This window comes from Corynebacterium sp. c25Ua_47 (genome assembly GCF_039907205.1).
Classification (GTDB): domain Bacteria; phylum Actinomycetota; class Actinomycetes; order Mycobacteriales; family Mycobacteriaceae; genus Corynebacterium; species Corynebacterium hiratae.
In genome coordinates this window covers 115344-173014 of record NZ_JASBOH010000002.1, presented here as the reverse complement: position 1 = coordinate 173014, position 57671 = coordinate 115344, and the positions used below count along the sequence as shown (strand labels likewise).

Here is a 57671-nt window from a genome sequence, read left to right as displayed (position 1 = left end):
GAGGCTGCGCTGAACTTCGTTGGGGCAGCGACCTTTGAGGCCTTGTCGGGGCATCCGGTGTCGACCACGGTCTTTGATGCGGTGGATGAAGTCCAGCACGTCTCCCTAGGCCAGCAAGCGGATGCCATCGTTATTGCCCCGGCAACCGCGGACCTGATCGCGCGTTTGGCTGGTGGTCGCGCCGACGATCTTCTCAGCGCATCCGTCCTTGTTGCGACGTGTCCGGTGATTATCGCCCCAGCGATGCACACGGAGATGTGGCTTAACCCGGCAACCCAAGACAACGTGGCTACGCTGCGCCGTCGCGGAGTTACTGTCATGGAGCCCGCCCACGGCCGCTTGACCGGTACCGATACGGGCGCAGGCCGGTTGCCGGATCCGGAGCAGATTGCGGAATTTGCTCGCACCATCATTGCCGGCCACCGCGTGGACCATGATTGGCAGGGCCGGAAGGTCGTGATCTCCGCTGGCGGCACGCAAGAGAACCTTGACCCAGTGCGCTACCTTGGCAACCGCTCGTCCGGACGACAAGGCTTTGCGTTGGCTGAGATTGCCGCACAGCGGGGTGCCGATGTCACCATCGTTGCCGGTAATACGGAGGCGCTTCCGGTTCCCTCCGGTGCCACGGTCGTGCGGGTGACCTCAACCCGCGATATGCAGGAGGCAATGAATACAGAGTCCGCCGACGCGGACATCGTCATCATGGCCGCGGCCGTTGCGGACTATCGCCCAGCCTCCGTGGCTGATTCAAAGATGAAGAAGGGTACCGCGGACGCTGATTTGGCGCATCTGGAACTGGTGGAAAATCCGGATATCCTCAAGGGCCTCGTCGAGCGTCGCGACAGTGGCTCCCTCAACCCCGATGCCATCATCGTCGGCTTCGCCGCAGAAACCGGTGATGAGACGACGACTGTCCTGGAGTACGCCCAGCGGAAGTTCGCAAAGAAGGGCTGCGATGTACTCATGGCCAATGAGGTCGGGGAGGGAAAGGTCTTTGGCCAGCCCACGAGCGCTGGGTGGATCCTGCGGCGTGATGCCGAGCCAGTGGTGGTTGAGCCTGGCTCGAAACAGGTCGTGGCCGCGCAGATACTTGAAGCTGTGAATGAAATCCTGAAAAAGTAGTGGTCGTTCTTGCAGCTGTAGACCGCTTGGTCTACGATGGGGCGGTGTTATCAGCCGAGGCGTGGGCAAGGCGCTGTCCCACCCACGACGCGCAGAACTAGCTTAAGGAAAACTTGTGACTGACAAAGCTGCACAGGCGGTACGCCTCTTTACCAGCGAATCCGTAACTGAAGGCCACCCGGATAAAATTTGTGACGCGATCTCGGACGCCATTCTTGACGCCCTCCTCGAAGAAGACCCCAACGCCCACGTCGCCGTAGAAACCCTCGTGACGACGGGGCAGGTGCACGTCGTCGGCGAGGTGCGCACCACTGGTTATGTAGAGATCCCCCAGATCGTTCGCAAGACCCTCGTGGAGATTGGCTTTACCTCCTCCGATGTTGGTTTCGACGGCCATACCTGTGGCGTCAACGTCGCCATCGGTGAGCAGTCCCAGGAGATCGGGGCTGGCGTGGATGCCTCCACCGAGGTTCGTTCCGGCACCTTCGAAGACGATGACCAGTACGGTGCGGGTGACCAGGGCCTCATGTTTGGCTATGCCACCAATGAGACCCCGGAGTTTATGCCTTTGCCGATTTCCACGGCGCACCATCTATCGCGCCGTCTCACCCAGGTGCGCAAGGAGGGCATCGTGCCTTCCCTACGCCCCGATGGCAAGACCCAGGTCACCTACGCCTACGACGAGAATGATGTACCCACGCGGCTGGAGACGATCGTCATCTCTACCCAGCACGATCCGGACGTCACCCAGGAGTGGTTGGCCGAGCAGCTGCGCACGCACGTCGTCGAATGGGTCGTCAACGACGCCGACTTGGGCAAGTACTACACCGAGGACACCGAGCTGCTCATCAATCCTTCTGGCTCCTTCATCCTCGGCGGACCCATGGGTGATGCCGGGTTGACCGGCCGCAAGATCATCGTGGATACCTATGGTGGCATGGCCCGCCACGGCGGCGGTGCCTTCTCCGGTAAGGATCCGAGCAAGGTGGACCGCTCCGCTGCCTACGCCATGCGCTGGGTGGCCAAGAACATTGTGGCCGCCGAGCTTGCCGACCGCGCCGAGGTACAGGTGGCGTATGCCATCGGCCGCGCCAAGCCAGTTGGCCTCTACGTCGAGACCTTCGGTACTGCGCACGGCGGGCTGAGCGACGCCGACATCCAGGCCGCAGTGGACAAGGTCTTCGATCTGCGCCCGGCCGCCATCATTCGCGAGTTCGACCTCCAGCGCCCGATCTATCGCCAAACCGCGGCCTACGGTCACTTCGGTCGCACCGATGTTGACCTTCCGTGGGAGGACACCTCGCGGGCCGTCGACCTGCGCCGTGCCGCCGGCCTGTAGAATCGGGCGCTATGCCCAAGAAGACACCCGCCGCCCAGCAACCGGTCGCGCGGGTGTTGCCCTTGCTAGGGGTAGCGCACCTCGACCGCGGCTTCGATTACCTCATTGAGGAGGCGGATTCCGACGCCGCGCAACCGGGCGTCCGGGTGCGTATTCGCTTCAACGGCAGGTTGGTTGACGCCATCTTGCTCTCGCGCAGCAGCGACTCTGATTTTTCCGGTTCGCTCCGCTATATCGAACGCGTCATTTCCCCCTATGCGGTGTACACACCGACCATGGCGGCGCTCATCGAATCCCTTGCAGCCCGCTACGGCGGCGTGCGCTCCGATATCATCCGCACCGCCATCCCGGCGCGCCATGCCAAGGCCGAAGAAGCGGATATCACCACTCCCTGGGAAGAGCTCGGCACGGCAGAGCACCCGGATCTCTCTGCGTGGTCGAGCTACCAGCATGGCGAGTCTTTCGTGGATTCGGTGCTGACGGGGAACATTGCGCGGGCAGCGTGGCAGATCGCACCGGGGTCAGATTGGGCTGGCGCGCTTGCGGCCTTGGGCGCTAGCGTGGCGCTGCAAGGCGGCGGGGTGCTCATGGTTGTGCCGGATCAGCGTGACCTTGACCTGTTGGAAGCGGCGTTTCGTCGCCACCTCTCCGCCAAGCAGATCACGGTGCTCGCGCACAGTACTGGCCCGCAGGCTCGCTACCGCCGCTATCTGTCCGCACTGACGGGGCAGGCACGCATCGTTATCGGCACGCGCTCCGCGGCCTTCGCCCCAGTAAAGAACCTGAAGCTGGCCGTTGTCCTCAATGACGGTGACGATAGCCTGGTGGATAACCTCAAGCCTTACGTCCACACGCGAGAGGTATTGAGCACGCGCTCCGCGCAGGAAGAATGCAGCCTTATCCTTGCTGGCCACGCGCGCACGGCCGAAGCGCAGCTGCTCGTTGAGTCGGGATGGGCACACGATCTTCTCCCAACTCCGGACGCCCTGGAAGCGGCGCGCCCCGATATTGTTGCGGTGGGTGCGTTCGGTATCAATCTGGCGCGGCACATGCAGGGCGGGACGACGTCGGTCAGCGGCCCAGCTTTTCAAGCCACTCGGGCGGCGCTCGACCGCGGTGAACCCGTCCTTGTCCAAGTCCCGCGCAAGGGCTACGCCCCAATTCTGGCTTGTGGGCAGTGTTCATCCCCGGCACGGTGTCGACACTGCAACGGGCCACTAGGTTTGCCCTCTGTCCGTGGCGCGGCGGATGGGGCGCAGGATTCCGCCGCGCTTCCCACGTGTCGCTGGTGCGGGCGTGTCGACGCCCATTACCGCTGTTCCGAGTGTGGTTCCCCACGGCTGCGGGCCATTGTGCTGGGCTCCGAGCGCACCGCCGAGGAGATGGGGCGCGCCTTTCCCAACACGCGCGTTATCCAATCAGGTGGCTCCACAGTCGTCGACGAGGTCCCTGCCGGCCCCGCGCTGGTGATTGCCACGCCTGGCGCGGAGCCACGCGTTGCCGAGGGAGGGCACTATGGTGCTGCGCTCCTGGTGGAAACCGGGGCGTTGCTGGGCCGTCAGGATCTCCGAGCTACGGAGGATACCTTGACCACATGGGCTGCCGCAGCCACCCTCGTGGCCCCGGCTGCGCAGGGCGGAGCGGTGATCGTGGCAGCAGATGAGCAGCTCCCGCTCGTGGGCTTCTTTAGCCGGTGGGACATGGTGGGAGCCGCGGCGGCCGAGTTGCAGGCACGCCGCGAGGTACGCTTCCCGCCCGCGGTGCACATGGCGGCCGTCGACGGTGCCGATGCCTCGCTCGACGCTTTCCTGGAGCTGGCAGAACTACCGGAGCACGCGGAGCTTCTTGGCCCGGTCCCGCTGCCGCCCGGGGTGAGCTTGCCGGGCGAGTATGACCACGAACGCGGCGGCGAGCCCCAGCGCCTGCTGATCCGCACGCCATTGGGGCCGCGCTCGGAGCTTGGGCAGGCGCTGCGAACGGCCAATTCGCTGCGCAGCGCGCGCAAGGACGTGTTGCCTCTGCGCATCGCCGTGGACCCGATCAACATCGGATAGACAGAGCAGCCGACCCCACCCCTGGAGGGCACGCACTGCTTACTGTGAACTATTCTCGGTGCAGGAGCACTACGGATGGCAATCCCTGCTTACCGTGAAAGACTGCAAACCACGAGGAGTTCATACTATGACCGTGCGCGAGGTTCGCCTCTATGGCGATCCCGTCCTGAGCACCCGGGCCGAGGAGATCACCGAATTCGGGCCATCGCTCGAGCGTCTAGCTCAGGACATGTTGGAGACCATGGAAGACGCCGGGGGAGTAGGCCTAGCGGCTAACCAGATCGGCGTGACCAAGCGCATCTTCGTTTTTGACTGCTCTCACTATCAGCACGGCCTGCGCGGTGCCATCATCAACCCCGAGTGGGAAGCAGTGGGAGAAGAGACTCAGCTGGGACCAGAGGGCTGCCTGTCCATCCCCGGTATTTCCCAGCCCACCGAAAGGTTCAATACCGTACGCCTTACAGGCTTCGATCCCCTAGGCCGCCCAGTGTCTATGCTCGCGTCCGGACTGATGGCACGCTGCATCCAACACGAAACGGATCACCTCGACGGAATTTTGTTCCTCAAGCGCCTGAGCGATGAGTTGCGAAAGGAATCCATGAAGATCATCCGCCAGTCGGAGTGGTTCAACGCATAGGCGTCAGACTTTAATCAACAATCAACCTCACGAGAGAAAGGCATGCACCCACTGTGCGCATCGTTTTCGCCGGAACCCCCGAGCCCGCCGTCGTGGCTTTGGAGAAACTCATTGCCTCACACCACGACATAGCCGCCGTCATCACCCGTCCTGATGCCCGCCGCGGCCGCGGGCGCACCCTGCACCCCAGTCCCGTGAAGGCGCTGGCCCAGGAACACGGAATCGAGGTTCTTACGCCAACCACACTCAAGCCAGGCACCGAGGACGGCGACGCCCTGCGCGCGCGGTTGGCGGAGATTGCTCCGGAGGCTATTCCGGTGGTGGCCTACGGAAACTTGATCACCGAGGATCTGCTGGGCCTTCCAACGCACGGCTGGGTCAACCTGCACTTCTCCCTGCTTCCAGCGTGGCGCGGCGCAGCACCGGTCCAGGCAGCCATTGCGGCCGGCGACGAGCGCACTGGCGCCACGACCTTCCGCATCGATCAGGGCCTGGATACCGGGGACATCCTGGCCACCATCGAGGAAGCAATCCTGCCCACCGATACCGCTGATGACCTGCTCACGCGACTGGCATACGCGGGTGGTGACCTCCTAGTCCAGACTATGAATGGCCTGGAGGACGGCAGCATTACGCCGCAGCCGCAGGAAGGTGAGGCCACCTATGCGCACAAGATTGCGACCGACGACGCCCGCATTGACTGGACCCGGCCTGCTGACGTCATTGATCGCCACATCCGCGCCCATACCCCGGGGCCGGGAGCCTGGACCTTAATGGGGGAATCCCGCCTGAAGGTAGGGCCTGTAAGCAGCGTGGTACCCGCCGAACTCGAGGCGCTGCCAGAGCCTGCCGCAGTGCGCGCACTCCAGCCAGGAGAAGTGCACGTGGCCAAGAATGCCGTCATGGTCGGCACCGGTAGCTCCCCAGTACGTTTGGGCAAGATTCAACCGCCCGGCAAGAAGATGATGAACGCCGCCGATTGGGGCCGAGGTCTTGCTAGCCAAGGCTCTTGCGGCACGGATTCCACAGACACAGACGAGGTGAAGTTCTCATGACCGGAGGGTTTAGGTCCCGCAGCAAGTCTGGTGACCCGGCGCAGCGCGCGGGGGCAGGCGCAGAGAAGGGAAAGCAGCAACGGGGCAGCCAACAGCGTGGAAGCTCCCGCGGTGGAAACGACCACAAGGGACGCGGAGGTTATAAGAACACCGGTGCGCAGCGTGACCGCCGAGGCGGACAGCGCCAGACTGCTCACCACGATCGCCAGAACCCGTCGCTGATTTCCGCGGCACGGCGCAGCGGGGTCGACGTGCCGCGCGCGGTCGCCTTCGAGGTACTACAGCGGGTAGCGGCGGATGACGCTTTTGCCAACCTCACGCTGCCGAAGGCCGTGAGCTCGAACAAGCTCAGCGGCCGCGACGCCGCCTTTGCCACGGAACTGACCTATGGCACGCTGCGCACCGAGGGCGTTCTCGATGCGGTCATCGCTGAATGCTCGTCGCGCGGGCTCGACGCCATTGCGCCCGAGGTGCTCATGGCCCTGCGACTGGGAACCTACCAGGTGCTCTACACCCGGGTGGAGGCGCACGCGGCGGTCGATACCACCGTTCGCCTCGTGGAGGCGGCCGGCCACGAGAAAGCCAAGGGCTTTGCCAACGGCATCATGCGGACTATCACCCGCACACCGGCGCAAGAGTGGCTGGACAAGCTAGCTCCGAGCGGAGAGGTCGCGGCGTTGGCTTTCCGCCACGCTCATCCCGAGTGGATCGCCTGCTCCTTCGGCCGCGCGTTGGGGCTCCTCGACACCGCTGACGATAACGCGCTCAGCGCCGAGCAGACAGCGGAGCTGGAGCGCGCACTCGAGGCGGACTCTGAGCGTCCCCTCGTGCACCTGGTAGCGCGACCGGGCGAGATATCCGCCGAAGAACTCGCGCTTATTACCGGCTGCGAGGAAGGACGCTATTCCCCTTATGCGGTTTACCTTGAGCAGGGAGACCCGGGCTCCCTCGAGCCTGTCCGCCAGAAACTCGCGGCGGTGCAAGACGAAGGCTCCCAGCTCATCGCACGCGCGGTGACGGAAGCTGAACTTATTGGCGAGGACAGCGGACGCTGGTTGGACCTGTGCGCCGGCCCCGGTGGCAAGGCCGCCCTGATGGGTGCCATCGCTCGCGTTGAGGGGGCGGAGGTCGATGCCGTAGAAGTCTCCCCGCACCGCGCTACCTTGGTGGAAAAGACGGTGGGTGACTTGCCTGTCCGCGTGCACCGTGCGGACGGTCGTGCGCCGGGTCTCGACGCAGGCTTCGACCGCGTGCTTGTCGACGCCCCCTGTTCCGGCCTCGGTGCACTCCGTCGCCGCCCCGAAGCCCGCTGGCGCAAAGCCGAGTCCGATATCGCGGAGCTCAACACACTGCAGACCGAGCTCCTCGAGTCCGCGTTGGCCCTCGTACGCCCGGGTGGTGTCGTGGTGTACTCCACCTGTTCGCCCGACCTGCGCGAGACCCGGGGCATCGTGGACGCTGCCGTGCAGCGCCATGGCGCTGGGGCAGAGATCCGCGTCGAGGAGCTGGATACGCGCGACGTGCTTCCGGACATGGGGGATCTCGGCAGCGAGCTCTCTGCCCAGATGTGGCCGCACCGTCATGGCACCGACGCGATGTTTTTCGCCGTCCTCCGCCGAGTGGCGGACTAGCGGCGCGTGAGGGACTAGGCTGAGTGTCATGTCTGCACACTCGTCTGGTCCCATTATCTCCCCATCCATTCTGGCCGCCGATTTCACCCGCTTGGGCGAAGAGGTCAAAGCAGTGGCCAACGCGGATTGGATCCACGTTGACATCATGGACGGTCACTTCGTGCCGAACCTGTCCTTCGGCCCGGATATTACCGCGACGGTGGACGGGATTACTTCGCAGACCCTCGACGTTCACCTCATGATCGAGGAGCCGGAGAAATGGGTGGAAACCTACGCCAAGGCGGGCGCTGATTGCATCATCTTCCACGTCGAGGCCGTGGCCGACAAGGACGCGGCCATCGCCTTGGCCCGCAGGATTCGGGACCTAGGGGTGCGCGCGGGCTTCTCGATCAAGCCGGGCACCCCGATTGAGCCCTGGCTGGATGCCCTTGAGCACTTCGACGAGGTTCTCGTCATGTCTGTCGAACCCGGCTTTGGTGGTCAGAGCTTCATGCCGGATCAGCTGGATAAGGTACGCACCTTGCGCGCAGCCATCGATGAGCGTGGCCTCGATGTCCTCATTGAAATCGATGGCGGTATTTCTGCCGAGACGATCCGCTCCGCCGCCGAGGCGGGCTGTGATGCCTTTGTCGCGGGTTCGGCCATTTACAAGCAAGCAGATAAGGCGGCCGCCGTCGAGGAGCTACGCCGACTGGCCACGCTGTGATCCCACGCCACGATTCTGCTGTCCTATCGCAAGCATTGCGCGTCTCCATGGAGGCCGGCGAGCGGGTGCGCGGTACGACGAGTCCGAACCCGCCGGTCGGCGCGGTGATTCTCGATGCTGCCGGCCAGGTCGCCGGCGTCGGCGCCACCCAGCCCCCGGGCGGGCCGCATGCTGAAGTCATGGCGCTGCGCGATGCGGGGGACAAGGCCCGCGGTGGCATCGCGGTGGTGACCCTAGAGCCCTGCAATCACACGGGTCGTACGGGCCCGTGCGCGCAGGCGCTTATCGATGCTTCCGTGGCCGCCGTGTACTACCTCCACCCGGACCCCACCCCACAAGCCGGGGGCGGATCAGCAACACTGCGCCGCGCCGGAGTCACGGTGGGACAGCTCGCGCCGCCGGAGGGCGTGGACGATGCGCTCGAACCGTGGTTGAGCGCGGTGAGTCTCGGCCGCCCGCACGTCACACTCAAATTTGCACAAAGCCTGGATGGTTTCACCGCCGCGGCGGATGGCAGTAGCCAGTGGATTACCGGAGAGCGGGCCCGCGAGCACGTGCATCGTGATAGGGCGCAGCGCGATGCCATCCTTATTGGAACCGGCACGGCGTTAGCGGATAATCCCTCGTTGACGGCGCGCTACCCGGATGGTTCGCTGCGTGAGCGGCAGCCGCGGCGCGTTGTCATCGGTTCCCGCGATGTTAGCCGGGGCGGGGCTAGTAACCTGGTCGAGCTCGGCTTCGAGCACTATTCCACGCCGCAGGAGGCACTAGATCAGCTGTACGCCAGCGGCGCGCGAGACATCCTTGTCGAAGGCGGCGCAGGGCTAGCCACCAGCTTCATGGAGTTGGGCTACGTCGAGCGTATTCAGGCCTACCTGGGCAACGTCATTCTTGGCGAGGGCAGAGGAGTTCTCACTCGAGCTCTGTCCCAGAATCTGGCCCAGACTGAGAGGTGGCAGCGCGTGGCGGTTACTGAGCTAGGCGAGGACCTGCTCGTGGAATATAGAAAGCTCAAAGGTTAAAAGATAGGGAAGGGGAGTACTAGCTATGTTTACTGGACTCGTTGAAGAAATTGGCCACGTCGATAGCGTGGAGCCGCAGGGTGATGCCGTGCGCCTCGGCGTCGCCGCAACCACCGTGCTGGGGGACGCCCAACTGGGAGATTCCATCGCGGTCAACGGCGTGTGCCTGACCGTTGCTGAGTTGGGAGAAGGAACCTTCACCGCAGATGTCATGAGGGAGTCTTTGAACCGCAGTTCCCTCGGCGAACTCGAAGTGGGCGCGCAGGTCAACCTCGAGCGTGCGGTGCTCCCGACGACGCGCTTGGGTGGCCACATTGTGCAGGGGCACGTCGATGGCACCGGGACCTTGCTGAGCCGCACGCCGTCGGAGCACTGGGAGGTGCTGCGCTTTAGCCTGCCGGCCGAGCTGGAGCGCTACGTGGTGGAGAAGGGTTCCATCGCGGTGCAGGGAACCTCCCTGACGGTATCGGCCTTGTCAGACGGGCAGGGAGAGCCCGACGCGGAGAGCTATTTCGAAGTCTCACTCATTCCCACCACGCTGCGCGATACCGTGTTTGGTTCGATGGCGCCAGGCGCTCGCGTCAACCTCGAGGTAGACGTGGTTGCAAAGTATGTGGAGAAAATGGTTCACCCCAACGCCTCCGCCAGTGGCGCGGAGGGATAGAGTAAGTCCTTATGAGCGCTGCAGATTCAGCTTTTAGTTTAGATAGCGTCGACCAAGCCATCGCGGACATCGCGGCCGGCAAGGCGGTCGTCGTCGTGGACAATGAGGACCGCGAGAACGAAGGTGACCTCATTTTCGCCGCTGAGCTCGCCACCCCGGAGCTCGTGGCCTTTATGGTGCGCTACAGCTCCGGCTACATTTGCGCACCGCTGCTCCCAGAAGACTGCGAGCGTTTGAACTTACCCCCGATGTTCGCGGTGAACCAGGACGTACGGCAGACCGCCTACACCGTCACGGTGGACTTGGCTAATGGTTCCACTGGTATCTCTGCCACCTCACGTTGCGAAACTATCCGCAGGTTGGCCGATCCCTCCTCTAAGTCGTCGGAATTTACCCGCCCCGGACACGTGGTCCCGCTCGCCGCGCGCCCGAATGGCGTGCTCGAACGTGACGGGCACACGGAAGCCGCCATCGATCTGGCTCGCTTGGCAGGCCTTCGCCCAGCTGGCGTGCTCTGTGAGATCGTCTCTGAAGAGGATCCCACGGACATGGCGCGCTCCCCGGAGCTGCGCCGCTTTGCCGACGCCCACGGGCTGACGATGATCTCCATTGAGCAGCTCATCGAGTGGCGTCGCCACAACGAACAGCAGGTTCACCGCCAAGTCGAAACTCGCCTGCCCACCGAGTACGGCGAGTTTCGCGCGGTAGGTTATTCGAATGACGTCGACAAGCGCGAGCATATCGCCCTTTTCGTTGGTGATGTGGAAAGCTATTCCGGTGCCGAGGATGTACCCGTTCGCGTTCACTCTGAGTGCCTTACAGGTGACGTCTTTTCCTCCCAGCGCTGTGACTGTGGTCCGCAGCTGCAGGAATCCCTCCGTGCGGTGCAAGAAGCGGGACGCGGCATCGTCATCTACCTGCGTGGACAGGAAGGACGCGGAATTGGCCTGGTCAACAAGCTCAAGGCCTACCGCCTGCAGGACGAAGGCCTCGATACCGTTGATGCCAACGTGGAGCAGGGCCTGCCGGAGGATGCACGCGAATACTCCGTGGCCGGACAAATCCTACGCGACGTCGGCGTGAAATCCGTGAACCTCTTGACCAATAACCCGCACAAGGGCGAGGGGCTGCAAGGCTTCGGCATTGATGCCACCGCGCGCACAGCGCTGGCTACCCCCGCCACAGCGGAGAACATCAGCTATCTGCGCACCAAGCGTGACCGGATGGGGCATGATCTGCCCCAGGTAGCCGAATGGGATCAGAAACACTCCTAGAGTTGGGGATAAAGCGCTTCAGCGCCCCTAACCATCACGCATTGAGTATCAAGCTTTGAGCACAAGGAGCACACTATGAGCAAGGAAGGCCTGCCCACCCCGAACAATGTCTCCGGGGAAGGTATCCGCGTCGCTGTCGTTACCGCAACGTGGAACGCAGAGATCTGTGATCAGCTGCATCGTCGAGCGCTCGAGACTGCCGAAGCCGCCGGCGCCGCGGTCACGCCCCTGCGCGTGGTCGGGGCCCTCGAACTGCCCGTCGTGGTCCAAGCCGCCGCGCGCACCCATGATGCCGTGGTTGCGTTGGGCTGCGTTGTTCGTGGTGGCACCCCGCACTTTGATTACGTCTGCGATTCCGTGACGCAGGGCCTGACGCGCATCGCGCTCGATGAATCGACCCCAGTGGCTAATGGAGTTCTGACGGTCAACGACTATGAGCAAGCCGTCGATCGCGCCGGCTTTGCGGACTCTGAAGAGGATAAAGGTGCCGAGGCCATGCACGCAGCTTTAGAAACCGTGCACACGTTGCGTACACTGAATGAGTCAAACCAAAAGTAGGCTGCCAAGTGCAACCACGCCGCCTGGCGTATCCGGCAGGGGGAGTGGCCTGCCTCAGCGGAGTGATGAGGAGATGGAAAACTCGATGACGGACTCACAGGTGCCTTCCGGGCACGAAGAGCGGGCACAGTCGGCCCATGCCAACCAGTCCTCCGCCTCTTCGCAGCCGGCTGCGTCGATGGCGGCCGGGGGACCAGGACGCGGCATGAGCGATGAGCAAATGCTGGCCTATACCAGCGCGGATCCTTTCGCCCAGACGTCGTCCAAGCCCTGGGAGTATGAAGTTACCTCTCCCTACCTGCGCAAGGTGGCCATCATCTGGATCATTCTCGTTATGGCCGCGCACCTTTTCATGGGCTTTACGGTGGGTCTGTCCTTTACCGGCGCGACGGTGACGACGATTGATAAGTTCGCTTTTCCCGGCGTCGGCGTGGTGATTTCCATTTTGTCTTGGCTGGCGCTGACTCGCCCGCGGCTGCGCGCGAACTCCGACGGGGTGGAGGTCCGCAATATCGTGGGAACCCGTTTCTACCCGTGGCAGGTCATCTACGGACTGTCCTTCCCCGAAGGCTCCCGCATGGCGCGCATCGAGCTTCCGGACTTTGAATACGTGCCGGTCTGGGCCCTGCAGTCGGGCGATAAGGACGACGTGATCACCAATGTCCGCTCTTTCCGCGACCTAGAAGCCCGTTACATGCCGCAGGATGACTAGTGGCTGATCCCTCTCAGTACCGTCCCGCGCCCGGAAGCATCCCTACAGATCCGGGCGTTTATAAGTTCCGTGATGAGAACCGCCGGGTCGTCTATGTGGGCAAGGCAAAGAACCTGCGGGCACGGTTATCCAACTACTTCCAGGACATCACTCAACTACACCCGCGCACTCGCCAGATGGTGCTGACGGCGGCCTCGGTGGAATGGACCGTGGTGGCCAGCGAGGTGGAAGCGCTGCAGCTGGAGTACACGTGGATTAAGCGCTTCGATCCGCGCTTTAACGTGATGTACCGCGATGATAAGACTTATCCCATGCTCGCGGTATCCGTTGGGGAGACCATTCCGCGTGCGTTTTTCTACCGGGGCCCACGCCGCAAAGGCGTGCGCTATTTCGGTCCCTATTCCCATGCCTGGGCGGTGCGTGAATCCCTGGATCTTCTCACTCGCATCTTTCCCATGCGTACCTGCGCCAAGGGTGTGTTCAACCGCCACGAGCGCTTGGGGCGGCCCTGCTTGCTGGGGTATATCGGCAAGTGCGATGCCCCCTGCATCGGCCGCGTTAGCCCGGAAGAACATCGCGACACCGTTAACCAACTCATCAGCTTCATGAACGGTAACACCGCACCCGTTCGCAAGCGGGTCACGCAGCGCATGGAGGAGGCTGCGGAGAACCTGGAGTTTGAATTGGCGGCCCGCCTGCGCGATGACTTGGGTGCCATCGACAAGTTGATGGAGCAGCAGGCAGTGGTGTTGCCTGATGGCACGGATGCGGACCTCATTGCGTTTAGCTCGGATGAACTGGAAGCTGCAGTCCAGATCTTCCATGTGCGTTCGGGACGCATCCGCGGGCAGCGCGGCTGGGTTGTGGAGCGTTCCGGAGATCAGGCAACGACTGACGCGGTGCGCGAAGGCGAGCCAGATCCTGGTCTGCCGGCTTTGATTCAAAACTTCCTTATTCAGTTCTATTCTGACGCGGCAGAACGCCAGCGCCTAGAGGCTGAAGAAGACGCGAAGTTGGAGCGTAGGGGAGTGGACCAGGAATCCCATGCCGAGGAGCATCGTGGAAACGCTATTCCGCGGGAGATCTTGGTCCAGGAACTGCCCGATGAAGCCGATGAGGTCAAGATCGTTTTGGAGGAGCTGCGTGGCGCCCAGATCGATCTGCGCGTTCCGCAGCGAGGGGATAAGCGCGCGCTGATGGAGACCGTCGAGCGCAATGCCAAGGAGCAACTGAAACAGCACAAACTCAAGCGTGTTGGCGACCTCACTGCGCGCTCCGCCGCACTCCAGGAGCTGCAGGAAGCACTGGGCATGGATTCCGCGCCGTTGCGCATCGAGTGCACGGATATCTCCCACATTCAGGGCACCGATGTTGTGGCCTCCCTGGTGGTTTTCGAGGATGGGCTGCCCCGTAAGTCCGACTACCGGCGTTATCGCATCAAGGAAGCGGCGGGCGATGGCCGCTCGGACGATGTCGGTTCCATCGCCGAAGTCACCCGCCGCCGGTTTAAGCATCACCATGACGATAAGCGGGCGGTGCCTGACGAAGAGCTAGAGAACACCACCTTCGCTGAGGAGCTGGTGCGCGAAGAGGCGGCGAGCCAGACCAAACGCAGCTCTTATCCGCCTCAGCTCTTCATCGTAGATGGCGGCGCACCGCAGGTGGCAGCCGCGCAAGCTGTGTTTGATGAGCTCGGCATCGTCGATGTAACACTCATCGGTCTGGCCAAGCGTTTGGAGGAGGTGTGGGTGCCTGGTGATGACGAACCGGTGATTCTACCGCGCAATTCGCAGGCGCTATTTCTACTCCAGCACCTGCGCGACGAGGCCCATCGCGTAGCTATTTCTTATCACCGCCAGCAGCGTTCAAAGCGGATGCGCTCCTCCGTCCTCGACGCGGTCCCGGGCTTGGGGCCGCAGCGTCGCACGGACCTAGTGAAGCACTTCGGCTCGGTAAAGAAGCTCAAGGACGCAAGCGTGGAGGACATTGCTGAGGTGAAGGGATTCGGTCCCAAACTAGCTCAGACCGTCTTTGATCACCTTCACGACTCTTAGGAGGGATTCCCACCGTATTCCTAGACCGGATTCCTACCGTGGCAACCACTTAAGTGGTAAGAATGGAGGCCATGACGTTGTTTGATTCTCCGCCCATTTTGATTACCGGCATGTCGGGCGGCGGCCTGACGTCGGCGGCAAAAGTGTTGGAGGATAAGGGCTACTACGTCGCCCACAACATCCCGCCGAAGGCCATCGTTGACCTCCTGAAGCTGTGTGCGCGTCCGGATTCTCCAGTTACGAAGATCGCCGCGGTCACCGACGTACGCTCCCGCATGTTCCCTGGTTCTTTGGCAGAAACCTTGGATGAACTAGAGCAGCTGGATATGAAGCCGACCCTGCTTTTCCTCGATGCGCGCGATGACGTACTGATTCGCCGCTTCGATTCGGTGCGTCGCACGCACCCGCTGCAGGACGGTGAAACGCTGAAGGCCGGCATCCAACGCGAGCGCGCCGCCGTGCAATCCATTCGTGAGCGTGCGGACATTATCATCGACACGACGAACCTGTCTGTTCATGACCTACGCCGTGCCATCGAGGCTGCCTTCGGTGACATGCGTGGGGAACGCCAGCACGTCACGCTCCAGTCCTTCGGCTTCAAGCATGGTTCTCCGCGGGACGCTGACCTTGTCGTCGACGTCCGTTTTCTTCCCAATCCTTACTGGGTACCGGAACTGCGGGGCTACCGGGGCACCGATGAGCCGGTGTCGGATTACGTTCTGTCCCAAGACGCCGCTGAGCCTTTTATCGAGCGCTTCATCGACATGTTGGACTCGATGCTCACGGGGTATCGCCACGAGGGGAAGAATTTCATCACCGTAGGCATTGGTTGCACGGGTGGGCACCACCGTTCCGTGGCCGTCACGGAAGAGATCGCCCGCCGCCTTAGCGAGCGCGGAGACTTGGACGTGAGCACCCTGCACCGAGACATCGCCCGCGACTAGGCGCGATACGTATCGAGAAGATTCGTATTCATTCCTTTTATTACATGACTGAAAGCTAGTACTTACGTGACGACTCTCCCACTCCACATGGCTAGCCTGGGCGGCGGCCATGGTCTTTATCAAACCTTGCTCGCTGCTCGCCGCACGGGCGCGGAGGCAATCTCTGCCATCGTCACCGTGGCCGATGACGGCGGTTCTTCCGGCCGGTTGCGCCGCGAGATGGACATTATTCCGCCAGGTGATTTGCGCATGGCCCTCGCCGCTTTATCCAGCGATACGGAGGAAGGCCAGCTGTGGGCCGAGACGCTGCAGCATCGTTTTCAGAGCACCGGTGCGATGGCCGGCCACGCCGTGGGCAACCTCCTCATCGCTGGACTCACTGAGGTGTTGGGGGATTTCCAGGCCGCTCTCGATGCCGTTGCACGCTTGACGGAGTCAGCCGGCCGGGTACTGCCAGCCGTGAACTTACCTCTGGAGATTGAGGCGGATGTTTCTGGGCTTGACGACGACCCCCGTATCATTCGCTCGGTCCGCGGCCAGGTGGCTGTTGCATCGACCGTGGGGCAGGTGCGCCGAGTGCGCATCATTCCGGAGAAGCCTGGGGCCAACCCGGAAACCATTAGCGCGCTGCACGACGCGGACCTGATCACCCTAGGTCCTGGTTCCTGGTTTAGTTCCGTTCTTCCACACGTCCTGGTGCCGGATATCGTCGACGCGATTACCTCGTCGGATGCTCTCCGCGTGGTGGTGCTCAATCTTTCTGCTGAGCCGGGTGAGACCCAAGGTTTTTCTGCCGAGCGCCACCTGCATGTCCTAGCACAGCACGCCCCGAGCCTGCGGGTAGACCGCGTTATCGTTGACGCATCCGGGCTTCCGAACGAGTCGGAGCGCGTCTTTGTTCAGCGCGCCGCCAGTGTTCTGGGCGCTACGGCAGTCTTCCGAGACGTGTGCCAATACGATGAAGACGGGAAGTCGATCAATAAGCACTGCCCAGACAAGCTGGCGCAGGTGCTCACCGAGCTTTACACCGAGTATGCCGCCGAACGCGATGCCACAGCGGGAGCCCCAGACACTCATCGCGGTTAAGCGCGCGATAGACTATGGGGCATTCATCGTTCACCGCCGCGTCTCGCCCACGCCAATCTGCGCGGTGCGCTACGTCCACGAGTTGAAAGGGGAGGCACGAGGTGTCTGCGTCATTGACCGATCAGGTCAAGGAGGAACTTACGGCGGTGTCCGTGCCGCGCCAGTCCGCCCGCGCGGCGGAGGTTGCCGCGATCCTCAGGTTCGCTGGCGAGCTCCACATCACCGGGGACCGCGTGATGTACGAGGTGGAACTGGAATCACAAAGCGTAGCGAACCGCCTCGTCACCGCACTCGATGAGCTCTATTCGATTTCCGCCAGCACCCACGTCGCTGGACCCGCGGCTTCGTCCAAGAAGAGTCGTGTGCAAGTGCGCATCACCACCGGTGCCAAGGAACTGACCAGACGCCTTGGTTTGGTAACCCGCTCCGGCCACCCCGTGGTGGGTTTGCCTCCACAAGTCATCTCTGGTTCTGTAGCCGATAATGAAGCAGCCTGGCGCGGCGCCTTCTTGGCGCAAGGTTCCTTGACCGAACCGGGCCGCTCCTCAGCGCTTGAGGTGACTTGCCCGTGCCAGGAGGCTGCACTCGCTCTTGTCGGCTGCGCGCGCCGTTTGGGCGTGGCGGCGAAGACAAAGGAAACGCGCGGCGCGGACCGCGTCGTCGTGCGCGACGGCGACGCCATTGGCGCGCTGCTGACCCGTATGGGCGCCCAAGAGACGCGCCTGACATGGGAAAAGAAGCGCATCCAGAGAGAAGCTCACGATACGTCTCGCCGTCTCGATAATTTCGATGATGCCAACTTGCGCCGCTCTGCCCGCGCGGCCGTGACGGCTGCAGCACGCGTCGAACGCGCGATGGTCATCTTGGGCGATGACGTTCCGGAGCATCTCGCGGATGCCGGCCGCTTGCGCGTGCAGCATCGTGAGGCCTCTTTGGAAGAGCTCGGCCGCCTGGCTGATCCGCCAATGACTAAGGATGCGGTGGCCGGGCGTATTCGGCGCCTTTTGTCTATGGCGGACAAGCGTGCCAAGGAGCTTGGAGTCCCAGATACGACGAAGGCCGTCACTGAGGATCTATTCGAAGAGTCCTAGTTACTCGTGCCCGTTCGGGCATTAGACCGGGGATCACGCCCGATTTCTGTGCGGCTGTTGCCGCATTTCTTTTTGGATTAATCCGCTCTTTTTTGCTTTAGTGAGATATCCCACCCCGCAGTGAAAGTCCTCAACATAATCCCACACAAACGGGCATAACTGCAGGTGTATAGCTCGAGGGTTGTCTCAAATTCTCTGCGACGGCCCAACCACTATACGCCTCTTTTTGGCCTCGTGCGACCACTCGCGTTGGGGACGGGCAGGAGCACTGCGGGATGCACAAACCGTGGGTACTATCGGCCGTGTTGGGAAAACCACCGAGCACGTCACGGAAGTGGCAGGGGCAACGGTTCCGCAAGAACGGTCCACCGCACTGCCTATAAAGACAAAGTCTCGGAAGCCCCCACGATAGAACTTCACTCGATTATTTGAGGAGACATTACAGTGACCATTCGCGTAGGTATCAACGGATTTGGCCGCATCGGCCGCAACTTCTTCCGTGCAGTCGCACAGGGCAACAATGACCTCGAGGTCGTCGCAGTCAACGACCTGACCGACAACGCAACCCTGGCCAACCTGCTCAAGTACGACTCGGTGCTGGGCCGCTTCGACGGTGAGATCGAGCACGACGACGAGTCCATCACCGTCAACGGTCACAAGATTGCAGTCTCCGCAGAGCGCGATCCGAAGAACCTGAACTGGGGCGAGCACAACGTCGACATCGTCATCGAGTCCACCGGTTTCTTCACCGATGGTGAGGCCGCCAAGGCTCACATCGAGGCCGGCGCCAAGAAGGTCATCATCTCTGCTCCTGGTAAGAACGTCGACGCAACCTTCGTCTACGGCGTTAACTCCGATGAGTACGACGCTGAGAAGCACAACGTCATCTCCGCCGCATCCTGCACCACCAACTGCCTGGCCCCGATGGCCAAGGTCCTGCACGAGAAGTTCGGTATCGAGAAGGGCCTGATGACCACCATCCACGCCTACACCGGTGACCAGCGCATCCAGGATGCTCCGCACCGCGACCTGCGCCGCGCCCGCGCCGCAGCCGTCAACATGGTTCCGACCTCCACTGGTGCAGCAAAGGCCGTCTCCCTGGTTCTCCCAGAGCTGGAGGGCAAGCTCGACGGCTACGCAATGCGCGTTCCGACCATCACCGGTTCCGCCACCGACCTGACCTTCCAGGCATCCCGCGACGTCACCGCTGAGGAAATCAACGCTGCTATCAAGGAAGCCGCCACCGGCGAGTTCGGCGAGACCCTGGGTTACACCGAGGATCCGATTGTCTCCACCGACATCATCACCGACTCCCACGGCTGCATCTTCGATGCGGGCATGACCAAGGTTTCCAACGGCAACTTCGTCAAGGTCCTTGGCTGGTACGACAACGAGTGGGGCTACACCAGCCAGCTCGTGCGCACCACCTCCCTGGTTGCCTCCAAGCTCTAAAGTTGACTCTTTAGAATGACCACAGTGAACCAAGCTGTGATCGCCTGTGACAGCTCCACAGGCTAGACACCGGCCCATGCGCCACGCCTCACCCTCCATAATTTCGTGGCGTGCGCTGGGCCGATAGTCGTTTATAAGGAACCAGCACACTTTCCCATTGAATAGCATTAACCTTTAGCTTGAGTACCTACTTTTAAGGAGAACATCATGGCTTTCAAGACTCTGGACGACCTGCTCGCAGAAGGCGTCTCCGGCCGCCACGTCCTCGTCCGTTCTGACTTCAACGTCCCACTTGATGATGAAGGAAACATCACCGACTCCGGCCGCATCACCGCTTCCTTGCCGACCATCAAGGCCTTGATTGAAGGCGGTGCGAAGGTCATCCTGTCGGCGCACTTGGGCCGCCCGAAGGGCGAGGTCAACCCGAAGTACTCGCTGGCCCCAGTAGCAGAAGCTCTGTCTGAGGCACTGGATCAGTATGTCGCCCTCGCCGGGGATGTCAGCGGCGAGGACGCCCACGAGCGCGCTAACGGTCTCAACGAGGGCGATGTCCTGTTGCTGGAGAATGTCCGCTTCGATCCACGCGAGACCTCGAAGGACGAGGCAGAGCGCGGCGCCTTCGCTGACGAACTCGTCGCTCTGGCTGCAGACAACGGTGCCTTCGTCTCCGATGGTTTCGGTGTCGTTCACCGCGCACAGGCGTCCGTGTACGACGTGGCTAAGCGCCTGCCTGCTTACGCCGGCAAGCTCGTGCAGAAGGAAGTGGAAACCCTGGCGGCGGTAGCAGAGAAGCCAGAGCACCCGTACGTTGTCGTTCTTGGCGGCGCCAAGGTATCCGACAAGCTTGGTGTGATTGAGGCGCTCGCCGGTAAGGCCGACAACGTCATCATCGGCGGCGGCATGTGCTACACCCTCCTGGCAGCACAGGGCTACAACGTCCAGAACTCCCTGCTGCAGGAAGACCAGATCGACAACTGCAAGGAGCTGCTGGAGCGCTTCGGCGATAAGATCGTCCTGCCGGTCGACCTCGTCGCTGCCACCGAGTTCAATGCCGATGCAGAAAATAAGGTTGTGGGCCTCGACGGTATCCCGGAGGGATGGATGTCCCTCGATATCGGACCGGAATCGGTGAAGAAGTTCGATGAGGTCATCGCTTCCTCCAAGACCGTCTTCTGGAACGGCCCGATGGGTGTCTTCGAGATGGAAGCCTTCTCCAAGGGCACCGCAGGTGTGGCGCAGTCCATCATCGATGCTACGGCCAAGAATGGTTCCTTCACCGTCGTGGGTGGCGGTGACTCCGCAGCTTCCGTCCGACTGCTCGGCCTCGACGAGGACGGCTTCTCCCACATCTCCACCGGTGGTGGTGCTTCCCTGGAGTTCCTGGAAGGCAAGGAGCTGCCGGGCGTCAAGGTCCTGGAATCCTAATCAACCACCCTCTCAACACAGTCTGACTTCGAGAAAGGCTAATCATGGCACGTACCCCGCTTATCGCTGGTAACTGGAAGATGAACCTCGACCACAAGGAAGCTATCGGCTCCCTCCAGAAGTTCGCTTTCTCCTTGCCGAAGGAATACTACGAAAAGGTCGACGTGGCTTTCATGGTCCCGTTCACCGATATCCGCACGGTTCAGACGCTCGTCGACGGTGACGACCTGCAGTTCACCTATGGCGCGCAGGACATCTCCAAGCACGAGTCCGGCGCCTACACCGGTGAGGTATCCGGCAAGATGCTCTCCGCCCTGGGCTGCTCCTGGGCAGTGGTGGGCCACTCCGAGCGCCGCGAGTACCACGGCGAAACCGACAAGCTCGTCGCAGAAAAGGCCGCGGCAGCGTTGGCCAACGGCATCAGCCCCATCGTGTGCGTCGGCGAGCCCCTGGATGTCCGCGAGAAGGGCACTCACGTCGATTACGTGGTGACCCAGACCCGCAACTCCCTGGAGGGCCTGTCCGCTGAGGATCTGGCAAAGACCGTCATCGCTTATGAACCTGTCTGGGCTATCGGCACCGGCAAGGTTGCTTCCGCTGAGGATGCACAGGAAGTGTGCGCAGCTATTCGTCAGCTCGTCCGCGAGCTCGGCGGCGACGAGGTTGCTGAAGGCATCCGCATCCTCTACGGCGGCTCCGTCAAGGTGGACTCTATCGCGGAGATCGTGGGCAAGCCCGACGTTGACGGTGGTCTCGTCGGCGGCGCCTCCCTCAAGGGCGAGGAGTTCGCAAAGCTGGCGGCTAACGCCGCCCAGGGCGCCTAATCTCCCCGCATCCTGCCGTGGCGGGTCGGAATAGTTTCTGGCCCGTCACGTGGTGTATCATCGAGGATTATTGCGCGCGCTGTCTTCGCGCCCTTTTTTCCACGCGTGACGGTGGCTCACCACGGTGATTCACTAACGCGCGTCATACTCACTGTACATACGCGTAAACAAGGAACTACTTCATGATCTTGGCACTGGAAATCCTCCTCGTGATTGCCGCAATCTTGATGACTATCTTCGTGCTGCTGCACAAAGGTAAAGGTGGTGGCCTGTCGAGCCTCTTCGGCGGCGGCGTGCAGTCCAACCTCTCTGGTTCCACCGTGGTAGAGAAGAACCTTGACCGCTACACCGTGGTCATGGTGGTTATCTGGCTTGCCTGCATCGTGGCTCTGAACCTGCTGCAGGCTTATAGCTAAAAGGTCTTTCGGCCCCGCCGCACATACGCCAAACGCCGCGTCCCTCCTCCAATAAAGGTGAAGGACGCGGCGTTGTAGTTTTCATTGGCGGCCCTAGAGAAGCCGCCGGGGAGCTGTTGTTAGAGACGCTGCGCGGCATCGTCGCTTAAGAACAGCAGCGTTTCCTCAGTGCCCTGAGCACCTGCGGCCGGCCAGTCCTCAGCCGCAGCGCCAGCCACGAGGTGGGAGACAGCCTCGGCCTTCTCCTCACCGGAAACCAGGAACCAAATGCGCTGGGAGCGGTTGATGGCCGGGTAAGTCAACGTAACGCGCTCAGAAGGCGGCTTGGGGGAGTCGTGGACCGCGAAGGCATAGTCGGTGTCTTCATAGACCGCTTCTGAATGCGGGAACAGGGAGTTAATGTGGCCTTCGTGACCCATGCCCAGCAGGTGAATATCGAAGCCTTCCGGCGCAAAGTCACGGATCTCGCCCTCATAGGCTTGTGCTGCGTGCTCCATGGATACGGCTCCCAAGTCATAGCCGTGAATGTGGCGCTCCGGGATATCCACGTGTGCCAAGAGAGCCTCACGGGCTTGGCCCTCGTTAGAGTCCGGATCGCTTACCGGCACGTTGCGCTCATCGCCGAAGAAAACATGGATGCGCGTCCAGTCCACAGCCAATGCTGGGTAGTCGCTGCCTTGCTGTTGAGCGGCGTCGTGAAGCCGTGCCAGCTCGCGCAGCATGCCGATTCCTGCTCCGCCACCGGTGAGCACGACGCGGGCGACACCATCCTTGTGGAGGCCGCCGCCTGGGGCTTGAATCGCCGCAACCGTCTCAATAAAGGCGAGTGCGGCGGAGGATATGAGCTCGTCGATGTCGCTAACGCGGCGAAGCGTGACCATGGTGCAGAAAGATCCTTCTGAATGATGAGACTAGGAAACGATGAAATGATTATGCCTACACACTGTAGTCCACGCGGGCTAAGGCGCGGAGAGCGTGAGCGTATGTCTTATCCGCATCGAGATGGCGGAGTTCTTCCGAAAGCACTTCTGCTTCGGAACGCACCGCGAGGCTAACGAGTGATTCCGGGGAGCCCGGAACACTGACCTTCACTGTCGCAGGGTCAACGACAGTGACGCTAACATCGGCAGTGGGACGTTGGAAAACCACCGAGGTAATCGGGAAGGTACCCGCCGCGCAGTCCGACACAGTACGGGTAACGGGGACGGAGAGGGCGTCGAGAAGCCAGCCGGCAGCAAAGTCGACGGCGGCGTGGTGCTCGGCACCGGAGATCTTCACAGAGGTGATCGGTTCGTGCGGGAACCTGTCGAGGGCCGAAGCGACGATACCGCGCCAGAGGGTGATGGCACCCCACGACATGTCGGAATCTCCGGGCTTATAGCCAGAGGAGAGCACGTGGAGGTCGTACTGATCGACTCCACTGCCGAAGGCAACGTTGGTAATACGGCGCTGGGCCAGCGCACCGATCGGAACAGAGGACGGGGACGGCGGGCATGCCGTAGGCCACCACGCCACGATTGGTGTATCGGGAAGAAGCAGTGGAGTCACTACCGCTTCTGCCTGATCCGCGAGGGCGCCATGCAGGTGCATGACGACGATCTCCGAGGCACCCGCTTCGCCACCGACGCGCAACTCGGCGTCGAGCCGAGTGTCCTCGTCGAGATTTCCAGTAGCGATGACGATGACACGGGAAGGGTGCTCGTGGGAGGCATCGCGCACCGATGCGAGCAGGTTGTCCAGGTCATCGCCCTCTTCGGTCATGACGATGAGCGTGAGGACCCGGCCGGTCGTGAGCGTGTAGTGCTCCTGCATCTCTACAAGCTTCTTAGAGATCTTGCGCGTCGTCGTATCGGGCAAGGGGATAATCATAAGGCCATTCCTCCTAAGGACCTACGGACGGCGCCAGGAATGACCCCGGCGGCGCAGCATTCTATTAGCGGACTCCGGCCCCCACGTGCCAGCGCGGTATTGCTCCGGCTGTCCGATACTGGACCAGTACTCAATGATGGGGTCGAGGATGGACCACGACAGCTCCACTTCCTCGTTGGTGGGGAAGAGGGAGGACTCGTCCAAGAGGGCGTCGAGAATCAGGCGCTCATAGGCTTCCGGCGATTCTTCCGTAAAGGCCTCGGCATAGGCGAAGTCCATGTTGACGTCACGCACCTCCATGGTGGAGCCCGGAACCTTGGAACCAAAGCGCATGGTGACGCCTTCATCAGGTTGGACGCGGATCACCACGGCATTTTGGCCCAGCGCATCGGCTTGGCCCTGATCAAAAGGCTGGTGCGGGGCGGTCTTAAACACCAGTGCAATCTCGGTTACGCGGCGGCCCAGCCGCTTGCCGGTACGCAGGTAGAAAGGAACGCCCGCCCAGCGACGGGAATTAACCTCGAGGGTGCACGCGGCATAGGTCTCCGTCGTGGATTCCGGATCGAATCCTTCCTCCTCCCGCAGGCCCTTGACATACTCTGAGCCCTGCCAGCCGGCGGAGTACTGGCCGCGGGCGGTGGTTTTGTTAAGCGGGTGCACCGCATTGGTAGCGCGCAGCACCTTGATCTTTTCCGCCTGGAGCGCCTCTGGGTCGAAGGAGGAGGGTTCCTCCATGGCGACGAGGGCTAGTAGCTGCAGGAGGTGATTCTGGATGACGTCGCGCGCAGCGCCGATGCCGTCGTAATAGCCGGCACGTCCGCCCAATCCGATGTCTTCGGCCATCGTGATCTGCACGTGATCGATGTAGTGCGCGTTCCACATCGGCTCGAAGATCTGGTTGGCGAAGCGCAGCGCCATGATGTTCTGCACTGTTTCCTTGCCCAGGTAATGATCGATGCGGAACACCGAAGACTCCGGGAAGACGGCATTGACGATCTCATTGAGCTGGCGCGCGGAAGCCTGATCGTGGCCGAAAGGTTTTTCAATGATGACGCGGCGCCAGGAGCTTTCCGTGCTGTCCGCCATGCCGACGCGCTCTAGCTGGTGGCAAATATCGGAGAAGAACTCTGGCGGAACCGAAAGATAATAGGCCCAGTTTCCACCGGTGCCGCGGGAAGCGTTGAGCTCAGACAACCGGGCGGAGAGCCTATCAAAGCCAGCGTCGTCGAAGTTGCCTTGGACAAACTCGATTCCTTTGGCGAGGTGCTCCCACACATGCTCACTGAAGGTCGTTCGGGCACCCGCCTCGGCGGCCTCGCGGACGTAGTCGCAAAAGGCTTGCTTGTCCCAGTCGCGGCGGCCGTAGCCCACCAGCGTGAAGCCGGCGGGCAGCAGCCCTCGGTTGGCTAGGTCGTAGATGGCAGGGAGGAGCTTCTTGCGCGCCAAGTCACCCGTGACGCCGAAAATCACCATGCCGGATGGCCCGGCGATACGTGGCAGGCGTTTGTCCTTCGCGTCGCGCAACGGGTTGACCCACGCGCTGGTAGTGCTCACTAAGTGTCCTTTCGGTCTGTGTGAGATAAGTCCAACAGCTCAGCATAGCGACACGCGCCCCGCCGGCCACAGTTGCATGGCCGTTGGTGGCGCGCGCCGATGGTGAGCACTTAAAACCTCATGCTCTTTTAGGAGAGGCGGTCTGTCATCGAGGCAAGCAGTTCCTCCCATGCATCGACGAACTTGTCGACGCCCTCCTGCTCGAGCACGGTGAAAACATCGGCGAAGTCGATGCCGACAGCCTCCAGCTGTGCCCATACCTTCGCTGCGTCGTCAGAAGCTTCAGTCAGCGTATCGCCGTGCAGGTTCCCCTGCGCAAGAACCGCATCAATGGTCTTCTCGGGCATCGTGTTGACGGTCTCCGGCCCAGCGAGCTCGGAAACGTACAAGGTGGCAGGGTAGTCAGGGTTTTTGACTCCCGTTGACGCCCACAGTGGCCGCTGCGGGTGGGCACCGGAAGGCAAGTCGCTACCGTTGTCCTTGAACTCCTTCAGGAAAAGCGCATAGGCGCGTTGGGCGTTGGCCACGCCGGCCTTTCCACGCAGCGCGAGGGCTTCATCAGAGCCGTTCAACTCGAGGCGCTTGTCGACTTCGGTGTCCAAGCGGGAGACAAAGAAGGAGGCCACGGAGTGAATAGTGGAGACATCCTTACCTGCTTCGGCGGCGCGCTGAATTCCCTCCTTGTAGGCGGCAATCACCTGCGCGTAGCGCTCGACAGAGAAGATCAGGGTGACGTTGACGGAAATACCTTCTGCCAGAGCATCGGAGATGGCGGGCAGGGAACCGTCGGTTGCCGGGATCTTGATCATGAGGTTGGGGCGGTTGACCTTGGACCACAGCTCGCGGGCCTGTGCCAAGGTTGCCTCCGCATCCGCAGAGATGCGTGGATCAACCTCGATGGACACTCGGCCGTCCCGGCCATCACTTGATTCATAGATCTCGGTGAAGAGATCGCAGGCATTGCGGACATCGTCTATGGCGAGCGAGTACACCGCCTCGTCCGCGGTAGCGGACTTTTCCTTCAGCGCTGCGATGTCGGCATCGTAGGAGGTGCCGGAGGACATTGCGGCAGCAAAGATTGCCGGGTTCGTGGTGACACCCACGATGGACTTGGTGTCGAGGAGTTCGCGGAGGTTGCCGGAATCCAAGCGCTCGCGGGAGAGATCATCGAGCCACGTCGAGGTACCGAGACGGGCCAGCTCATCAATATGTGTCATGGTGTGTGCAGGGTCCTTTCGTAGTGGACAGCAGTAGGGGGTTAGCCTGCCTGAGCAGCGTTGAGGGACTCGAGGGCGGCGTCAACAATGGCGTCGGCAGTGAAGCCGAACTTCTCAAAGAGTTCCGCGGCAGGTGCGGAAGCGCCGAAGTGCTCCAAGGACACGGTGCGGCCGAAGGAACCGGTGTACTTGTGCCACGGCATGGAGACACCGGCCTCGACGGAGACGCGCGCGCGGACGGAGGAGGGGAGGACGGACTCGCGGTAGGAAGCGTCCTGCTCGTCGAACCACTCTAGGCACGGCGCGGACACCACACGGGTCGCGGTACCGTCCGCCTCGAGTTGCTTGGCGGCCTCCACGGCGAGCTGTACCTCGGAGCCGGTGGCGATAAGAATCACGTCCGGGGTTTTCTTCGATGCCTCAACGAGGACGTAGGCGCCGCGGCGCACACCTTCGGCAGCCTTCTCCTTGGTTCCTTCGAGTACAGGCAGGTTCTGGCGGGACAGAGCGAGGCCCTTCGGAGCGGCCTTGTACTCAAGGGCCGCCGCCCACGCCTGGGCGGTCTCGTTGGCATCCGCTGGGCGGATGACGGAGAGGTTGGGGATGGCGCGCAGGGCAGCGAGCGTTTCCACTGGCTGGTGGGTGGGGCCGTCCTCGCCCAGCCCGATGGAATCGTGCGTCCAGACGTAGTAGGTATCGGTGGACATGAGCGCGCCGAGGCGGACAGCCGGGTACTGGTACTCAGAGAAAATGAGGAAGGTACCACCGTAGACGCGGGTATTGCCGTGCAGTGCAATGCCGTTCATGACTGCGGACATGGCGTGCTCGCGGATGCCGAAGTGCAGGTTGCGGCCGTAGGGGGTGGCAGTCCAAGTATCGGTGGTGATGGACTCTGGGCCGAAGGAATCTGCGCCCTTGATCACTGTGTTGTTGGAGCCTGCCAGATCGGCGGAGCCGCCCCACATCTCCGGCAGGGAGGCTGCAAGTGCCTGGATGGCGGCCTCGGAAGCCTTGCGCGTGGCCAAGGATTCGCCCGCTTCCCATGTCGGAAGTTCTGCGGCGAAGTCAGCCGGCAGCTCGCGAGCCTGGAGGCGGTCGAAGAGCTTCTTCTCCTCCGGGTTGGCAGCTGCCCACGCGTCAAACTTTTCCTGCCACTCTGCGTGCTTCGCGGCACCGCGAGTGGTCAGCTCGCGGGTGTGTGCGAGGACTTCCTCGTCGATGTGGAAGGACTGCGCCGGATCGAAGCCGAGGACCTCCTTGGTGGCGGCTACCTCATCCTCGCCAAGAGCTGCACCGTGGACGCCACCGGTGTTCATCTTGTTCGGTGCCGGGTAACCAATCACGGTCTTAACTCGGATGAAGGAGGGGCGGGAGGTTTCGGCGCGTGCCGCGGTGGCAGCTGCTTCGATGGCTTCGACATCTTCGCCGGACTCCACGGTCTGCACGTGCCAGCCATAGGCCTCGTAACGCTTAGCCACGTCCTCGTTGAAGGCAATGTTGGTGTCGTCCTCAATGGAGATGCGGTTGTCATCCCAGAAGACGATGAGATTGCCCAGCTTCTGGGTGCCCGCCAAGGAAGAAGCCTCAGCGGTGACACCCTCTTGCAAGTCACCGTCGGAGGCAATGACGTAAACGAAGTGATCGAAGGGGGATTCGCCGGCCGGGGCCGAGGCATCGAACAGGCCACGTTCCTTGCGTGCGGCCATTGCCATGCCGACCGCGGACGCCAAGCCTTGGCCCAGGGGACCGGTGGTGATCTCGACGCCATCGGTGTGGTGAACCTCGGGGTGGCCCGGAGTCTTCGAGCCCCAGGTGCGCAGCGACTTGAGATCCTCCATCTCGAGACCGAAGCCGCCGAGGAAGAGCTGGATGTACTGCGTCAGGGAAGAGTGTCCAACGGAGAGTACGAAGCGGTCGCGCCCTGCCCAGTGAACATCGGCCGGATCGTGGTTAAGCACGCGCTGGTAGAGCGTGTAGGCCAGCGGTGCCAGGGACATGGCGGTACCGGGGTGGCCGGAGCCGCAGTTCTGGACGGCGTCGGCAGCTAGGACGCGCACGGTATCCACGGCGCGAGTGTCGAGGTCACTCCAGTCCGAAGGATAACGGCGCTCAACCATAGCCTGCAGTTCCGGGGACAACTTTTCGTTCGACACGGCGAAAACCTCACTTCGCTTCTGGAAACAGATATACCGTTAATCAGTGTAAAGGTTTTTCGATCTTCGGCGGGGGATTATATAAACCAGGTTTCGGGCGGTAGTCTGGCATGGTTGACGCTGTTGCCCCGCTGCCAGCCAGTGGGCGGCGACTATCCCCAAAGAACGCTTCGGGGATTCGCCACAAAGTTCTCGGGAACTTTTTAGCGCGGGCAGCCGACCAGTACGTCAGACCCATAAGCCATACACCCACGTGCCGGATATACGGAGGATTGTTCCTTGGAGACCATCAAGGCCTATTTTGCGCTAACGAAACCGAGGATCATTGAGCTCCTCCTCGTGGCGGCAATCCCGGCTATGCTCCAGGCGCAGCGTGGATTCGAGGCAGTGTCCTCCAACTTCTGGCTCATCGTCTCCACCATCTTCGGTGGATGGATGGGTGCCGCGGCCGCCCACACGTTCAATAACGTCGTCGATTATGAGATCGACCAGAAGATGCAGCGCACCCGTGCCCGGCCGCTAGTGCGCAAGACCATCTCGCGGCGCAATGCTGCGATCTTCGCGTGGATCATGTTGGCGCTATCCGTCTTTTGGCTGGGTGTGCTCGCTAACTCGTGGCTGGCCGCGTTCTTCGTGCTCTTGACCAACTTCTTTTATGTCATCGTCTACACGAAGTTCCTCAAGATGCGGAACTCCCAGAACATCGTCTGGGGTGGCCTCGCTGGCTGTATGCCCGCCATGGTGGGTTGGGCCGTCATTCGTGATAATGCACCGGCAGGGGAGCCGGACCGTTGGTGGCAGGCCGTGGTGCTGTTCCTCATTATCTTCTTCTGGACCCCGCCCCACACGTGGGCGCTGGCGATGAAGTACAAGGAGGACTACCGCAAGGCTGGGGTGCCGATGCTGCCCGTCGTTGCCGGGGAAATAGAGGTGACCCGCCAAATCGTGTGGTACACGATCGGCACGGTTATCGTGACCTTCCTTATCATCCCTGCGGCCTCGTGGATCTACTTGGTGGCCGCGGTGTCTTCCGGCGCGGTCTTCCTTTGGATGGCGATTCGTCTGCACCAAGGGGTAAAGAAGGGCGCAAAGGTCAAGCCCATGCGCCTGTTTATTTACTCCAACAACTACCTGTCGGTGCTCTTTATCGGCCTGTCCATCGACGCAGTCGTGGGCTGGGAGCCCATCGGGCGCATGCTGGGATGGTCGGCCGCGCTGTTCTAGCGAGCTAGTCTTCGCGTACCCGGAGGACGATCGAGCCTGTGGTCTTGCGCTCTTGGAGGTCGCGGTGGGCCTGAGCAGCTTCGGCGAGCGGATACTCTGCGGAGATGCGGAAGTCGAGGTCGCCATCGATGACCGCCTGCACCACTGCCTGGGCGCGCATCTGGAACTCGCCTTCCTGGGAGGTCCAGGCGCCGAGTGAGGGGCGGGTGAGGAAGATGGAGCCGTGCTTGTTCAGCAGCTGCGGGTCCATTGGCGGGACGGGGCCCGACGCGGCACCGAAGAGCGCTACCGTGCCGCGCGGTCGCACAACCTCAAGGGATTCACCGAAGGTGGCTTTGCCGACGCCGTCGTAAACCACGTCCACGCCGCGCCCACCGTTGTGACGACGCACCTGCTCGGCCAAGCCGCTGCTGTAGCGGAACACGTGGTCTGCGCCCGCGCCATAGGCCAGCTCTTCCTTCTCATCCGTGGAGACCACGGAATAGACGGTGGCGCCCAGGGACTTCGCCATCTGGGTGAGGATCAAGCCCACGCCGCCTGCACCGGCAGTGATCAGACAGGATGCTCCTTCCCCTAGCTGATACACACCGTGGGTGAGGTAGTGCGCCGTCATGCCCTGCAGGAGCATCGAACCGGCGACGGCGGAGGGAATCTCGTCGGGGACGGCCACCACGCGGTCGCGCGGCACGCAGACCTGCTCCGCATAGGAGCCGAAAGCGTGATCCCAGGCCACCATCGTGCCCGGGGCGATTTCTCCCTGGGGGTCGTGCACAACGCGTCCGGTTCCTTCGAGACCGATGATGAAAGGCACGGAGGCGTTGTAGATGCCTTCGCGGTAGTAGGTGTCGATGTAGTTGACACCGGCCACGGAGACGTCGACAAGCAACTGCTCCTTCGTCGGCGTGGGGGATTCTACCTCGGCGTAGGTGAGGACCTCGGGCCCTCCGGTCGTGGTCACCTGAATAGCATGCATGGTGTCTAGGCTAAACGAAGCACAGGCACCCGCGCAGCAAAAAGCACCGCCATCCTCACTTCCTGGTGAGAACGGCGGCGCTACGAGTACCTGTTGTAGTGGCTTTACTGGCTCCGCTGACTCTGCTTAGCCTTGGGCGGCGGGAACGTTCTCGTCACCGCGCTGGGCAGTGCTGGCAGTAGTGCCATCCTCGTTTCCGACGCGGCGCAAGCCATGCGCCCACAGCAAGGCGGTGAAGGCCGTGACCACTGAGGACATGCCCACGTGGAAGGGGACGGTCCAGCGGGGGATGTGGAGATAGAACTGGGTGACACCGATAGCCCACTGGATGACGATGCACGCAATGAGCACCCAGCCGGCTTTCTTGGCCACCTTGGGGGCGCCGGTGCGGTGCAGGAGGAAGACCACGATGAGTGTCAGCGCTAAGTAGACGTACATGCAGACCGCGTGAATGATGGCCATGCCATAGGTGTCCACGCCGAGGCGTCCCTCCATACCCACACCGGCATCACCGGAGTGGGTACCTGAGCCAGTCACAAAGGTACCGGTCAGCAGAACGATGGACAGGGCTACTGTGGCCACCACCGCTAGGGTGCGCACGGCGGCGGGGAAGAGGCGAGTAGGGGTTCCGTCATCGGGTTCGTTGATGCGGGAGAACAGCATGGCCGCGATCCACACCAGGACCATAGATGGGAGGAAGTGAATTGCCACACTCCACCAGGAAAGCTTCAGCACCACCGACAGGGCGCCGATGAGTGCCTGCACGAAAATACCTGCGAGCCCTGCCCAGGCATAGACCTTGAGCTCCTTGCGGCGCTGCGCCTTGTGGACCACCACAATGCTGGCGATGGCCGCCGCCGCCACAACAAAAGTCAGCAGGCGGTTGCCGAACTCAATGGCCTGGTGGAGCATGGGAGCCGCGCCCTGGATGGGAACCAAGGAACCAGGGTGGCAGTTAGGCCAGGTGACGCAACCAAGGCCGGAGCCGGTTACGCGCACGATGGAACCCGATACTGTAATGCCACCCTGGCAGAGCAGGAGGATGAGCGCGACGATGCGCTGCGTCTTCACCGAGGGACCGGTGGTCGGCGCAGCGGGCGCGGTGGAATGTTGAGGAGAGGAAATATTGGCGGTACTCACGGCTATTCAGCCTACCGCCCGGCCCCATCCGGGAACCAATATCGACGGGTGGGTCACACCACGCAAGGGAGAAGAATCACTTTTAGCCCTCGAAGCGGAACCAACGCACTGCGGCAAACGACGCCACCGCTGACCAACCGACGAGTACAAGGAGCTCAAAGCCCGGGAAGGACCCGTTAAGGGCGGTATCGAGTCCGGCGGCCATTGCCACGGTGGGTACGAGGGTCAACACCCCGTTATCACCGAGCCCCTGGGAAAACATGACCCATCCGACGGTGCCGAGAAGGATAAACCAAATGAGGTTGGCCACCGCCAAGACCACCTCCGAACTCAGCGTGCCGCCGAGCAGTAGGCCTAAGGCCGTAAACGTGGCCACACCCAAGGCGAGGGTGAGCACGCCGATGGCCGCGCCCCCAGCGGTGATGCGCAGCCCCAGGAAGGCGGCGATCGTCCCCAGCACGAGGACCTGGAGCACCACCATCGACAGCACGGCGAGAATCTTTCCCACCACAATGGCCCAGGCAGGAACGCCTGAAGCGCCTGTGCGTTTCAGCGCACCATAGCGACGGTCGAAAGCCAAGGAGATGGCCTGACCCGTGAAACCGGAGGAGGTCGCCGCAACGGCCAGCACCATGGGGAAGATTTCCTCCACGCCGTGGCCAGTGCTGTCTTGCAGTGTCGCAGCGCCGATCAAGATGGCCACTGGGATGATGATGCTCAGCAGCTGCTGCTCGCCGTGACGCAGCATGAGCTTGGATTCGATAGCCCCTTGGGCACGTGCCATGGCCGCTACACCCACGCGCTGCGGGTGCGGGCTAAAAGTGCCGGGTGCGAAGGTGCTCATGGAGCTTCTCCTTGTTCAAACAACATGATGAAAGAATCGGGGTGAAGGGCCGAGGGGCAGTTCTAGCTGCGCATGTCGCGGCCCGTGAGATCGAGGAAGACTTCTTCGAGATTCCGGTGTGAGGTGTGCAGGTTGCGGAGGATGACGTTTTGCGCGGCCAAGCATGAAGCCAGCGCCGCGATGCCGGCGGGGCTGGGCTCCGAGGTGAGACGGTAATGCAGGGGGCGGAGAGCTTCCGCCGCGATGCCGGCGTCCCGCAGCGCCTCGAGGTCCACCGGTGTGGCGGTATCGAAATTCACCTGTGGAACATCGGCCGAGTCCGTCAGCGATGCTGCGGTGCCGCTCGCCACGAGTTGGCCGTGGTCAATAATGACGACGCGGTCGCTGAGCGCTTCCGCTTCATCCATGAGGTGCGTGGTGAGGATGACGGTTACGCCATCGGCTCGGAGGGCGCGGATGAGGTCCCACACGGCAAGGCGCGACTGGGCATCCATTCCTGCGGTGGGTTCATCGAGAAAGACCAACTCTGGGCGCCCGATGATCGCTAGGGCTAGGGAAAGACGTTGTTGTTGCCCGCCGGACAGGCGGCGGTAGCTGCTCTTCGCCACCCCGCGCAGTCCGAGCGTGTCCAGCAGCCACTCCGGGTCCAAGGGATTCTCGTTATAGGAGGCGCTAAGCTCAAGCATCTCCTTGACTTTGATTCCGGAATAGGAGCCGCCGCCCTGCAGCATGATGCCGATGCGGGAGCGCACAGCATCGGGATTGCGCGCGGGGTTAAGACCCAGCACCTCGATGCGGCCCGACGTAGGCTTCTTGAAACCCTCACACATTTCGATGGTGGTGGTCTTGCCTGCGCCGTTAGGGCCCAGCAAGCACAGGATCTCGCCGTAATTGGCGCGGAAACTCAGCCCATTCACTGCGTTGACGTCGCCATAGGTCTTCATGACGTTATCTAAGACAAGAGCTGATGTAGTCACGAATCGCTAGTTTAGGACACGTACGCCCGCCCTGCGCAAAGCAACCCACCCCACGCCGGCGAGGACGAGGAATGTCACCAAGGCGGCGAGGTAAATGACGAAGACTGTCCCTGGGGGAAGGCCGAGGCCGCGGGGAAGCACGATGAAACTCATGAACCCGGAATAGATGATCACCGCCATGCGGAAGAAGCGCCGGTTGGCCCAGGCCGCCAGCGGCAGCACCGCCCACAGGATGTACCAGGGTTGGACGACAGGAAAGAACACCACGAGCACGAAGGTCGATACCCCCAAGCCGCCCACAGGGTGGATGGCACCGCGGTAGGTGGCAAAGAGCATGCGGATCATAAAGCCCGCGGCAATGATGACGCCCACAGTCCGGGTCACGGTGAGGATGGCCTCGGTGTGATCACCCAATCCCAACAGCATCCCAAGGAAGCCGGCGCCGACGCCTACGGAGGTCGTCGCAGACAGCCACGACCGGATGGTGGCCGCGCCGCCCTGGCCAAAGACCCAACCAATGTCGATCCCCGTGAGTACCGTCACTGCGGCGATGGAGGTGGCAAGCAGGAGAAGCTGCGCGGCCCCGGCGCCCAGCACTGCCCGCACGCCGGACACGCCGTGCTTGTCGACGAGCCTGCGTGCCGCCGCCATGCCAACGAACCCGAGGCCGATAAAGCCAGTCACCTTGACCATTCCGGCACACGAGATCAGGACGCCAGATGCGATAAACAGCGACCATGCTCGCCAGCGGGCCTCGTGGGAATCGTTAACCGCCCGCAACCCCAGCTCCACACCGACGAGAGCTAGCCCCAGCATGAAGGATTCATTGTGGATGCCTCCGACGAGGTGGAGGATTGTCAAAGGGTTAAGGATGCCCAGCCACAGCGCTGCCTCCGGGGATACTCGGCAGCGCGTAGCAAGCCGCGCGATGGCCCAACCGGCGGCGATGATGCCGACGAGAGAAAGCACCCGGTGCAGCACAACACCCCAGATAATGGAGTCGTTGGTCAGCCAACTGACCACCGCCGCTACACCTAGCGCCACCGGGCCATAAGGGGAAGGTGAGTTCGCCCAGATGAACGGGACGGAGCGGGCCAGGTCGTTATCGGCACCCAGTAGCTCCACCGGCCCCGCCGAATAGGGATCGAGGCCTTGGAGCACGATGGAGCCGTTAGCGAGGTAGGAGTAAATGTCCTGCGTGAACAGGGGAGCGGTCACCAAAAGCGGGAGAACCCACCCTAGCCAGGTGCGCCACATCTGGCTCTGCGTGACCACCCGGGGCGAGTGGCTAAAGCGCCGAACCTTGGCCGGCTTCTGCAGGCGCAGGGGCGCGCCCACCAGCGGTGCCATGCAAATCCACGCCGTGACCATGAAACCGACCCCGATGAACACGATGGCGGAGGCTGACTGGAGCATCCGCGTCATGAGCGAGCCAAAAGGCAGAGACTCATAGGGGTTGCCCACCACCGGAAGCGCACCGGCGCCCAATCCGCCGAGCGCAATGAGTAGCGCACCAATGGTGCCGAGCCACCGGAGGCTAAAGAGCGTGCGCAGCTGGGCGATGGTGTGGCGGTGGACGTCGCCAAGCGCGGCGCCCTCTGCGCCGTCGGAAGAATCTGGAAAATCTTGGTGCAAGAGCGCGGACCGGGATCCGGGCAGGCCCATGCGGGGGAGTTCATCGCGCACGCCCCAAAAGACGCGGTGCAATCGCCCCGATCGGGTGTAATCGCGCTCCATATTCATGAGTGTCTACCTTAGTCGCTCGGTGCTGAGAGAGGACGAGCTGCCCGCGACACGAATGAAAGAGTGGAAATCGGGAATGAATTAAGGAACACTAGTGTTGTCTAAAGAGAGAGTGTTTCATTCAAGGAGGTGTACACCGTGACGAAGGAGCTACCTAGGGAGACTCGCTCGACTGAGGGCGACACCCGCCGACACGTCATGTTGTTGCTCCTAAAAGACGGCCCGGTAACGGCGTCGTATCTGGGTGAACGTCTCGGTCTCTCTGCAGCCGGCATCCGTCGGCACTTAGACATTTTGGTGGAGGAAGGACTCACCGAGGTGGTGCATCGCCGCCCATCAGCCCGCCCTGGGCAGTCGGTGGGCCGTGGTCGCCCCGCCAAGCATTTCCGCCTCACGGATCAGGGCCGCGCCCAATTTGGGCACGCCTACGATCAGCTGGCGGCGGAAGCGCTCACCGCACTGCGTGAAGCGGGCGGGCCGGAGGCGGTTCGTCGCTTCGCCAAGGCTCGCTTCGAGCGCCTCGTGGAGGACGTGAAGCCCCTGGTAGAAGATCAGGAATCCGTTCCGGAGGTGGCGCGTCAGCTGGCCGAAGTGCTCGACGCGCATGGCTACGCGGCCACGGTGACGTCGGTGGGCAACGGAGTACAGATTTGCCAGCACCATTGCCCGGTCGCCCACGTGGCGGCCGAGCATCCGGAGTTGTGTGAAGCTGAACAGGAAGTCTTCTCCGCGCTATTAGGCAAACATGTGCAGCCCTTGGCCTCCATTGCGGATGGTCATGGAATCTGCACCACGAATATCCCCTTAACCCCAGTCCCGCCTTCCGCGGCGGAGCCGGGGAAGAACTAATCGAACTAGAAAGGAGCGGGCTTTGACACAGGCACAACCGGCACCAGGCCTTGAAACCAAGATGAGCGATGACGAGATCATCTCCTCTATCGGCGGCTATGAGTACGGCTGGCACGATTCCGACGAAGCCGGCCAGGCAGCACACCGCGGTTTGAGTGAGGACGTCGTCCGCGATATTTCTCGGAAGAAGAACGAGCCGGAGTGGATGCTCGAGTCCCGTCTGAAGGCTCTGCGCGTCTTCAACAAGAAGCCAGTTCCGACCTGGGGCCCAGATCTGTCCGGAATCGACTTCGACAACATTAAGTACTTTGTCCGCTCCACCGAGAAGCAGGCCCAAACCTGGGATGACCTGCCGGACGACATTAAGGAGACCTACGACAAGCTGGGTATCCCGGATGCTGAGAAGAAGCGTCTGGTCTCCGGTGTTGCCGCGCAGTACGAGTCCGAGGTGGTTTACCACAAGATCCGCGAGGACCTGGAGGCCCAGGGCGTTATCTTCGTTGATACCGACACCGCGGTGCGCGAGTACCCGGAGATCCTCCAGGAATACTTCGGCACCGTGATTCCGGCCGGCGACAACAAGTTCTCCGCGCTGAATAACGCCTGCTGGTCCGGTGGTTCCTTCGTGTACGTTCCGAAGGGCGTCCACGTGGATATTCCGCTGCAGGCCTACTTCCGCATTAACACCGAGAACATGGGCCAGTTCGAGCGCACCCTCATCATCGTGGAGGAGGGCGCCTACGTTCACTACATCGAGGGGTGCACCGCGCCGATCTACAACTCGGATTCGCTGCACACCGGTGTCATCGAGATCATCGTGAAGAAGGGCGGCCGCTGCCGCTACACCACCATTCAGAACTGGTCCACCAACGTCTACAACCTGGTGACCCAGCGCGCCAAGGTCGAAGAGGGCGGCACCATGGAATGGGTCGATGGCAACATCGGCTCCAAGGTCACTATGAAGTACCCGTCCTGCTGGCTTACCGGCGAGCACGCCAAGGGTGAGGTACTCTCCCTGGCCTTTGCTGGCGATAACCAGGTCCAGGACACCGGCTCCAAGATGATCCACATGGCGCCGAACACCTCCTCCAACATCGTCTCGAAGTCCGTGGCCCGCAACGGCGGCCGCGCGGCCTACCGCGGCTTGGTGCAGGTCAACGCTAACGCTACGAACTCCGCTGCCAACGTCGAGTGTGATGCCTTGCTTGTGGACAATGACTCGAGGTCGGACACGTATCCGTACAACGACATCCGCAATGATCACGTCACCCTCGGCCACGAGGCAACGGTCTCCCAGGTCTCTGAGGAGCAGCTGTTCTACCTCATGTCCCGCGGTATCGCTGAGGAAGAGGCCATGGCGATGATTGTGCGCGGCTTCGTCGAGCCGATTGCTAAGGAGCTCCCGATGGAATACGCGCTGGAGCTGAACCGTCTTATCGAGCTGCAGATGGAAGGATCGGTGGGCTAAGTGGTAGCTTCCAACGAATTTAATCCGGCTGACGTCACTAAGGGAGACCAGTTCACCTCCTTCGATGTCGAGGACTTCCCGGTCCCGCACGGCCGCGACGAGGTCTGGCGTTTCATCTCCTTGCGTAACCTTCGCGGGCTGCACAATGGTGAGTTCGCGCCGGCAACCGCCCAGAAGATTGACGTGGTGGCCCCGGAGGGCGTAACGGCCGAGACCGTGGCGCCTGACGACGACCGCCTCGGCACCGCCGGTGCACCTGCTGACCGCGTTGCAGCTCAGGCCTGGTGCTCCATGCCGGAGGCGCAGATCGTCAGCGTTGACGCCGATGCACGACTGGATAAGCCGGTGGAGATCACCATCACCGGCGCTGGTGAGGGCGTGACCTCCTTTGGTGCGACCTCCATCCACGTGGGCAATCACGCGGAGGTCACCATCGTTCTTAAGTACGTCGGTTCCGGTACCCACGCAGACAACGTGGAGTTCGTGCTGGGCGACGGCTCCCAGGTCACCGTCGTCGTCGACGCCGACTGGGAAGACGATGCAGTGCACCTGTCCCATCAGATTGCGAAGGTGGGCCGCGACGCCGTACTGCGCCACAACACCGCCATCTTTGGCGGCGAGATTGTGCGCCTTGTTCCGCGCGTAGTTTTCGATGGCCCCGGTGGCGATGCCGAGCTGCTCGGTGTCTACTTTGCTGATGCCGGCCAGTACTTCGAGAACCGCCTGCTGGTGGACCACGACGTGCCGAACTGCCGCTCTCGCGTCTTCTACAAGGGCGCTCTGCAGGGTGCTACTGCTGCGCAGAAGGCCGAGGCCGGCTCCGCCTCCCGCACCCCGGAGGCCCGCACCTGCTGGGTCGGTGACGTGCTCATCCGCAAGAATGCGAACAACACGGACACCTATGAGACGAACAACAACTTGATCCTCACCGAGGGTGCGCGCGCTGACGCCATCCCGAACCTGGAGATCCAGACCGGTGAGATCGTCGGTGCTGGCCACGCCGCAACGGTGGGCCGCTTCGATGACCTTGAGCTGTTCTACCTCATGTCCCGCGGTATTCCTGCCGCCGAGGCACGCCGCCTCATCATCCGCGGCTTCTTCTCCGAAGTCATCTCCCGCATCCCGGTCGAGTCCCTGCGCGAGGATCTGGAATCCCGCGTCGTCGACGAGCTCGCCAAGATCAACGCTTAAAACTTCCCGAAAGCAGGTACCAACTCAATGTCTACTCTGGAAATCAAGAATCTCCACGCGCAGGTGCTCCCACACGAGGAGGACGGTGAGCCCACGCCGATCCTCAAGGGTGTCAACCTCACCATCAATTCCGGTGAGACCCACGCCGTCATGGGCCCCAACGGCTCCGGCAAGTCCACCCTGTCCTACGTTATCGCCGGTCACCCCAAGTATGAGGTGACCGAGGGCGAGGTGCTTCTCGACGGCGAGAACATCCTCGAGATGGAAGTCGACGAGCGCGCCCGCGCTGGTCTTTTCCTGGCCATGCAGTACCCGACTGAGGTGCCGGGCGTGAAGATGTCGCAGTTCATGCGCTCCGCCGTGACCGCTATCCGTGGCGAGGCTCCGAAGCTACGCGAGTGGAACAAGGAGCTCACCGAGGCCCGCGAGAAGCTGGCCATCGATAAGTCCTTTGCACACCGCTCCGTGAACGAGGGCTTCTCCGGTGGTGAGAAGAAGCGCCACGAGGTCATGCAGCTCGACATCCTCAAACCGAAGTTCGCCGTCATGGACGAGACCGACTCCGGCCTGGACGTCGACGCCCTGCGCGTCGTCTCCGATGGCATCAACAGCTATCAGGAGGAGACCAACGGCGGCATCCTCCTCATCACGCACTACAAGCGCATCCTCAACTACGTTGTCCCGGACTTCGTTCACGTCTTCGCCGACGGACAGATCATCAAGACCGGCGGCGCCGAGCTGGCTGACCAGCTTGAGGCAGACGGCTACGAGCAGTTCCTCAAGTAGGCTGTACCGCCGACCCCGGTAACACCACGACAGACCACACCACGACACGCTAGAGAAAAAGAACCGAGCACAAGGACCTATGCCTGAACTAGACGTTAATGCGATTCGGGAACAATTCCCTATCCTCTCGCGCACGGTGCGCGACGGTAAACCTTTGGTGTACCTGGATTCGGGAGCGACCTCGCAACGTCCCCTGCCGGTATGGAAGGCCGAGGAGGAGTTCGTGCTCGGCACCAACGCTCCGGTGCACCGCGGTTCCTACCAGCTGGCGGAGGAGGCCGATGACGCGTACGAGTCCGCTCGCCAGGCCATCGCCGCCTTCGTTGGTGCCGACCGCGATGAGATTGCCTTCACCAAGAACGCCACTGAAGCGCTCAATGAGGTTGCCTACGTGCTCAGTGATGAGCGCGCCGGCGAGCTTTATGTCGGTGAGGGCGATACCGTCGTGGTCACCGAACTGGAGCACCACGCGAACTTGGTGCCGTGGCAAGAGCTGTGCCAGCGCACCGGCGCGACGCTGAAGTGGTACTCCATGACCGAGGACGGCCGCATTGATCTCGATTCGCTTGAGCTCGATGACTCCGTGAAGGTCGTGGCTTTTACCCACCAGTCCAACGTGACCGGGGCCGTGGCTCCCGTCGCAGAGTTGGTACGTCGTGCCCGTGCCGTAGGTGCCATGGTGGTTCTCGACGCCTGCCAGTCGGTGCCGCACATGCCGGTGGATTTCCACGAACTTGATGTGGATTTTGCCGCGTTCTCTGGGCACAAGATGTGCGGGCCGACCGGCGTGGGCGTGCTCTACGGTAAGCAAGAGCTGCTGGCGCAGCTGCCGCCTTTCCTCACCGGCGGTTCCATGATCGAAGTAGTCAAGATGGAAGGCTCGACGTTTGCCGCGCCACCCACCCGCTTCGAGGCCGGAACCCAAATGACCAGCCAGGTTGTGGGCCTTGGTGCAGCAGTGAAGTTCTTGAGCGAGGTGGGCATGGAGGCCATCCACGCCCACGAGCAGAAACTCACTGCACTGGCCTTGCAGAAGCTTGCCGAGATCCCCGGCGTGCGTATCATCGGGCCTGAAAACACCGAGGATCGCGGAGGAGCGGTCTCCTTCATCGTGGATGGGATCCATCCGCATGACCTAGGCCAGGTTCTTGACTCTCATGGCGTATCCATCCGCACCGGCCACCACTGTGCGTGGCCGCTGCACCGCGCGTGCCAGGCTAATTCGACCGCACGCGCTAGCTTTTACCTGTACAACACTGAGGACGAGGTCGACGCCCTCATAGAGGCGGTGCGGGCTGCCCGCACCTTCTTTGGAGTGAGCGAATGAACCTAGATTCCATGTACCAGGACGTCATCCTGGACCACTACAAGAACCCGAAATTCTCTGGCCTGCGCGAAGGCCAGGCAGAAGTTCACCACGTCAACCCTTCCTGCGGTGATGAACTCACCCTCCGCGTGAAGCTTTCCCCCGACGGCACAACCGTCGAGGACGTGTCCTACGACGCCGAGGGATGCTCCATTTCGCAGGCCTCGACCTCTGTTATGGCGGAGGAAATCGTCGGCATCCCCCTCGAGGAGGCAAACGCCAAGCTGGCCGAATTCGAGAGGATGGTGACCTCCCGCGGCGAAGTGGAAGGTGACGACGAGATCATCGGGGACGGCATCGCCTTCGCCGGCGTAGCCAAGTTCCCCGCCCGTGTTAAGTGCGCTCTCCTCGGGTGGAAGGCTTTCCAAGCCGCCACCGTGGAAGCGTTGAACGAATTGGAGAAGTAGATGGCTGATAACACTGAAACCACCGGTGGCAGCACCGATCCTTACCAGGACCAGAATGCCTCCTTCGATGGCGCTGCTGTCAAGCCTGAACAGACCGAAGAGCAGATTGCGAAGACCTTCGATATCACCGAGTACCTTCGTGATGTCATCGACCCAGAGCTTGGAATCAACATCGTTGATCTGGGCTTGGTCTATGACGTCTGGCTCGACGATATTGACGGCAAGAACACCTGCGTCATTAACATGACGCTGACCTCCCCGGCCTGTCCTCTCACCGATGTCATCGGCGAACAGATCGAGGATGTCATCGTAGGCAACAAGCTCGCCGAGGCAGTCCAGCTCAACTGGGTCTGGATGCCGCCGTGGGGCCCGAACATGATTACCGAAGAGGGCCGCGAGATGCTCCAGGCCCTTGGCTTCGCCGTCTAGTTTCGGCTGCAAGTCCCCATCACCGTCAGTCCGAGGCACTTAAGGTCTTCACAAAATGACCTTGAGCGCACCCGGGCTGGCGGTTTCTTTTACCATAATGTGCGGTGTTTTAAGTAGCTTTAAGAGCTTGAGAACGCACCGCTATGACGAAGCGGGTGAAGACGCCGGATCCAAAGCCGAGGCGATGATGTCTACCGCTTCTTCCTTGGATGGGGCGGATTGAAGGCTAGTACGGAAATCATCCTTCATGATCGCCCGCGCCAGCTTGGAAAGCAGCTTGAGATGCTGCTTGCCAGCATCCTCAGGCACAGCGATGAGGAAGACCAACCTCGTTGGCTCCTCGCCCTCTGCCCACGTAATCCCTTCAGGTAGACGAGCAAAAGCCAACGTCGGCACTGTCACTCCCGCGGAACGAGTATGTGGTATGGCCACTCCATGCCCTACGCCAGTCGAGTGCTTCGCTTCCCGTTCTAGGGCCGTAGCGATAACTGCGGAAGGATCAGAAAGCCGAGGGGAGACAAGCTGGACTAGCGATTCGATCGTTTCCTTGCGATTCGTGCCAAGGTCTTGGTCAAGGCTCACCGTGTCGGCAGAAAGCAAAGATTCTTCCTGGACCGATGCTTCTGACACATCCTCCTTAGCTATGCCCGCTGCACCCTGTTCACCCGAGCTCTCATTCTTACTCTGGGCCTTTCTATTTTGGGTAAGTCCGATCAACAGAAGCATGACGGAAGCACAGACAACGACACCAATAAGCAGTGCGATGAAGAAGCCCACGACGTTGTCGACAGCCCCGAGCACTGCAACGATGGGGCCACCATGCATGACATGGTCCTTGACCCCAAATGCACCTGCCAGGGCGCCTGCTACCGCACCACCGATGACGTTGGCCGGGATGACCTGCAGCGGGCGTGCAGCCGCAAGAGGGATAGCGCCTTCAGTGATGCCAAAGAACCCCATAAAGAGCGCGGCGATACCGGCGTCCTTCTCTGCCTTTTTGAACCAAGTTCGCCGTACGAGGGTCGCAACACCCACTGCAAGGGGCGGTACAGCGATGGCGGTAGCCGCCATGCCCATCGGAGCCGCATTGCCGGCTGCAATCATGCCGCCGCCGAACAGGAAGGCAGTTTTGTTGAAGGGGCCGCCCATGTCGAAAGCGATCATCGCGCCAATGACGAGACCGAGGACAATGACAGAGGAACCTTCCATCCCGGCGAGGTACTCGGTCATGGCTTCAAAGGCGCCGGCTACTGGCGCACCGACAAAGTAGATAAAGATGAGCCCCACGATGAGCGTGGTGAAGATCGGAATAACGATGATCGGCCAAATCGGGGCGATGTACTTATTCACGGGAATCTTTTTGATTCCCAGGGCTACGTAGCCTGACAGGATGCCTGTGACGATGCCTCCCAGGAAGCCCGCTCCGGCTTCAGAGCCGTAAAGCGAGCCGGTCGTAGCGATAAGACCAGTGATGAGCCCCGGCGCTAAACCGGGGCGGTCCGCAATGCCGACAGCGATATAGCCGGAAAGAATCGGCACCATGAGAGAAAAGGCTAGACCACCAAGCTCATTCAGGGTGTTCCAGAAGGAGTCTTCGGGGATAGCCAGGCCTTCGGGTGTGGGTGTTCCTCCGATTGAGAGTGCTACCGCGATGAGGAGACCACCGGTGACCACGAACGGGATCATGTGGGAGACACCATTCATTAGCGCCTTGTAGAGAGTCTGACCCACCTCACGGAACCCCGTGGTACTGCTGGAGTTTTCATTACGCTGAGCTTCTTGCGACTCTTCGCCCGAAGTCTTTTCTTCCCACTTCGCCGCTGATAGAGCACGAGTGAGAAGCTCCTTTGGCTGCTTGATAGCTTCGTCGACGCCAGTTGCTGCTAGACGCTTACCGCGGAAGCGGTCCTTTGCAATGACGGTGTCGGCGCCAATCACGATGGCATCGGCTTCTTCGATGTCCTGAGAGCTAAAAGTGCCTTCGACGCCAATAGAGCCGTGTGTCTCAATCTTGATGCGGTAACCCAGTTCAGCGGCAGCAGCCTCAAGGTTCTCGGCCGCCATGTAGGTGTGGGCGATTCCGGTCGGACATGCAGTAATCGCGAGGATTAACGGAGATCTCAATGTGTCTGATGTGCTCATGATGCCAATCTAGTCACATCGAACTTCATGCATAAGTGAAACGCGCCGAACAGGAAGCAGGTTTTCAAAGGCGCTCTAAACTCTGGCTCCCCAGATACATGCTGAAGGGGCACTGCCGCTGGTTCGGGTTTAACTACCCTGGTTGCTAGACTGTTTCGACGTGATTGTGACCAATGATTTCGAGGTGCGCGTGGGCGCACGCACGCTTCTCGACGCCCCCGGCCAGCATCTTCGCGTGCAACCGGGGGACCGCATCGGCCTGGTCGGGCGCAATGGCGCGGGCAAGACGACCACCATGCGCATTCTGGCGGGGGAGACCGAGCCCTATGGCGGCTCGGTAACGCGCTCAGGTCCTATTGGTTACCTGCCCCAGGATTCCCGCGAGGGGAATATTGAGCAGACCGCTCGTGAGCGCGTGCTCTCTGCGCGCGGCTTGGATGAGATCAAGCGCCGTATGGCCAAGCAGCAAGAGCTGATGGAAACGGCCACGGATGATAAGTTCCGCGACAAGGCTATTCGTAAGTTTTCCCGCCTGGAAGAGGAATACCACACCTTAGGTGGCTACGAGGCAGACTCCGAATGCGCGCAGATCTGCGATAACTTGGGTCTGCCGCAGCGTGTGCTCGACCAGCAGCTTAAGACTCTGTCCGGCGGTCAGCGCCGCCGCGTGGAGCTAGCGCAGATTCTATTTGCGGCCTCGGCTGGCTCAGGCAAGTCCCAGACCACGCTGCTCCTCGACGAGCCCACGAACCACCTCGACGCCGACTCGATTACGTGGCTGCGCGGCTTCCTAGCCAAGCATGAGGGTGGCCTCGTGATGATTTCGCACGACGTAGACCTGCTCGAAGCCGTGTGCAACAAGGTCTGGTTCCTTGATGCCGTGCGCGCCGAAGCAGACGTCTACAACATGGGCTTTAAGAAGTACCTTGATGCCCGCGCTACCGATGAAGCTCGCCGCCGCCGCGAGCGCGCCAACGCGGAGAAGAAGGCCGCAGCGTTACACAAGCAAGCCGCCAAGTTGGGAGCGAAGGCCACGAAGGCCGCCGCCGCCAAGCAGATGCTGCACCGCGCCGAGCGCATGATGAACGAGCTGGATGACGTCCGCGTGGCCGATAAGGTCGCCCACATCAAGTTCCCCGAACCAGCTCCCTGCGGCAAGACTCCGATGAACGCCAAGGGCTTGACCAAGATGTACGGTTCGCTGGAGGTCTTCGCTGGCGTTGATTTGGCCATCGACAAGGGCTCACGCGTCGTAGTGCTGGGCTATAACGGCGCCGGAAAGACGACCCTGCTGAAGCTTCTGGCCGGCGTGGAGCGCACCGACGGCGAAGGCGGCATCGTCTCCGGCCACGGCCTGCGCATCGGATACTTTGCGCAGGAGCACGACAACATCGATCCAGACAAGACCGTGTGGGAAAACACGATTGAGGCCTGCCCTGACGCTGGCCAGCAGGATTTGCGTGGTCTGCTCGGCGCCTTCATGTTCTCCGGTGACAAGTTGGAACAGCCTGCCGGAACGCTCTCCGGTGGTGAGAAAACCCGACTGTCGCTGGCAACGCTGGTGTCCTCACGCGCCAACGTGCTGCTTCTCGACGAGCCCACAAACAACCTAGACCCACAGTCCCGCGAGCAGGTGCTCGATGCCCTAGGCACCTACACCGGTGCCGTGGTCTTGGTTACTCACGACCCAGGTGCGGTTAAGGCACTCAAGCCGGAGCGCGTCATCATCATGCCTGATGGCGATGAGGATTTGTGGAACGACGAGTACATGGAAATCGTGGAATTGGCCTAATAGACTTTCGGGCATGACCGCCCAGCCTGTTCTCCTTGATTGCGACCCCGGTATCGACGATGCCCTAGCGTTGATCTACCTCGCCGCACTTCACCGCGCCGGAGAGATCGAACTGGTCGGTGTTACTACCACCGCTGGAAACGTCGGGATTGAACAGACCACCCGCAATGCTGCCTACATCCTGCAACTGTGTGGCCTGGATGAGGTACTTGTCGCTGCGGGGCTTCCGAAGCCCAGCCAGGTGGAGCTCGTGACGACTCCGGAAACCCACGGCCCAAGCGGCCTTGGGTACCTGAGCGTGCCGGAGGAGCATACTCCTGCGGAGAATCTTGAGTGGACCAGCATCTGGACCGAAGCTGCGGGCCGCAACGCGCAGCTCATCGTGACCGGTCCATTGACCAATGCCGCGCACTTTGCTGCGGAGCACGCTGCCGACTACGCCTGCTTCTCCGGTGTCACCATCATGGGTGGTGCTGTGAACTATCCCGGCAACACCACGCCAACGGCGGAGTGGAACTTCTGGGTCGACCCGCATGCTGCGCGCGACTTCTTTGAATCCACCTCGAGGCCCATCACGCTGTGCCCACTCAACGTCACTGAGACGATGCTCATCGGCCCGACGCAGTTGGAACGACTGCGTGAAGCGCTCGCGCAGCACCCGGTGGCGGACGTTCTACCGGAGATTATGCGCTTCTACTTCGAATTTCATGAGGCGCACGGCGCGGGATATCAGGCTCAGATACATGATCTGCTCACCTGCATGGTGGCGCTGCAGAAGGTCCCGTTCTTTTCCACCGCGACCACCGTGCGGGTAGTCAGTGAACCGGAATGGTTGCGCGGAACGAGCGTGGCGGACCTGCGCGGTCACTGGGGTCGGCCCGCTAATGCTGCGTTGGTCACCGCCGTCGATGTTGCCAGCGCCCATCGAGAGTTTCTGCGCGCAGCAACTCTTCTTGGTCTTCCAGAAAACCTATAGTGCGCTAGAATCGGGGCCACAACCACACACCGCTCAAGACTCTTCTCTTGGGTCCTTCCGCTTCCCACGCACAGGGTCTAGAAGTGGTCAGACCCCGGCGTGCTGCCGCAGGAGAGGAAGAAGTCATGAACACCGCCAATAACCTCGATTCCGTTATTGAACCGTTGCTCACCGGATTAGTGAGCAAACGACCTGAGGTCCGCGTGGACTGGGCCTATACCGAATTGAAAGAGGGCATTGAGTCCGGTCAGTGGGATGACCATCTTGATCAAATTCGTGAACGCCTCAGCGGCTACCTGCGTACAGACAAGGTGTGGACGAAGGCTTTGTCCGCTCGCTTGCTCAACGTGCTCACGGAGGCAGGACACTTCCACTACGAGGACTACCTCACCTTCCGCGCGTGGTATGTCACGGAGGATGACACACGCGGCATTGTTAAAGACATCGGCCCTATTATGGCCGTTGGTTGCGGCGCTGACTATGTAGAAACCTGTGTTCGCAAGGGGAGGATCCCTGCCGTCGAAGGCGCAGCGATCATCTCGTGCCGCCTTCGCGCCCCCGGAGGAGTGTGGCATGACGATGAGGGCTTGCGGCTTGCGCGTGCTGCCTGCACCACAATTGGCAAAAGCACCTCGACTCACATCCTCGAAATCTGGATCGAAAGGCTAAGCAATACCGTGCTTACCGAAGGCGTGCGCAACAACAACCGCGCCGTCGTGGAAAACTTCGCCCGCTTTCTCAAGGCCACAGCCCACATGGTCCGCAGTGCACCGGAGAAGTGGGGAATTGATGCCGAACGCGCGGAGCTGGCCTTGCCAATGATTTCGGAGCTTGAGCAGCAACTACGCAACGCTAGCGACTACCGAGAAGCAGCACCATAAAAGCGCACCTTCGTAACCTCCATCGAGCGAGCGCGCTGCCATGGGTAGCGATCTGGTGATGCCTGGACAGGCTTGCTGAGGAGCAGGAGAGTATCGGTCCCGGCTGGGCCGCCTACTATGAGCTCGTCGTTGCTAAGGACAACCGCTGATTCGAAGGTGCGTTCCGCCTGTGTGCTGCGGACTAGAGACATCGGTACCTCAACGAAGATTGTTTTCCCGCGCCGCAATACCGTGAGATTCTCGGTGACATAACTGGGGCGAATGCGTTCAGCGGCAATCAGGCCCCACACAAAGATGATGGCCCACAGCGACAACAGCAATGCCACAATTCGCAGAACGCCCGCAGGCAAAAGAAGGTGAACAACTACCATTTCAACCAGCAATATCGCAGTAATGAAGCCAAGCATTTGGAGCCTTCCAGGAGGGTGGGGAAGTGCCACGGCGCCAACTGGAAGCAGCGTTTGTCCTCGTATCCAGCGCCACAGATCCCGGTAGAGGCCCAATTCATACTTGGCAAGGCGAAATCCAGGATGCTTTTCTACACATCGCCAGACGCTAGTCACGTGAGTCTCCAGCCAAAGCCTCGAGTGCTGCACCTTGCGCACCAGTCGTCGGCGCATCAGTCACGGTCAGCGAAGCGTTGCCAGGCAGCAGCGTTGGGTAGATTCCTCGCATCAACCCGTGTTCGCCCATGTTGCGCAGCGTCTCGACGATAAGCGCAACCCGACGATCACGCGGGGACAGCGAGCCAAGCTCTCGCCACAAGGTTTCAACTCTGCGGAGAACTGCACGGCAATCGTCGTCAGCGAGGTTCTTTCGAAGCTGTTCCCAGGTCGCTGATGTAGCGACGCCGGTAAGCGCCATGAGATCCCAGGAGTCCAATTCCAGCTGCAGCATTGCTGGGTCTTCGATAACTTCGCTCAAGGACTCTCGAATATCGTTGGGGGTTCCATGAGGTGCTGCGGCCAAAGCACGCAGCTTCTCACGTTGTCGCTGCAGACGAGCGATTTTTTCGTCCACAATGGCGAACGAGCGCTCGATGGCGTCGGGAGAGGAGACATCAGCAACGGCAACGCCGGCGTCGATCAGTGCTCGCGCACGAACAACTGCGGCGAGATCGGAGATCGAGTAATCGCGATAGTTTCCGCTGGTGCGTGCTGGTTCGGGAACCGCACCCGTCTCGTGCAAATGGCGCACGGATCGCACTGAACAACCAGCGACCGCGGCAACGTCTGAAATCTTCATAGGACCAAACTAAACCCTCACATTGTGTGAGGGTCAAGCGGTCAGTGGAGTGAACTAGTCGAAGGGGGCGTCACTCTTCATTGATCAACAGCATTGAGCATGATTACCCCCGCGTGGGGGAGCATGTTTGCGCCCCGCTAAACGAACCTTCACTAGTGTTTGTGTTATCTGCGTCACGCATGAGTGGCCAAACTCAAAGAAGGGAAAGCCAATGAAAGTAGCTAAGTCTATTACGTCTCTTGTAGCGGCTATCGCGTTGACAACGCTCGCCGCGTGTTCACAATCTGACAGTGACGTCAGTGAGAAATCAGCAGTTGATACCACCCAAGCTGCAGCTGGAGGTGAGCAAACTTCCGAAGACACCAACGTAGATTCCGCCGCAACCTCCGAGTCTGCCGATAGCACTGACTCCGACGCTGAGTCCACTGCAGGATCAGACGATCAGGCCGGCTCAACAGGCGGCAGCTATGAAGCCACGGTCGATGGAAAGGCGATCGAGGTTGAAAACGAAACTATCCTATGCCAAGAGGCAGCTGGTTCGATGAACCTGACCGTAGCACCCGAAGGGGCTGGTACAGCCAGCATTACCGCCGTGCTTAGTACTGATGAAAACCTAACGGTCAAGGCTCTCGGAATGGTAGATGGGGAGGGTAACACGCTGGCATACGCCGAGAGCAGCCCGATGGGTTCCGCCACGGCATCGAAGGAAGGCGACACCTACACGATGTCGGGTGAAGGACTTTTGTCTAATGGGAGTAATCCAACCACCGGGGAAACGAAGCCATTCGAAGTGAAGATTACCTGCAGCTAATCGGGGGAGTTGAGGTGAATGGCCAACAAGTGCTGACCCTGTGGTGTACAGAGGTCAGCACTTGTTGGTTTACGTGATTATTGGGAGGGCGATGCAGATTTTCGTCCGCTGACTAGTTGCGGAAACCGTGCACCGGCGCCGGAATGAAGCCACCCCGGTTGATGAAGGTGGAGTTGCCCACCTGGTTGACCGGGATGACCGGAGCGTAGCCTAGAAGGCCGCCGAAGTTGACCTCGTCGCCAGCCTTGGTGCCTGGGGCAGGAATGACGCGCACGGCGGTCGTCTTATGGTTCATCACACCAATGGCGGCTTCATCAGCGATCATGCCGGCGATAATCTCAGCAGAGGTATCACCCGGGATGGCGATCATATCCAAGCCCACCGAGCAGATCGAGGTCATGGCCTCCAGCTTGTCGATGGAGATGGCACCGGTGCGCACCGCATCGATCATGCCCTTGTCCTCGGAAACCGGGATGAAGGAACCCGACAGACCACCCACGCGGGAGCAGGCCATCATGCCGCCCTTCTTGACTGCGTCGTTAAGCAATGCGAGCGCTGCCGTGGTGCCGTGCGTGCCCACCTGGTCGAGGCCCATGTGCTCCAGGATGTGCGCGACGGAGTCACCCAGCTCTGCGGTGGGAGCAAGGGAGAGGTCAATGATGCCGAACGGGGCACCGAGGCGCTCCGAAGCCATTTCACCCACGAGCTGGCCGGCGCGGGTGACCTTGAAGGCTGCCTTCTTGACCTCTTCTGCAACCTCGTTGAGGGTGGCGCCCTCAAGGGAGCCAAGCGCGCGATCGACCACGCCTGGGCCCGATACACCGACGGACACGACGCAGTCCGGCTCCTCAATGCCGTGGAAGGCACCGGCCATGAAGGGGTTATCGCCCACGGAGTTGGAGAAGATCACGAGCTTGGCGCAGCCGATGGCGCTGCGATCCTTGGTGAGCTCGGCAGCTTCCTTGATGATGCGTCCCATCTGTGCCGCGGCATTCATGTTGATGCCGGCGCGGGAGGAAGCGATGTTCACCGAGGAGCAGACCAGGTTCGTCTCTGCCAGGGCTTCCGGAATGGAACGGATAAGCGCCTTTTCGGCGGTCGTTGCGCCCTTTTCGACGAGCGCGGAGTAGCCGCCGACGAAGTCGACGCCGGTCGCGGCTGCCGCACGGTCCAGAGCGCGGGCGACGTCCACGGGGCTTCCCTCGACGCCGGCCACGATGAGCGCAATAGGGGTGACAGAGATGCGCTTGTTGACGATCGGAATGCCGAGCTCGGCCTCGATTCCCTCGCAAACCTCAACCAGGTGTGCGGCGCGGGAGGTCACGAGGTCGTACACGGCCTCGGCGGTGGCTTCCATGGTGGGGCGCGTACAGCCGAGCAGCGAAATGCCCATAGTGACGGTGCGGATATCGAGACGGTACTTCTCAATCATCTCGATGGTGTCGAGAATACTGGCGGTATTGAAGCGGTTAAGCATGACTGGTTATCGTCCCTAAATCTCGTTCATTGCGGTGAACAGCGCTTCCGACTGCACGCGAATGGATTGCTTGATGGACTCACCGACGGTGTTCATCCGCTCCTGGAGCTGTTGAATGCTGACCTCGTTCTCATCGAATTCGACGCGCAAGATCATGGTGAAGTACTCAGACATGAGCGTCTGGGAGACGTCAACGATATTGACGTTAAGTTCTGCGAGGGCGGTGGACACGGCGGAGATAATGCCGGTGTTATCGACACCGGTAACAGTCATGATGGCGATCATGACTAGATTGTAGCCTGTACGTTTTTCCAGCTGCTCTGGGGTCCTGCAGAGAGATCAGATAGCGCGTACGGTGGCGCACATGACTGATACGACAACAACTGCACGCAAGAAGGTTTTGTACATCGGCGGCCACGGAAAGGTTGGGCTATTGGCGGCGCCTAAGCTTGTCGACGCCAATCTCACCGTCCATTCCCTTATCCGTAACCCCGACCAGGTTGCCGATATAGAAGCCCTCGGTGCCACCGCAGTAGTGCGCGATCTCACCGAGCTTTCTGTCGAGGACTGGGCAAAGCTTTTGGCTGACTATGACGTCGTCGTGTGGGGCGCTGGAAACGGTGGCCGCGCGGGCGCGGAAGTGACGTGGGCAGTCGACCGCGATGCCGCACTTGCCTCCATCGCTGGCTTGGAGAAGCTAACGGAGGAGGGAAAGCACACCCCGGCCTACGTGATGATTTCCTATATGGGAGCTACGGAGAACACGACCGATCCTGCGGATGAGAAGTGGTACGCCTACGTGGAGTCCAAGAAGGCCGTAGACAATAAGCTGAATTCGACGGATCTCAACTACCTCATTCTGGGTCCTGCAGCGCTCACGGAAGAGCCTTCCCAGGGCATTACTGTGCTCGATAACGACGCCGAGCGCACGAGCGACATGACGACTTCCCGGGAGCTTGTCGCCGAGGTTGTCGCTGAGGTTGCTCGCCGCGATAGCTTCCCAGCCTCGCCTCTGGAGTTCATCGATGGTGAAGGCAGCGTTAAGGACATCTAGGATGCAGGAGAAGCCGCGGTGTTAAGCCCGGCACTTACTTGCTCGCGGGTCAGACCGTTGTGCAAGCTCGCCTGGCGAAAAGGTTTAGTAGCGAGGTGGGCGGCGATGTACCACCCCGTGGTGTGCTCGAAGGTAGCTTGGCTTTGGAAGCGCACCACGGCAATACCTTGCTCGCGGAAGGCCCGGGGAGACGTGTGGGATTCAAACTCGTCGCTGATGATTTCTTGAACTGTGCCGTCGGGGAGGAAGAGGCGCACCTTGGCTTTGTAGTAGTACTCGGTGGGATCGGCATGCGGCACGTGCCGACCGGTCTGCCAGATCTCGCTGAGCAGAGCGGGATAGTACTCAATCCAGCCTTTTTCTGAGGCGGTGCCCAGTCGGCGTGCGCCCCACGTTGAACTGCGAATGGACCGAATCTGTCTCCCTGCCGCGACCACGAGCACGAGGACAAAGACTGCGACGGCCAATCCCTTCCACCCCGAGCTGATGGACGTATCTTCGCCGATAATGGCTGATATCGCGATAGCGAGTAGCACTACCGCCACGATGAGGTTGGTTCGCAGGTTCTTCCATCCAGATGTGGATCCACCCGGCAGTGGCCCAGCTGCGGCAATGGCGCGACCGACGGCAGCTGTTGTAGGAGAAGGGTTTGGCGAAGATACTTCCCTTAAGCTACGAGGAATGAGCCTTTCGGAGTATTCATGATCCGGAAAGTCGAAGGGGGCTATCGCTTGCTGAGACATTGTGGTGGGCTCCTGAAGAAGGTGGGCGTCACGATGGCACGCTGTTGAGCGTTAACCTTTTACCCAGTTCTGCTCAGCAAAAGACAGCGCCGCCTCGATGTTCTTCTTGCGCAGACCATGCTGGAGTTCTAGTTGCGGTTTGTCCGAGTCGGCGCGGTATCCCACCACACTCCAGCCGTTATTGTGGTTGAAGTCAACGGTGGCGACAAGGGGGCCATCGGCGAGCAGCCGGCCGCGAAGCTTCAGCCAATTCGGGTTCGGAGCGATGAACTCCGCTGTCATGCCCTTTGTCAACGAGCCGTCTGGCTGCAAGATGAGTATCGGGGCGGTGTAATAGTAGTCGGTGTTGTCGTTGTAGTCGACGCGGCGCTTGTAGACGAGCTCCCCGATTAACGCAGGACGGTACTCAACCCACCCATTCGCCCAGGCGGTCCGCAACCTAGTTCTCCTTCCCCAGCGACCCCGCACGAGCATGACTCCGACAAAGATGAATACCAGTGCGGCAAGCCCGTTGATAATGCTGGCTATTGGTATCCCGCCGTTCGTTCCGTCTGCGCCCGGAAATAGGACAAAGAGGAATAGCACATGGAACACTGTGAAGAATAGGGACATGACACCCATGGAGATGAAGATGAATCCAAAGATGATCGCGCCGAGATTCGTATGGCCGATCGGTCGCCCGACACTATTGATAGCTTCGCGTATACCGCTGCGGTCCACGTTAGGGTTCGGTTGCTGATCGTGCTCCTTTAATTCCTTAGGCGCGAGGGAGCCGGCGCTGGCTGCATCAAATTTCAGCGGTGACCGAGGCAATTGAATAGAAGATTGCGTCATGGATCACAGTGTAAAGGGGTTAGAGCTGCCTTTCTCGTCGGTTCAACACCCAATGGGGAGTAGGACCCGTGTTGGGCGGCGGGCCAACCAATCGAACAGCGGCTTAGCGCACCCAATGCTGTTCGGCGAAGTGGAGAACGGCATCAACTTGGCGGCCGGTGAGTCCATTGGAGAGTTCCGCCTCCGAGCTCGTTCCGTCGGTGCGGTAAGCAGCGACGGTCCAGCCATTATTGTTCGCAGTATCCACGGTAGCGATCCGGGAGCCCTCTGCCAGTGCAGCGCCACGTGATCTCAACCAGTTCGGGTTGTTTGCGCGGAACTCACCGGACATGGCCTTCGCCAGTGCGCCGTCTGGTTGAAGGATCATGAGCGGCGCGGAGTAATAGAAATAGGTCCGTTCACGATCATCGGGACCTTCGGTTTTGCTGCGCAGGTAAACCAACTCACCGATGAGAGCGGGACGGTATTCTACCCAGCCATTGCGCCACGCGGTGCGCAAACGCCGAGCTTTACCGATTTCCTTGAGGATGTTCCACAGGCTCACAGCGACAAAGGTCGCGCTGAGGAAACACAAAATGATAGGGATTAGCGAAAATATGCCGATGTCAGAGAAGCTGAATCGCGGAGGACCAAAATCACCAGCGAAGAAAGAGAACGTCATGTTGCACATAAATAGTCCAACTAGACCTATGATGACCCAGACTGCCAGGTCGCTGAGCTTCAGGCGCCCAGGCTGGGGCCCAGCCTCCTCGATGACCTCGCGAAGACCTGAATTGTCCATTCGCGGGCTCGGCTGAGCATCGTGGGCGCGCTGTTCTTTCGGAGCAAGCCGGGGTGTGGCGTTCAGACTAATTCCACACTGCGTCCGCGGAAGCTGTAGGGGAGTATGGTCCATGCGCCACAGTGTAGCGTCAACCACACTCCGGCACTGAGTGTTAAGCGCTTAGTGACCGGCGTGTGGGCCACGAATCGATTGCTCTACTAAGGACAACACCTGTTCTAGATTCTTCGTGTCCCCGAGCGCTAGGCGGTTGATAAAACCGTCCATGAAGGTCTCTAGATAAGTCACGAGGGTATCAATAGAGACGTCGTCGCGCAGCCGGCCTTTCTCGGCGTTTGATTCCAAGCGCGCACGGACCGCCTTATCCAAAACCTGCTGCTCTTCATGCCACCGAGCAGCGAAGGAGGGATCGGTACGCAGCATCGAGGTCACAGCAAGCCGGGTAGCAAGCCAGTCATGGCGCTCTGGGTGACGCAGCATCTCGCTCATTACCTCAACGAGACCGTTGTTTGCTACGACCTCGGCCTCGCGGGCCGCGTCTTCCCGAGCCAGGGCCAAAAAGAGAGACTCTTTATCGCCGAAGTGGTGAAAGATAGCCCCGCGCGATTTACCCGTGGCTTCTTCGAGGCGTCGAACTGTGGCACCTTCATAGCCGTGCTCAGCGAAGCATCTGCGTGCACCGACCAGAATGTCATGGCGGCGGCGGTTCAGTTCGGAGTCGCTCATAATCGGCATGGTGGGGAAAAGCTCCTTAAAGCGCGGCTGGGGGATAGACGAGTGACGGAAGTATGTGGAGTATGTGGGGCGGGAAGCAGAAAGGCCAGCCAGCACTCTATGTTGCTGGCTGGCCTATCCGCCTAACTATGCAGGCCACCCCGTTTCCGGGGAACCTGCATGGTGGGCAAGGTTGGTTTAGGCCTTGACCATCTGGCGCAGAACGAACTGCAGGATGCCGCCGTGGCGGTAGTAGTCGGCCTCACCAGGCGTGTCGATGCGAACCTTGGCATCAAACTCAACGGTCTCGCCGGATTCCTTGGTGGCGGTGACGTGAACCGACTTCGGAATGCCGCCCTCGTTGAGAGCCTCGATACCTTCGATGTCAAAGGTTTCGGTGCCGTCCAAGCCGAGGGACTCGTGGGACTCGCCCTCCGGGAACTGCAGCGGAATAACGCCCATACCAATGAGGTTCGAGCGGTGGATGCGCTCGAAGGACTCGGTAATAACGGCCTTTACGCCCAGCAGGTTGGTGCCCTTAGCAGCCCAGTCACGGGAGGAACCGGTGCCGTACTCCTTACCTGCCAGGACAACCAGCGGGATATCGGCTGCCTTGTAGTTCTCGCAGGCGTCGAAGATGAAGGCCTGCGGTGCGCCCTCCTGGGTGAAGTCGCGGGTGTAGCCACCGGCGACGTCGACCAGCTGGTTCTGGAGGCGGATGTTAGCGAACGTACCGCGCATCATGACCTCGTGGTTACCACGACGGGAACCCAGGGAGTTGTAGTCCTGGCGCTCCACACCGTTGGCATCGAGGTACTGAGCGGCCGGGGTACCCGGCTTAATGGAGGAGGCCGGGGAGATGTGGTCGGTGGTCACGGAGTCACCGAGCTTTGCAAGGACGCGAGCGCCCTTGATGTCCTGAACGGGCTCCGGCTCAGTCGGCATGCCATCGAAGTACGGTGCCTTGCGGATGTAGGTGGAGTCTTCGTTCCACTTGAAAGTCTCACCCTCCGGGACATCCAGGCTGCGCCATGCGTCGTCGCCCTTGAACACGTCGGCGTAGTCAGCCTCGTAGAGCTCGCGGGAGATGGCCTGCTGGATGGTGTCCTCGATCTCCTGCGGAGAAGGCCAGATGTCCTTGAGGAAGACATCGTTGCCATCCTGATCCTGGCCCAGCGGCTGGGTCTCGAAATCGAAGTCCATGGTGCCCGCAATAGCGTAGGCAATGACCATGATGGGGGAAGCCAAGTAGTTCATCTTGACGTCCGGGGAAATACGGCCCTCGAAGTTACGGTTACCGGAAAGCACCGCGGTAGCAGCCAGATCATGCTCGTTGATGGCGTTGGAGATCTCCTCCGGCAGCGGGCCGGAGTTACCGATACAGGTGGTGCAGCCGAAGCCGGAGAGGTAGAAGCCCAGGGCCTCTAGATCCTTCCAGAGGTCTGCGCGCTGGAAGTAACCATCCACAACCTGGGAACCCGGAGCACAAATGGTCTTAACCCACGGCTTGGACTTCAGGCCCTTTTCAGCAGCCTTACGTGCGATAAGACCAGCGCCGACCATAACGGACGGGTTGGAGGTGTTGGTGCAGGAGGTGATGGAAGCGATGGCAACCATACCGTGGTCCAGCGTGTACTCACCGCCGTTCGGGGAGGTGACGGTCACCGGGTTGGACTGGCGGCCGGAGCCGCCCTTGGCAGCGGACTCACCCTCGCCTGCGCGGGATTTGTTCAGGCCACCGGTCACGTCAACGAGGGAGTTCTCGTCGCCGCCCTCGGCGGTCATGCGCTTGGCCTCAACGGTGGACTCGTCGGCAACAACCTCGCCGGAAGCGTAGGTCGGCAGATCCTTACGGAACTGCTCCTTGGCCTCGGAGAGGAGGATGCGGTCCTGCGGGCGCTTCGGGCCAGCGATGGACGGCTTCACGGTGGACAGGTCCAGCTCGAGGTACTCGGAGTACTCTGC

At 61.2% G+C, this 57671-nt stretch carries 53 protein-coding genes (2 of these 53 cut by a window edge); 33 read left to right on the top strand and 20 right to left on the bottom strand.

Translation table 11 applies throughout. From position 1 onward, the window contains the following. From coaBC to secG, 20 genes are all read left to right on the top strand, one after another. Positions 1-1122, top strand: partial view of a bifunctional phosphopantothenoylcysteine decarboxylase/phosphopantothenate--cysteine ligase CoaBC gene (gene coaBC / locus QKE52_RS03030; protein ID WP_070516583.1) — the 3' portion only. It extends 147 nt beyond the left edge of the window; the window shows 1122 of its 1269 coding nt (coding positions 148-1269); its start codon lies beyond the left edge, outside the window; the stop codon is at positions 1120-1122. Positions 1123-1237: 115 nt separating this feature from the next. Continuing rightward, on the top strand, positions 1238-2461 hold the full coding sequence (metK, locus tag QKE52_RS03025; RefSeq protein WP_347948095.1) for a methionine adenosyltransferase: 1224 nt from the start codon (positions 1238-1240) through the stop codon (positions 2459-2461). Between the two features lie 11 nt (positions 2462-2472). Further along, positions 2473-4515, top strand: coding sequence for a primosomal protein N' (locus QKE52_RS03020; RefSeq protein ID WP_347948093.1), 2043 nt, complete (start codon positions 2473-2475; stop codon positions 4513-4515). A gap of 127 nt (positions 4516-4642) precedes the next feature. Continuing rightward, positions 4643-5152: a peptide deformylase gene (gene def / locus QKE52_RS03015; protein ID WP_049157473.1), complete on the top strand. Its 510-nt coding sequence runs from the start codon at positions 4643-4645 to the stop codon at positions 5150-5152. Between the two features lie 53 nt (positions 5153-5205). Beyond that, positions 5206-6207 (top strand): methionyl-tRNA formyltransferase, encoded by a 1002-nt coding sequence (gene fmt, locus QKE52_RS03010; RefSeq protein ID WP_049157471.1) that lies wholly within the window; start codon positions 5206-5208, stop codon positions 6205-6207. Then, positions 6204-7838: a transcription antitermination factor NusB gene (locus QKE52_RS03005; protein ID WP_347948092.1), complete on the top strand. Its 1635-nt coding sequence runs from the start codon at positions 6204-6206 to the stop codon at positions 7836-7838. The genes fmt and QKE52_RS03005 overlap by 4 nt, the downstream gene beginning before the upstream one ends. 28 nt (positions 7839-7866) lie before the next feature. After that, on the top strand, positions 7867-8544 hold the full coding sequence (rpe, locus tag QKE52_RS03000) for a ribulose-phosphate 3-epimerase (protein ID WP_347948090.1): 678 nt from the start codon (positions 7867-7869) through the stop codon (positions 8542-8544). Further along, positions 8541-9566, top strand: coding sequence for a bifunctional diaminohydroxyphosphoribosylaminopyrimidine deaminase/5-amino-6-(5-phosphoribosylamino)uracil reductase RibD (gene ribD, locus QKE52_RS02995; protein WP_347948089.1), 1026 nt, complete (start codon positions 8541-8543; stop codon positions 9564-9566). The genes rpe and ribD overlap by 4 nt, the downstream gene beginning before the upstream one ends. Before the next feature lie 25 nt (positions 9567-9591). Then, the gene (locus QKE52_RS02990; RefSeq protein WP_347948088.1) at positions 9592-10230 is read left to right on the top strand and encodes a riboflavin synthase; all 639 of its coding nucleotides are present in this window, start codon (positions 9592-9594) and stop codon (positions 10228-10230) included. An 11-nt stretch (positions 10231-10241) separates the two neighbouring features. Continuing rightward, the gene (locus QKE52_RS02985; RefSeq protein ID WP_347948087.1) at positions 10242-11504 is read left to right on the top strand and encodes a bifunctional 3,4-dihydroxy-2-butanone-4-phosphate synthase/GTP cyclohydrolase II; all 1263 of its coding nucleotides are present in this window, start codon (positions 10242-10244) and stop codon (positions 11502-11504) included. A 75-nt stretch (positions 11505-11579) separates the two neighbouring features. Further along, entirely contained in the window at positions 11580-12062 is a 483-nt protein-coding gene (gene ribH / locus QKE52_RS02980) for a 6,7-dimethyl-8-ribityllumazine synthase (protein WP_158395443.1), read from the top strand. Positions 12063-12240: 178 nt separating this feature from the next. Further along, positions 12241-12774, top strand: a complete 534-nt coding sequence (locus tag QKE52_RS02975) for a PH domain-containing protein (protein ID WP_185963770.1) — start codon at positions 12241-12243, stop codon at positions 12772-12774. Further along, entirely contained in the window at positions 12774-14828 is a 2055-nt protein-coding gene (uvrC, locus tag QKE52_RS02970) for an excinuclease ABC subunit UvrC (RefSeq protein ID WP_347948086.1), read from the top strand. Before QKE52_RS02975 ends, uvrC begins: the two co-directional genes overlap by 1 nt. A gap of 62 nt (positions 14829-14890) precedes the next feature. Then, entirely contained in the window at positions 14891-15772 is an 882-nt protein-coding gene (rapZ, locus tag QKE52_RS02965) for an RNase adapter RapZ (protein WP_070511748.1), read from the top strand. Positions 15773-15859: 87 nt separating this feature from the next. Then, on the top strand, positions 15860-16858 hold the full coding sequence (yvcK, locus tag QKE52_RS02960) for a uridine diphosphate-N-acetylglucosamine-binding protein YvcK (protein ID WP_347948208.1): 999 nt from the start codon (positions 15860-15862) through the stop codon (positions 16856-16858). Positions 16859-16959: 101 nt separating this feature from the next. Next, on the top strand, positions 16960-17949 hold the full coding sequence (whiA, locus tag QKE52_RS02955; protein ID WP_046649102.1) for a DNA-binding protein WhiA: 990 nt from the start codon (positions 16960-16962) through the stop codon (positions 17947-17949). 444 nt (positions 17950-18393) lie between these two features. Beyond that, on the top strand, positions 18394-19401 hold the full coding sequence (gap, locus tag QKE52_RS02950; protein WP_070511751.1) for a type I glyceraldehyde-3-phosphate dehydrogenase: 1008 nt from the start codon (positions 18394-18396) through the stop codon (positions 19399-19401). 207 nt (positions 19402-19608) lie between these two features. Next, positions 19609-20826, top strand: coding sequence for a phosphoglycerate kinase (locus QKE52_RS02945; RefSeq protein ID WP_046649104.1), 1218 nt, complete (start codon positions 19609-19611; stop codon positions 20824-20826). A gap of 44 nt (positions 20827-20870) precedes the next feature. Further along, on the top strand, positions 20871-21650 hold the full coding sequence (gene tpiA / locus QKE52_RS02940; protein WP_046649105.1) for a triose-phosphate isomerase: 780 nt from the start codon (positions 20871-20873) through the stop codon (positions 21648-21650). Between the two features lie 182 nt (positions 21651-21832). Continuing rightward, a complete protein-coding gene (gene secG, locus QKE52_RS02935) occupies positions 21833-22066 on the top strand; it encodes a preprotein translocase subunit SecG (RefSeq protein ID WP_046649106.1) in 234 nt (77 codons plus the stop codon). Positions 22067-22185: 119 nt separating this feature from the next. On the opposite strand, the gene pgl is transcribed toward secG, so the two are convergent. From pgl to tkt, 5 genes are all read right to left on the bottom strand, one after another. Then, complete coding sequence (gene pgl, locus QKE52_RS02930; protein WP_046649107.1) at positions 22186-22947, bottom strand: 6-phosphogluconolactonase; 762 nt, start codon at positions 22945-22947, stop codon at positions 22186-22188. Positions 22948-23002: 55 nt separating this feature from the next. Then, on the bottom strand, positions 23003-23935 hold the full coding sequence (locus QKE52_RS02925; RefSeq protein ID WP_046649108.1) for a glucose-6-phosphate dehydrogenase assembly protein OpcA: 933 nt from the start codon (positions 23933-23935) through the stop codon (positions 23003-23005). A gap of 21 nt (positions 23936-23956) precedes the next feature. Continuing rightward, the gene (gene zwf, locus QKE52_RS02920; RefSeq protein WP_049157454.1) at positions 23957-25489 is read right to left on the bottom strand and encodes a glucose-6-phosphate dehydrogenase; all 1533 of its coding nucleotides are present in this window, start codon (positions 25487-25489) and stop codon (positions 23957-23959) included. Between the two features lie 128 nt (positions 25490-25617). Then, complete coding sequence (gene tal, locus QKE52_RS02915; protein WP_347948083.1) at positions 25618-26706, bottom strand: transaldolase; 1089 nt, start codon at positions 26704-26706, stop codon at positions 25618-25620. 41 nt (positions 26707-26747) lie between these two features. Further along, on the bottom strand, positions 26748-28823 hold the full coding sequence (gene tkt, locus QKE52_RS02910; protein ID WP_347948207.1) for a transketolase: 2076 nt from the start codon (positions 28821-28823) through the stop codon (positions 26748-26750). A 315-nt stretch (positions 28824-29138) separates the two neighbouring features. On the opposite strand from tkt, the gene QKE52_RS02905 reads away from it, so the two are divergent. Continuing rightward, entirely contained in the window at positions 29139-30083 is a 945-nt protein-coding gene (locus QKE52_RS02905) for a heme o synthase (RefSeq protein ID WP_070681234.1), read from the top strand. A 4-nt stretch (positions 30084-30087) separates the two neighbouring features. On the opposite strand, the gene QKE52_RS02900 is transcribed toward QKE52_RS02905, so the two are convergent. The 5 genes from QKE52_RS02900 to mptB all read right to left on the bottom strand — a co-directional run bounded on the left by QKE52_RS02900 (position 30088) and on the right by mptB (position 35760). Continuing rightward, on the bottom strand, positions 30088-31056 hold the full coding sequence (locus QKE52_RS02900; RefSeq protein WP_049157446.1) for a quinone oxidoreductase: 969 nt from the start codon (positions 31054-31056) through the stop codon (positions 30088-30090). 126 nt (positions 31057-31182) lie between these two features. Further along, positions 31183-32196: a COX15/CtaA family protein gene (locus tag QKE52_RS02895; protein WP_049157444.1), complete on the bottom strand. Its 1014-nt coding sequence runs from the start codon at positions 32194-32196 to the stop codon at positions 31183-31185. 82 nt (positions 32197-32278) lie between these two features. Next, positions 32279-33040, bottom strand: a complete 762-nt coding sequence (locus tag QKE52_RS02890) for an ABC transporter permease (protein ID WP_070547338.1) — start codon at positions 33038-33040, stop codon at positions 32279-32281. Positions 33041-33102: 62 nt separating this feature from the next. Further along, positions 33103-34017, bottom strand: coding sequence for an ABC transporter ATP-binding protein (locus QKE52_RS02885; protein ID WP_049157441.1), 915 nt, complete (start codon positions 34015-34017; stop codon positions 33103-33105). Between the two features lie 6 nt (positions 34018-34023). Beyond that, positions 34024-35760: a polyprenol phosphomannose-dependent alpha 1,6 mannosyltransferase MptB gene (mptB, locus tag QKE52_RS02880; RefSeq protein ID WP_049157439.1), complete on the bottom strand. Its 1737-nt coding sequence runs from the start codon at positions 35758-35760 to the stop codon at positions 34024-34026. Between the two features lie 138 nt (positions 35761-35898). Here mptB and QKE52_RS02875 point away from each other — a divergent pair, with 138 nt between their 5' ends. From QKE52_RS02875 to QKE52_RS02845, 7 genes are all read left to right on the top strand, one after another. Continuing rightward, positions 35899-36609, top strand: coding sequence for a metalloregulator ArsR/SmtB family transcription factor (locus tag QKE52_RS02875; protein WP_046649178.1), 711 nt, complete (start codon positions 35899-35901; stop codon positions 36607-36609). 22 nt (positions 36610-36631) lie between these two features. Next, entirely contained in the window at positions 36632-38077 is a 1446-nt protein-coding gene (sufB, locus tag QKE52_RS02870) for a Fe-S cluster assembly protein SufB (RefSeq protein WP_049157437.1), read from the top strand. Continuing rightward, positions 38078-39268 (top strand): Fe-S cluster assembly protein SufD, encoded by a 1191-nt coding sequence (gene sufD, locus QKE52_RS02865; RefSeq protein WP_049157436.1) that lies wholly within the window; start codon positions 38078-38080, stop codon positions 39266-39268. It abuts the gene before it with no gap. Between the two features lie 27 nt (positions 39269-39295). Then, positions 39296-40054: a Fe-S cluster assembly ATPase SufC gene (sufC, locus tag QKE52_RS02860; RefSeq protein WP_046649116.1), complete on the top strand. Its 759-nt coding sequence runs from the start codon at positions 39296-39298 to the stop codon at positions 40052-40054. A gap of 79 nt (positions 40055-40133) precedes the next feature. Beyond that, the gene (locus QKE52_RS02855) at positions 40134-41381 is read left to right on the top strand and encodes a cysteine desulfurase (protein WP_046649117.1); all 1248 of its coding nucleotides are present in this window, start codon (positions 40134-40136) and stop codon (positions 41379-41381) included. Then, on the top strand, positions 41378-41827 hold the full coding sequence (gene sufU, locus QKE52_RS02850; RefSeq protein ID WP_046649118.1) for a Fe-S cluster assembly sulfur transfer protein SufU: 450 nt from the start codon (positions 41378-41380) through the stop codon (positions 41825-41827). The genes QKE52_RS02855 and sufU overlap by 4 nt, the downstream gene beginning before the upstream one ends. Further along, complete coding sequence (locus tag QKE52_RS02845; RefSeq protein ID WP_010186729.1) at positions 41828-42256, top strand: metal-sulfur cluster assembly factor; 429 nt, start codon at positions 41828-41830, stop codon at positions 42254-42256. Positions 42257-42397: 141 nt separating this feature from the next. Here QKE52_RS02845 and QKE52_RS02840 read toward each other — a convergent pair whose 3' ends face one another. After that, entirely contained in the window at positions 42398-44398 is a 2001-nt protein-coding gene (locus QKE52_RS02840; RefSeq protein WP_347948079.1) for a fructose-specific PTS transporter subunit EIIC, read from the bottom strand. A gap of 160 nt (positions 44399-44558) precedes the next feature. Between QKE52_RS02840 and QKE52_RS02835 the strand changes: the two genes are divergently transcribed. The 3 genes from QKE52_RS02835 (at position 44559) to QKE52_RS02825 (ending at position 48047) form a co-directional block, all read left to right on the top strand. After that, complete coding sequence (locus tag QKE52_RS02835; protein WP_347948078.1) at positions 44559-46190, top strand: ABC-F family ATP-binding cassette domain-containing protein; 1632 nt, start codon at positions 44559-44561, stop codon at positions 46188-46190. Between the two features lie 13 nt (positions 46191-46203). Continuing rightward, complete coding sequence (locus QKE52_RS02830) at positions 46204-47166, top strand: nucleoside hydrolase (protein ID WP_071410109.1); 963 nt, start codon at positions 46204-46206, stop codon at positions 47164-47166. Between the two features lie 125 nt (positions 47167-47291). After that, complete coding sequence (locus QKE52_RS02825; RefSeq protein WP_071410110.1) at positions 47292-48047, top strand: hypothetical protein; 756 nt, start codon at positions 47292-47294, stop codon at positions 48045-48047. Here QKE52_RS02825 and QKE52_RS02820 read toward each other — a convergent pair. Further along, positions 48026-48454 carry a hypothetical protein gene (locus QKE52_RS02820; RefSeq protein WP_246818663.1) on the bottom strand — a complete coding sequence of 143 codons (429 nt, stop codon included), beginning with the start codon at positions 48452-48454 and terminating at the stop codon, positions 48026-48028. The genes QKE52_RS02825 and QKE52_RS02820 overlap by 22 nt on opposite strands. Positions 48455-48602: 148 nt before the next feature. Further along, positions 48603-49292 carry a MerR family transcriptional regulator gene (locus QKE52_RS02815; protein ID WP_071410111.1) on the bottom strand — a complete coding sequence of 230 codons (690 nt, stop codon included), beginning with the start codon at positions 49290-49292 and terminating at the stop codon, positions 48603-48605. A gap of 211 nt (positions 49293-49503) precedes the next feature. On the opposite strand from QKE52_RS02815, the gene QKE52_RS02810 reads away from it, so the two are divergent. Continuing rightward, positions 49504-50103 carry a lipoprotein LpqH gene (locus QKE52_RS02810; protein WP_049157422.1) on the top strand — a complete coding sequence of 200 codons (600 nt, stop codon included), beginning with the start codon at positions 49504-49506 and terminating at the stop codon, positions 50101-50103. A 112-nt stretch (positions 50104-50215) separates the two neighbouring features. On the opposite strand, the gene QKE52_RS02805 is transcribed toward QKE52_RS02810, so the two are convergent. Both QKE52_RS02805 and QKE52_RS02800 read right to left on the bottom strand, forming a co-directional pair. Next, complete coding sequence (locus QKE52_RS02805) at positions 50216-51580, bottom strand: PFL family protein (protein WP_347948077.1); 1365 nt, start codon at positions 51578-51580, stop codon at positions 50216-50218. A 15-nt stretch (positions 51581-51595) separates the two neighbouring features. After that, complete coding sequence (locus tag QKE52_RS02800; protein WP_010186707.1) at positions 51596-51865, bottom strand: ACT domain-containing protein; 270 nt, start codon at positions 51863-51865, stop codon at positions 51596-51598. 79 nt (positions 51866-51944) lie between these two features. Between QKE52_RS02800 and QKE52_RS02795 the strand changes: the two genes are divergently transcribed. Beyond that, entirely contained in the window at positions 51945-52634 is a 690-nt protein-coding gene (locus tag QKE52_RS02795) for an NAD(P)-binding oxidoreductase (RefSeq protein ID WP_347948076.1), read from the top strand. Here QKE52_RS02795 and QKE52_RS02790 read toward each other — a convergent pair. The 5 genes from QKE52_RS02790 to acnA all read right to left on the bottom strand — a co-directional run. Further along, positions 52631-53377 (bottom strand): hypothetical protein, encoded by a 747-nt coding sequence (locus QKE52_RS02790; RefSeq protein WP_070517801.1) that lies wholly within the window; start codon positions 53375-53377, stop codon positions 52631-52633. The two genes, QKE52_RS02795 and QKE52_RS02790, sit on opposite strands and share 4 nt — an antisense overlap. Before the next feature lie 51 nt (positions 53378-53428). Continuing rightward, a complete protein-coding gene (locus QKE52_RS02785; protein ID WP_070547415.1) occupies positions 53429-54211 on the bottom strand; it encodes a hypothetical protein in 783 nt (260 codons plus the stop codon). 103 nt (positions 54212-54314) lie between these two features. Next, positions 54315-55106, bottom strand: a complete 792-nt coding sequence (locus QKE52_RS02780; protein ID WP_347948074.1) for a hypothetical protein — start codon at positions 55104-55106, stop codon at positions 54315-54317. A 48-nt stretch (positions 55107-55154) separates the two neighbouring features. Continuing rightward, positions 55155-55727, bottom strand: a complete 573-nt coding sequence (locus QKE52_RS02775; RefSeq protein WP_070547417.1) for a TetR/AcrR family transcriptional regulator — start codon at positions 55725-55727, stop codon at positions 55155-55157. Positions 55728-55904: 177 nt separating this feature from the next. After that, positions 55905-57671, bottom strand: partial view of an aconitate hydratase AcnA gene (acnA, locus tag QKE52_RS02770; protein WP_210401765.1) — the 3' portion only. Its footprint extends 1050 nt past the window's final position; only the last 1767 of its 2817 coding nucleotides appear in the window; its start codon lies beyond the right edge, outside the window — the gene reads right to left on this strand; the stop codon is at positions 55905-55907.

Coding starts and splice junctions, on each gene's coding strand:
- tal (WP_347948083.1), bottom strand. CDS start 26,706: ATGACACATATTGATGAGCTGGCCCGTCTCGGTACCTCGACGTGGCTC.
- QKE52_RS02855 (WP_046649117.1), top strand. CDS start 40,134: ATGCCTGAACTAGACGTTAATGCGATTCGGGAACAATTCCCTATCCTC.
- QKE52_RS02985 (WP_347948087.1), top strand. CDS start 10,242: ATGAGCGCTGCAGATTCAGCTTTTAGTTTAGATAGCGTCGACCAAGCC.
- sufC (WP_046649116.1), top strand. CDS start 39,296: ATGTCTACTCTGGAAATCAAGAATCTCCACGCGCAGGTGCTCCCACAC.
- QKE52_RS02785 (WP_070547415.1), bottom strand. CDS start 54,211: ATGACGCAATCTTCTATTCAATTGCCTCGGTCACCGCTGAAATTTGAT.
- rapZ (WP_070511748.1), top strand. CDS start 14,891: ATGGAGGCCATGACGTTGTTTGATTCTCCGCCCATTTTGATTACCGGC.
- QKE52_RS02775 (WP_070547417.1), bottom strand. CDS start 55,727: ATGCCGATTATGAGCGACTCCGAACTGAACCGCCGCCGCCATGACATT.
- yvcK (WP_347948208.1), top strand. CDS start 15,860: ATGGCTAGCCTGGGCGGCGGCCATGGTCTTTATCAAACCTTGCTCGCT.
- QKE52_RS02925 (WP_046649108.1), bottom strand. CDS start 23,935: ATGATTATCCCCTTGCCCGATACGACGACGCGCAAGATCTCTAAGAAG.
- QKE52_RS02800 (WP_010186707.1), bottom strand. CDS start 51,865: ATGATCGCCATCATGACTGTTACCGGTGTCGATAACACCGGCATTATC.
- QKE52_RS03020 (WP_347948093.1), top strand. CDS start 2,473: ATGCCCAAGAAGACACCCGCCGCCCAGCAACCGGTCGCGCGGGTGTTG.
- QKE52_RS02845 (WP_010186729.1), top strand. CDS start 41,828: ATGGCTGATAACACTGAAACCACCGGTGGCAGCACCGATCCTTACCAG.
- QKE52_RS03005 (WP_347948092.1), top strand. CDS start 6,204: ATGACCGGAGGGTTTAGGTCCCGCAGCAAGTCTGGTGACCCGGCGCAG.
- ribH (WP_158395443.1), top strand. CDS start 11,580: ATGAGCAAGGAAGGCCTGCCCACCCCGAACAATGTCTCCGGGGAAGGT.
- tkt (WP_347948207.1), bottom strand. CDS start 28,823: ATGGTTGAGCGCCGTTATCCTTCGGACTGGAGTGACCTCGACACTCGC.
- QKE52_RS02890 (WP_070547338.1), bottom strand. CDS start 33,040: ATGAGCACCTTCGCACCCGGCACTTTTAGCCCGCACCCGCAGCGCGTG.
- mptB (WP_049157439.1), bottom strand. CDS start 35,760: ATGAATATGGAGCGCGATTACACCCGATCGGGGCGATTGCACCGCGTC.
- QKE52_RS02945 (WP_046649104.1), top strand. CDS start 19,609: ATGGCTTTCAAGACTCTGGACGACCTGCTCGCAGAAGGCGTCTCCGGC.
- QKE52_RS02975 (WP_185963770.1), top strand. CDS start 12,241: ATGGCGGCCGGGGGACCAGGACGCGGCATGAGCGATGAGCAAATGCTG.
- QKE52_RS02830 (WP_071410109.1), top strand. CDS start 46,204: ATGACCGCCCAGCCTGTTCTCCTTGATTGCGACCCCGGTATCGACGAT.
- QKE52_RS02805 (WP_347948077.1), bottom strand. CDS start 51,580: ATGCTTAACCGCTTCAATACCGCCAGTATTCTCGACACCATCGAGATG.
- rpe (WP_347948090.1), top strand. CDS start 7,867: ATGTCTGCACACTCGTCTGGTCCCATTATCTCCCCATCCATTCTGGCC.
- QKE52_RS02810 (WP_049157422.1), top strand. CDS start 49,504: ATGAAAGTAGCTAAGTCTATTACGTCTCTTGTAGCGGCTATCGCGTTG.
- tpiA (WP_046649105.1), top strand. CDS start 20,871: ATGGCACGTACCCCGCTTATCGCTGGTAACTGGAAGATGAACCTCGAC.
- QKE52_RS02790 (WP_070517801.1), bottom strand. CDS start 53,377: ATGTCTCAGCAAGCGATAGCCCCCTTCGACTTTCCGGATCATGAATAC.
- QKE52_RS02825 (WP_071410110.1), top strand. CDS start 47,292: ATGAACACCGCCAATAACCTCGATTCCGTTATTGAACCGTTGCTCACC.
- secG (WP_046649106.1), top strand. CDS start 21,833: ATGATCTTGGCACTGGAAATCCTCCTCGTGATTGCCGCAATCTTGATG.
- QKE52_RS02815 (WP_071410111.1), bottom strand. CDS start 49,292: ATGAAGATTTCAGACGTTGCCGCGGTCGCTGGTTGTTCAGTGCGATCC.
- pgl (WP_046649107.1), bottom strand. CDS start 22,947: ATGGTCACGCTTCGCCGCGTTAGCGACATCGACGAGCTCATATCCTCC.
- QKE52_RS02990 (WP_347948088.1), top strand. CDS start 9,592: ATGTTTACTGGACTCGTTGAAGAAATTGGCCACGTCGATAGCGTGGAG.
- QKE52_RS02840 (WP_347948079.1), bottom strand. CDS start 44,398: ATGAGCACATCAGACACATTGAGATCTCCGTTAATCCTCGCGATTACT.
- QKE52_RS02780 (WP_347948074.1), bottom strand. CDS start 55,106: ATGGACCATACTCCCCTACAGCTTCCGCGGACGCAGTGTGGAATTAGT.
- def (WP_049157473.1), top strand. CDS start 4,643: ATGACCGTGCGCGAGGTTCGCCTCTATGGCGATCCCGTCCTGAGCACC.
- sufU (WP_046649118.1), top strand. CDS start 41,378: ATGAACCTAGATTCCATGTACCAGGACGTCATCCTGGACCACTACAAG.
- QKE52_RS02900 (WP_049157446.1), bottom strand. CDS start 31,056: ATGCATGCTATTCAGGTGACCACGACCGGAGGGCCCGAGGTCCTCACC.
- QKE52_RS02820 (WP_246818663.1), bottom strand. CDS start 48,454: ATGCTTGGCTTCATTACTGCGATATTGCTGGTTGAAATGGTAGTTGTT.
- QKE52_RS02795 (WP_347948076.1), top strand. CDS start 51,945: ATGACTGATACGACAACAACTGCACGCAAGAAGGTTTTGTACATCGGC.